This window comes from Vreelandella subterranea (genome assembly GCF_900111305.1).
Lineage (GTDB): Bacteria > Pseudomonadota > Gammaproteobacteria > Pseudomonadales > Halomonadaceae > Vreelandella > Vreelandella subterranea.
Genome location: NZ_FOGS01000011.1, coordinates 57084 through 114754 on the forward strand (window position 1 = coordinate 57084; position 57671 = coordinate 114754).

Genomic DNA, 57671 nt, shown 5'->3' on the forward strand with positions numbered 1-57671 from the left:
CAGGCGGGCGGCGAAGACGCCGACATGCTGATTGCCGTCACCAGCAGCGACGAAATCAACATGATCGCCTGCCAGGTGGCGCATACCCTGTTCCGCACCCCGACCAAGATCGCCCGGGTGCGCTCCTCGGCGTACCTGACCCGCAAGGGGCTGTTCGCCCACGAAGCGATTCCCATCGACGTGCTGATCAGCCCCGAGCAGGTGGTCACCGACCACGTGCGCCGCCTGATCGAGCATCCTGGCGCGCTGCAGGTGTTGGAATTCGCTGGTGGGCTTGTGCAACTGGTCGCCGTCAAGGCGTTCTACGGTGGCCCGCTGGTGGGCCAGGACCTGGCCTTTCTGCGCCGCCACATGCCCAATGTGGACACCCGGGTGGCGGCGATCTACCGCCGCAACCGGCCGATCATCCCCCGCGGCGATACGGTCATCGAAGCCGACGACGAAGTCTTCTTCCTGGCGGCACGCCGCGATATTCGCGCGGTAATGAGCGAACTGCGCCGGGTCGAACGGGATTTCCGCCGGGTGGTGATCGCCGGGGGCGGCAACATCGGCGAGCGCCTGGCCGAGCACCTGGAGCACAGCCACCAGGTCAAGATCATCGAGCACAGCCTGGAACGTTGCACCACGCTCTCCGAGCGGCTCGACCGCACCGTGGTGCTCCACGGCAGCGCCACCAGCAAGCGGCTGCTGGAAGAAGAGAACATCGAGGACTGCGATATTTTCTGCACGCTGACCAACGACGACGAGGTCAATATCATGTCGTCGCTGCTGGCCAAGCGGATGGGCGCCAAAAAGGTGCTGACACTGATCAACAACGCCGCCTATGTGGACCTGGTCCAGGGCGGCGAGATCGATATTGCCATATCCCCCCAGCAGGCAACCATCGGCAGCCTGCTGACCCATGTGCGCCGTGGCGATATCGTCAACGTCCACTCGCTGCGCCGGGGCGCCGCCGAGGCCATCGAGGCCATCGCTCATGGCGACAAGCAGTCGTCCAGGGTGGTCGGGCGCACCATTCGCGAGATCGACCTGCCCGACGGCACCACCATCGGCGCGATCGTGCGCGGCAAGGAGGTGATGATCGCCCACGACCACATCGTCATCGAAAGCGGTGACCACGTCATCCTGTTCGTTATCGACAAGCGGCGCATCCGTGACGTGGAGCGCCTCTTCCAGGTGGGGCTGACATTTTTCTAGATTTCCACCGCGCGGCCAATGAACTGGATGGGGCCCGTCGGCAGGCCGGTGGGCGAGCCGGTGTCATCTTCCAGAGTGAGCTCAAAAAGCTGGTTATCCTGAAGCGGCGGCAGCTCATCCAGGCGCAGGCGGATGGGCTGACCTGGCTCGACCAGGCCAAGCGATACCGGCGCCTGCCATTCGTCAGCCTTGGTCCAGAACTCAAGCGCCTTGCCATCCGGCACTTCAAAGGTACCCAACGGTATCAACTCAATTTGCTGTTGATTTGAGGCCTGAACGACCCACCCCGCGGACTGGCTTTGTGGCGCGAGCAATACCACCATGTACTCTGGCGTTGTAGGCGCGGTGGATACCTGGCTCAACATCACGCCCATGACTAACGCGGCAGCCATTCCAATACCGGCAGCTCCCTGCCAAAACGGCAACTGGGTGACCCAGCGACGGCGTGGCGGCGTTGTAACGCTGGCACTTTGTGAGTCATGCAAAGCATTAAGGCTGCGTTCGATACGTGGCCATAAAGAGTCAGAAGGCCTTACTGGCTGAGTCAGCGCGGTATAGGGCACGAAGCGTTCTTCCCATGCCATCACCGCTCTGAGCAATTCCGGCTCGTGTTTGAGTCGCGCTTCTACTGCCTTGCGCTGTGCCAACGACAGTGTTCCCAGTACGTATTCACCCGCCAGGGCGTAGTCGTCTTGATCAAGGGGACCGGTCATGCCATACACTCCCTTAGGCGCAGCAGGCTGCGTTTTATCCAGGCTTTGACGGTACCCAGCGGTGCCCCCGTGTGGGCGGAAATTTCCGCATGACTGAGACCATCCACATAGGCATGGAGCACACAGTTACGCCGCTCGGTCTCTAACTGATGCAGGCAGTCATCCATGCGCTGGCCGGTCTGCCAATCGAAGGCATCTTCGACAACGGACGAATGCTGGAAATGTTCGTCGAGGTCTATGTCGGTGGGGTCGTTACTATCAAACGTGATTTCACGATCACGGTAACGGATGGCGTTTAATGCCTGATGGCGCGCCACACTGAATATCCATGTTCGCGCCGACCCTTTGGCTGGGTCGAAGCTATTGGCGCGTTGCCAAATATTAAGGCAGGCATCGTGGACAATGTCTTCGGCCATGCCGCGATCCTTGACGATTCTTAGGACAACGCCTAACAGCCGGGCACCTTCATAAACATAAAGTTGGTGCAAGGCGTCATGCTCGCCGCGGGCACACTTGGCTAATACCGAAGCATGATCAAACTCTAAAGACTCGTCAGTCAAACCCCTAGCTCCCTGGTGACGGCGCCGACGTCGGTCGTCGTTCCCAAAGACAGCATAGCCGCTGGAGGCTCGACAAACGAGACCCCAGCGGAATTAGCGCTCTCGTCGACTTATTCAGCCGACCAGAAGATATAATCGGCTTGGTAGGTAACGACGGCGGTGGCACCGTCATGATCCATATCGCAGGCCACATCCGGAGCAACGCCACCCTGGGTGTTCAGCCGCTGGATGTAGCTGACGCCGGTCATAGCGCCTTCGCCTTCAGCGGGGTTGGCTTCAACAAGCTGGAGTGGAATGTTGCCATCACCATTGGCGGCGGTTGCCAGTTGGGTACCGGTGACTTTCGAGCCATCCAGTGCTTCCCAGGTGGCGGGCGGGCCGTAGTAACTGCCGACCTGGCTGCCGTCGCTATCATTAAGCGCGGCGTGTGGGCCTTTAAATACCCAAGCCATGGTGTCTTCGTCGTTCATTTCACACATATAAGTGATTGCGCCAACACCGACGGTTTCGAGCGCAACGGCATTGCCGTCCGGTACCTGGACGTCCGCGGGCGTCATGTCGGCAAGCGCAGCGTGACTGAAGGATGCAATCAGAGTGGCGGCCAAGGTAGCGCGCGTTAGATGATGAAGGGTCATTTTCAGTCTCCTAAAGGTTTAATATCAGCTGCCTTAAATAGCGGCTGTATAGGGAATACCCGCGAGGAGACGTTTTGGATGCAGCCAATTCATAATATTTCTAAAAAACGTAAAAAAGCCCGCGACGTGTCGCGGGCAATCAGAAACGGGTAAACAGTAAGCGGCCTGGCCTCTTACCAGGCCTACTGGCTTAGAACCAGACTTCGCTTTGAATGCCAAAGGTCCATTGGCTGCCGGTAAATTCATCAGAGCCAAAGGAGTCGGTCGCCGAATAATCGTTAAGTTCGTCGTCCCAATCACTCCAGGTTGCGAACAGGCGAATTTCAGGCCGCTGCCAGAAACCACCTACTTCCGGCTTGAAAGTCGGCGCAACGGTGAACTTGGTGTAGTCCCCGTCAACTTCGTTGCGACTTGAATAGCCCTGGGGGTCGATGTCGATCATCTGGTAGCTGGCTTCGTACTGCATTTCGAAGTTTTCAGTCAGCTCGTTGGCCAAACGTACGTTGAGCGTGGCCCAGTCATACGAATCGCCTTCCGCAAAACGGTCTTCGCTGGTTTCTGCCAGTACGGAAGGCGCAATACGCCATTTGGGTGCGAGATAGGTAGTCCCATAAAGCGCTAGACGGGTTGAGCTGGCATCATCGGTCAAATCACCGTTGGCGCCGATGTTTTTCGTCTCGGCGCCCAGCCCCTGGCCATGCAGCACCGCCGCTTTATAACTGCCCTCGCCCATGCCGAAGAAGCTGTCGCCGTGATACGCCACCATGGTGTGGAAACCGTTTTCGGCGGCTTCCTGCCCGGCGCCGATATCACGGGTGTCGTTATCGGCGGCGGACATGCCGTTGACCATCCACTGCCAGTTACCAAAGTAGTTATTGGAGGTCAGGATCAGGTTATCGGTATTGCCCTCAAGGCCGGGGTCTTCACTACTGACCACGTCAAAATCGGCAAAGCTGCGACCGTAAATCGACAGGTTGGATTTCCAGTTATCGGCCAGTTGCATGTCGTAAATACCGCCACCGGTACCGGCGAGGAAGACCACGTCGCTATCCAGCCAGTGGATGTCGAAGTTGTCGCGGTCAAAACGCTTACCGGCCCAGATGGAAGCGTTTTCAAACGCCCCGGTAAAGCTCGGTAGATCGCTGAATTCAGCATATACCTGACGGACGTTGATATCCGACTCGCCGCCAGTCCAGTCATTGCTCGAGGTGGTGCCGTCGGCAATCATGGTGCGGTATAGCGCTTTGGCGCCGTTATCGAACCGCATGCGGTAGTTCAGAATCGCTTCGGCATAGGTATCGGGCTCGTTACCCAAGCGACCCACCGCGCCGCCTTCAGGGCCTGCAGGTGTGACGTAAGGGCCACCCTCTGCACTTTTGCCATCTTCACCGATCAACAGGCCCGAGCGTGCATAAACATTGAATGAAAACCCTTCTTCGCCGTCAGCATAGCGCTCTACCCTTGCCAGACGCTCTTCAATTTCAGCATCGCTTTCAATATCGGCGGTCGCGGCGCGTTGCTGTTCAGCCTCGGCAGCACGCTGCTCGGCGGCGTCGGCTCGCTGCTCAGCGGCGATAATCCGCGCTTCCAACTCGGCAAGCCGCTCTTCCATGGTGGTATCGGCCATGGCCGCACCGCTGACACCCAAGCTGGCGGCGGCGATGGCAATCGCCAGCGGTGTTTTGAACGTCATTTTATCCATTGTTTTAAACCCTATTGTTGTTCGACGCCCGCCCGTCACTGCGTTGCAATCCGATGCGCATGAAAGCGGTCGTGTTTGAGTCGATTGTTGTAAATCGTATTTGCCCCAACAGTTGGTAAAGCAACCACCGCTACCAACCAAAACGCTGGAACAAGTGAAACTTAATCGATTAAGACTACGTAAACCAACCAGTAATTACTAATTGTCGACCAATGTCTAAACAGCAGGCATCGTGTTAGCAAAATCTGAATAAATAATTAGACAAAAGTCGCTATTGAACTTGCTGACAAGAGGCGGCTAACTAGGCGCACCAACTTAATCGTTTAAGTCCACGTTCCACGGGCTTGAACGATGCGCTACCCGACAACAACAAACGCCGAGGAACCATCATGAAAAAAACGCTTTTAACGACCGCCATTGCGCTTGCCAGCACTACTGGTGGCATCAGCCAGGCTCAGGCGGCTGACCTGACCATTTCATGCGGTGCCGTAGGTGCCGAACTGACGCTTTGCCAGGAAGGCGTGGCCGCCTGGGAAGCAAAGACCGGCCACGAGGTCGATGTGGTCTCGACGCCCAATTCGTCCACCGAGCGGCTTTCGCTGTATCAGCAGATCCTGTCCGCCAATTCCAGCGATATCGACGTCATGCAGATTGACGTTGTCTGGCCGGGGCTGCTGGCCAACCACCTGCTCGATCTGCGCGAGGTGCTGGGCGACGACGCTGCTGCCGGACATTTCGAGACCATCGTGACCAACAACACCATCGACGATCGGTTGGTCGCCATGCCGTGGTTTACCGATGCAGGCGTGCTGTATTACCGCGAAGACCTGCTCGAAAAACATGGCTTTGAAGTACCCACCACCTGGCAGGAACTGACCGAAACTGCCCGCGCGATCAAGCAGTCAGAGCGCGAAGCAGGCAACGACCGCATGCAGGGCTATGTCTTCCAGGGCCGCGCCTATGAAGGCTTGACGGTGAATGCCCTTGAATGGGTGGCAAGCCACGGTGGCGGTAATGTTGTTGAGGCTGACGGCGAGGTCAGCATCAATAACCCGCAGGCGGCCGAAGCGCTTGACCTGGCGGCCTCATGGATCGGCGATATCTCGCCCAATGGCGTGCTCAATTACACCGAGGAAGAAGCCCGCGGTGTCTTCCAGGGTGGCAATTCCGTCTTCATGCGCAACTGGCCTTACGCCTGGGCGCTGGCGCAAAGCGAAGACAGCGACGTCCGTGGCAATGTCGGCGTCACCCAACTGCCGGCGGGCGGCGAAGACGGTGAAAGCGCTGCTGGCCTTGGCGGCTGGAACCTGGCGGTATCCCGCTACACCGAGAACCCCGAGCTTGCCGCCGACCTGGTGGCCTTCCTGACCGGCGAGGAAGAGCAGAAGCGTCGCGCCATCGAAGCCTCCTACAACCCGACCATTGACGCGCTCTATCAGGATGACGAGGTGCTGGATGCCGTGCCCTTCTTCGGCACCCTTTACGACACCTTCACCAACGCCGTTGCCCGTCCTTCTGCGCCAACCGGCGATGCCTACGGCCGGGTCAGCAACGCCTTCTTCAGCGCTACCCACGAAGTGCTCTCGGGTACCAAGGATGGCGCCCAGGCCGTTGAGGACCTGGAAAACGAGCTTCTGCGTTTGAAGCGTCGTAACTGGTAACGCTGGAGAGCCTGATGACGACTTCTCACTCAAGCGCGCCCGTTGGGGCGCGCACCGCCCCATTGACGGCGCGGCGCTCGCGCGGCACCAAGGTGCGCCGTCAGCGGGTCAAGGCGGCTTGGTTATTTTTGACCCCCATGCTGGTGGCGCTAGCGCTGGTGGCTGGCTGGCCTTTATTTCGCACCTTCTTTTTAAGTTTTACCGACGCCTCACTGTCTGACCTGGGCACCGCCAACTTCATCGGCTTCGAGAACTACCTGGTTCACGATAACGGCCGCTGGTTTGGCATCATGGCCGACCCCGTGTGGTGGCAGTCGGTATGGAATACCGTCTACTTCTCGGTGGTGGCCGTATCACTAAAGGTTAAATTTGGCGTCATCGTTGCGCTGATTCTCAATGCAGAGTTTAAAGGGCGCACCATTGTGCGTGCCGCCGTACTGATTCCCTGGGCCATCCCCACCATTGTCTCGGCGCAGATGTGGGCATGGATGCTCAACGACCAGTTCGGCATCATCAACCACATGCTGATGGGGGTTGGCGTCATCGATGACCCCATTGCCTGGACCGCCAGCGCCACCTACTCGATGTGGGCGGTGATCATGGTCGACGTCTGGAAAACCATCCCGTTTGTTGCCCTGCTGGTGCTTGCCGCCCTGCAGATGCTGCCCAAGGACTGTTACGAAGCTGCCGAAGTCGACGGCATTCATCCGGTGCGGGTGTTTTTCAAGGTGACGCTGCCGCTGGTTACCCCTGCCTTGATGGTGGCGGTGATTTTCCGCCTTCTCGACGCACTGCGGGTGTTCGATGTCATCTACGTGCTGACCTCGAATTCCACCAGCACCATGTCCATGTCGGTCTACGCTCGCCAGCAACTGGTCGAATTCCAGGACGTCGGCTATGGCAGCGCGGCGTCCACCCTGCTGTTCCTGATTATCGCCCTGGCAACCGTTGCCTACATTTATGCCGGTCGCAAGCAACTGCAACTGGGAGGTGACGCATGACCGCACGTCAGCTGAGCAAAATAGCCAAACGGGTCGGCTTCTGGGCGCTGATCGTGCTGATCATGGTCTACGCCGTGTTCCCGTTTTATTACGCCGTGATCACTTCGTTCAAACCTTCAAGCGAATTGTTCCGCGTGGAGCTCTGGCCGTCTACCTGGCACCTGGGTAACTACGCCCAGGTGCTCACCCAGTCGAGCTTTCTGCGGGCGATCTTCAATTCCATCGTGGTCGCCGTGAGCGTGGTGTTCATCGCCCTACTGCTGGGCATTACGGCCTCCTACGCGCTGGGTCGCGTCCGTTTTCGCGGGCGCTCAACGGTATTGCTGGTCATTCTGGGAGTATCGATGTTTCCCCAGGTGGCAGTGCTCTCCGGGCTGTTTGAAGTCATCCGCACGCTCAACCTCTACAACAACCCGGCAGGGCTGATCTTGAGTTACACCATCTTCACCGTGCCCTTCACGGTGTGGGTGCTGACCACCTTCATGAAGCAGCTCCCCATGGAACTTGAAGAAGCCGCCATCATGGACGGCGCTACACCGTGGATCACCATTACCAAGGTGTTTTTACCCCTGATGTGGCCCGCCATGGCGACCACCGGGCTGCTCGCCTTCATTGCCGCGTGGAACGAGTTTCTGTTCGCGCTTACCTTCACCCTGACCGACACCCAGCGCACCGTGCCGGTGGCGATCGCCCTGCTGTCCGGCGGCAGCGCCTACGAATTGCCCTGGGGGCCCATCATGGCGGCCTCGGTGGTGGTGACTGTCCCACTGGTGGTGCTGGTGATTATCTTCCAGCGACGCATCGTCTCTGGACTCACCGCTGGCGCCGTCAAAGGCTAAGGATTTTTAATGTCATCAACGGACTCACTCATGCAAGATACCCAAGACACAAACGCCTGGTGGCGCGGCGGCGTTATCTATCAGATTTACCCGCGCAGCTTCATGGACAGCCGCGGGGATGGTATCGGTGATTTACCCGGCGTTACTGAAAAGCTCGATTATGTGGCATCGCTCAATGTCGACGGTATCTGGCTATCGCCTTTCTTTACTTCGCCAATGCTCGATTTCGGCTACGACATCAGCAACTACCGCGACGTGGACCCGATGTTCGGCACGCTGGACGACTTCAAGGCGCTGCTGGCCAAAGCCCACAGGCTGGGCCTGAAAGTGATGATCGACCAGGTCATCAGCCATACCTCTGATCAGCACGCCTGGTTTCAGGAAAGCCGCCAGAATCGCACCAATCCCAAGGCTGACTGGTTTGTATGGGCTGACCCCAAGCCAGACGGCACGCCACCCAACAACTGGCTGTCGATTTTTGGCGGCCCGGCATGGACCTTTGAGCCACGCCGCCAGCAGTATTACATGCATAACTTTCTAACCAGTCAGCCGGACGTCAACTTCCATAACCCGGAAGCGCGTCAGGCCCAGTTGGATAATATGCGCTTCTGGCTGGAGCTGGGTGTCGATGGTTTCCGCCTGGACACGGTCAACTTTTTCTTTCATGACACCAAGTTACGCGACAACCCACCCGTTCCCAAAGGCGAAGCCAAAACCCTGGGCGCCCCGGACAGCAATCCGTATACCTGGCAGCGCCATGTCTATGACCTCAGCCGCCCGGAGAACCTGGACTTTCTCAAGGATCTGCGCGCGCTGATGGATGAATACCCCGGCACCACGACCGTGGGTGAAATCGGCGATGACAACCCGCTGGAGCGTATGGCCGAGTACACCGCCGGGGGCGACAAGCTGCACATGGCCTACACCTTCGACCTGCTCAACAAGCCGCATTCCGCTGCCTATCTACGTGAGGTCATCGAGCGCTTCCAGCGGCTGGCGGGCGATGCCTGGCCGTGCTGGGCCACCTCGAATCACGATGTTGAGCGCAGCGCCTCGCGCTGGGGCGCCGACGAAGACCCAACGGCCTATCCTAAAGTGGCCCTGGCAATGCTGTTTTCACTACGTGGCAGCGTCTGCCTTTATCAGGGCGAAGAGCTTGGGCTACCCGAAGCCGAGGTTCCCTTTGAACGCATTCAGGACCCTTACGGCAAGGTGCTCTGGCCCGAATTCAAGGGCCGCGACGGCTGTCGCACGCCCATGCCCTGGGATGATTCGTCCCAGGCGGGCTTTTCAAGCGCTGAACCATGGCTGCCGGTCTCGCCACGACATCGCGAGCTTGCCGTGAGCCAGCAACAGGGCGACTCGGCCTCAACCCTCAATGCCACACGCCACTTGCTGGCATTTCGGCGCCAGCACGCCGCGCTGTTTGACGGTGACTTGACGCTGGTCGACGTGGGCGACGACCTGCTGGGCTTTACCCGCCAAAACGGCGACGAATCCCTGCTGTGCGTTTTCAATCTGACCGGCCTGCCGCAAGAGGTTACGCTCCCCGTTACGGTGACCGCCGATCTCGACGGCCACGGCTTCAACTATCAACGCGACGGCGACCGACTGACGCTCCCCGCTTACCAGGCGGCCTTTATGCGCACCGCCTAAACCGTTTCAAACAACAACAGGCCAACCCGGGGCACAGGCCTTGAGGTTGGCAAGGAGTCACCCATGGCAAGTGTTACGCTTGAAAAAATTAACAAGGTGTTTGGCCGCGACCACATCATCGACGATGTCGATCTGGAAATCGGCGACGGCGAATTCGTGGTGTTTGTCGGCCCATCGGGCTGCGGCAAATCCACCCTGCTGCGCCTGATTGCCGGTCTGGAATCCATCACCGATGGCGATTTGCGTATTGATGACACTGTGGTCAACGATTTACCGCCACGTGAACGCGGTGTCGGCATGGTGTTCCAGTCCTATGCGCTCTACCCGCACATGACCGTATACGACAACATGGCGTTTGGTCTTAAGCTGGCCAAACAGTCGGATGAGACGATCAATGATCGGGTGATGAGCACAGCCAGGATTCTTCAGTTGGAAGAGTTGCTGCACCGCAAGCCCAAGGCACTTTCCGGTGGCCAGCGCCAGCGGGTAGCCATGGGCCGTGCCATGGCCCGGGAACCGCGCATTCTGCTGTTTGACGAACCGCTCTCCAACCTGGACGCCTCACTCCGGGTGCAGATGCGCAACGAAATCGCCCGGCTGCATAATCGTCTCGGCTCCACCATGATCTACGTGACCCATGATCAGGTAGAGGCCATGACGCTTGCCGACAAGATCGTGGTCCTCAACGGCGGCCACGTCGAGCAGGTGGGCAGCCCTCAAGCGCTTTATCAGCGCCCCGCTACCAAGTTCGTTGCCGGGTTTATCGGCTCACCCACCATGAATTTCATGCCCGCCCAACTGCTGGCAAAGGATGACCATGGCTGCCGGGTACTCGCTGCAGGCGTGGGCGAACTTGCCTTACCACAGGATGCAAGTGCGCAGCCGCAAAGCGCCGGGCTCAGTATTGGCGTGCGCCCGGAACACCTCCGCCTGGCAGAGCCGTCTGGAGATAACCGTTTCGAGATCGTCAACGTTGAATACCTGGGTAACGAAGTCTACGTTTACCTGGATCCCAAAGAAGGGGATACACTGCTGATCCATCGCAGCGAAGCGCCTAGTCAATGGGAAGAAGGGCAACACGTCGCGCTAGTACCGGACACGCAACATGTCCATCTGTTCGATGACCGCGGTGCCGCGCTGGATTTGCCTGCTCAACGGCAAGCCGCCTGACTCGTGCTTTGACCACGATTATCCACCGACCCGCGCAGATCGCGACGAGCCGTATGATGCAGGGCTTGTCGGGTGGCTGCGGGGGTCGGTATTCTTGCGGATGGACGCCTGACATTAGCCTGCATAGGAAACCCCGTGACACCACCCCGCCGAATGACGCTCAAGGACCTTGCCCGTGAACTCGGCGTCTCCACTGCCACCATTTCCAACGCCTTCAACCGGCCCGACCAACTGTCTCCCACACTGCGCGAACGCATCTTGAGTGAAGCGGCCCGCCTGGGATACAGCGGTCCGGATGCCAAGGCCCGCAGCCTGCGCACCGGCCGTTCACGAATTGTTGCCGTGGTACTGGCAGAGAGCCTTACCTACAGCTTGAATGATGCCGTGGCCAGCGAGTTTCTCTCCGGCGTCGCCGAAGTTCTCGACGCCCATGGGCATACGCTGTTGCTGCTGCCGGGGCGTGGACACGATTCGCAACCAGCGGGCTCGGCTAATATCGCCGATGGCTTCATCGTCTATGGTTTGATGCCCAATAACCAGCTGTTGCAGCGGCTGCCAACCCATCGTCCGCTCGTCTCGGTCGATTTTGACGTAGAAGGCTGCCCAACGGTTCATATCGACGATACCGAGGCTAGCTACCACATCGCCTGCCATGCCCTCAAGCAGCCATCAAAGCGACCAGCGATTATTAACCTGCGCTTGACCAAGGAACCCTGCAACGGGCGCGTGACGCCCGAGCACACCCTGCTGCCCAACACCAGTACGATCAGCCGCGCACGGCTGGAAGGTTTCCATACCGCGCTCAGCGAACACGGCGTGGATGCACAACAGGTACCGCTGTGGAATATCGAGGAGAATACGTTCGAGGTGTGTCGCCCGGTATTGGCAGAAATACTCGATCAACCTGAGCACCAGCGTCCCGACCTGCTGTTGTGCATGTCGGATCGCATTGCCTTGACGGCCCTGACGCTGGCCGAGCAGCGCGGCATCCGGGTACCCGAGGAGCTGCGTATCACCGGCTTTGACGGGATTGCGGAAGGCCAGTACCGAGCCCCCCGTTTGACGACGGTTAGGCAGGATAGCGAAGGCAAAGGGCGGGTGGCGGCGCAGATGATTCTCGGCCTGAAGCCCGCCGAGCAACAACGGTTGAAAACGGAGTTATTGCTCGGCGATACCTGCCCCTGACCAGTTGAATTACTTGGCGGCGGCCTGCATGGCTTCCGCGGTATCCAGCATGCGGTTGGAGAAGCCCCACTCATTGTCGTACCAGGCCATGATTTTCACCAGCCGCCCGTTAACACGGGTATGGTTGGTATCGAAAGTGGACGAGTTGGCGTCGTGGTTGAAATCGATAGACACCAATGGCTGGGCGTTGACCGCCAAGACCGGTGAATTGACTGCCGCTTTTTCAACGACCGCGTTGATCTCTTCTGCGGTGGTGTCACGGCCCGCAGTAAAGGTCAGATCCACCAGCGAGACGTTGATCACCGGCACGCGCACTGCCAGACCATCGAACTTACCCTCAAGCTCGGGCAGCACCTTGCCGACGGCAGCCGCGGCACCCGTCTTGGTCGGAATCATCGACTGGGTCGCACTGCGCGCCCGGTAGGGGTCAGTGTGATAGACATCCGACAGGTTCTGGTCATTGGTATAGGCATGCACCGTCGTCATCAGGCCATTCTCGATACCCACTGCATCGTTCAAGGCTTTGGCAACCGGCGCCAGGCAGTTTGTTGTGCAGGAGGCATTCGAGACCACTTTATGGTCAGCGGTGAGTGTTTCTTCATTGACGCCGTATACAATCATGGCATCGGCATCAGAACTGGGTGCTGAAATCAGCACACGCTTGGCCCCCGCCTCGATATGCTTGGCGGCCGCTTCGCGCTTGGTGAACAAGCCGGTGCATTCCATGACGATATCGATGTCCATCGACGCCCAGGGCAATTTAGCGGGATCCCGCTCGGAGGAGATCGCGATGCGGTCGCCGTCGACGCTGATGCTTTCCGCGTCATGATCGACCGAATACGGAAAGTGACCGTGGACGGTGTCATGGCGAAGCAGGTGGGAGTTAAGCGACGGATCGCCGAGGTCGTTGATCGCGACGACCTGCATACGATCACGGTAGCCGTTTTCGTAAAGGGCACGCAGTACGTTACGGCCAATGCGACCGAAGCCGTTGATAGCGACTCTTATTGTCATGGAGCACCTCACCTTTGCAGAGAACGTTTGTAACAAAAATACATAGCGGATCTTTGCTACGCAACCGGTTCTATATTCTGTAAAAAGTTACTAAAAATACGTATTTAAGCACCCTAATGAGACGCTTTGCGGAGCCAAAGTCCTCAAAAAGGCTGCCTTTCAATCAATATGTAGTAAAATTACTATATAGACGCTATCGTAGTCCACAACTTAATAGCCTGCAATTTCAATATCCGCGCAGCGCCAACAATAACCATGGCCGACCCAGGAGAATGTGCAATGACGAGCCAAATCCTCTCACTCCCCTTACGCCGCACCAAGATTGTCGCCACGCTAGGCCCCGCAAGCGACCGACCCGGTGTACTGGAAGCCATGCTGAAAGCCGGTGTCGATGTCGTTCGCCTGAACTTTTCCCATGGCGCCGCGGACGACCATCGCCGCCGCCTGCAGGACGTTCGCGAGATCGCCCAGCGACTGGGGCGTAGCGTCGCCGTACTGGGCGACCTTCAAGGGCCTAAAATTCGCATTTCACGCTTTCAGGATGGTGCCATCCACCTCACCCACGGCCAGCCGTTCATCCTCGACATGGCGCTCGGCACTGACCAGGGCAACCAGGAACGGGTCGGCTGTGACTACAAGTCGCTGATCGATGACGTCACCGCCGGCGACCGCCTGCTGCTCGACGACGGTCGCGTGGTCCTGGATGTCACTCAAGTGGTTGACCAGGAAGTGCACACACGGGTTCACGTGGGCGGCAAGCTGTCCAACAACAAAGGCATCAACAAGCAAGGCGGGGGCCTCTCCGCCCCGGCGCTCACTGAAAAGGACAAGGCCGACCTGGTCACCGCTCTGGATATCGGCGTGGACTACCTGGCGGTTTCCTTCCCGCGTAGCGCCGCCGATATGCAGGAGGCACGCACCCTCCTGGGTGAGGCTGGCAAGGACATCGGCCTGGTTGCCAAACTCGAGCGCGCCGAAGCCGTGGCCAACGACGAAACCCTGGATGGCATCATCCAGGCCTCGGAGGCCGTGATGGTGGCGCGTGGCGACCTGGGCGTGGAAATTGGCGATGAAGCACTGATCGGCACCCAGAAGCGCATCATCAAGCACGCCCGCACCCTGAACCGTGCGGTGATTACCGCGACCCAGATGATGGAGTCGATGATCGAGTCGCCGCTGCCCACCCGGGCCGAGGTGTTTGACGTGGCCAACGCGGTGCTGGATGCCACCGACGCGGTGATGCTCTCCGCCGAAACCGCCGCGGGGGATTATCCGGTGGAGACCATCGAGGCGATGAACCGCGTCTGCCTGGGCGCCGAACGCGAGCGCATTGCCCAGGAGTCGAGCCACCGCATTCACGAAGGCTTCGAGCGCATTGACGAGACCATTGCGCTGTCTGCCATGTACGCGGCCAACCATCTCGAGGGTGTCAGCGTGATTGCCTGCATGACCGCCACGGGCTATACGCCACTGATTGCATCGCGCATTCGCTCCAAGCTGCCGATTGTCGGCCTGGCCCATAGCCCCATCGCTCAGCGCCGCATGGCGTTGTACCGGGGCGTGGTCTCGATACCCTTCGACACGACCCACATGCAGGCAGAAGACGTCAACGGCGAGGCGCTGAGATTATTAAAAGCCCACGGCTTGGCGGACCCCGGCGAGCATGTCATTCTCACTCGAGGCGACCATATGAACGCCCATGGCGGCACCAACACCATGAAGGTGTTAGCCGTTGCGTCCGAGTCGCCATGATCCTGCTTTGGAGATCCATACCATGAACGATGCGCGCCCCCCTCGTCAGGCAATTCGCAAGCTCCAGGCCCGCAAGCGGATTGCGCTGATTGCCCACGACGGCAAGAAAACCGAAATGCTTGAGTGGGCGACGCGCTGGAAGGACACGCTGAGCCGCCACGAACTGCTTGGCACCGGCACCACGGCAAAACGCTTGCACGACGCACTGGGACTGCCTATCGAAGGATTGATGAGCGGGCCGCTTGGCGGTGACCAGCAGATTGGCGCACGCATTGCCGAGCAGGCGCTCGACGTGCTGATCTTTTTCTGGGACCCGTTCGCGCCCCAGCCCCACGACCCGGATGTCAAAGCGCTACTGCGCCTTGCGGCACTTTGGAACATCCCGGTAGCGTGCAATGCCGCCAGCGCCGACTTTGTGCTTTCCTCGCCTTATCTGGATGAAAGCTACGACATGTCGATACCCGACGCAGATGCTTGGGCCGAAGCCCGCAAGGATTGACTGACCAGCGGCGAGTCGTTGGCCGCTTGATTTCAGGCCATCATTTGCGCACCGGGATGACGGGTGCGCATATGGCGTGCCACCACCTGCTGACCGCATTGGGGCTCGCCCTCTGTCGCGGCCAGGGCACAGCGTAGCGTCAACTCCGCGATGCGGTCGTAATCCTGCGGTGCCGAGTTGATCGGCTGAGGCAAAAAATCCAGCAGGCGATGATCACCAAAGGTGGCCAACCGCATCCCTTCCGGCAACCCTCCTCGCTCCAGAAAGACGTCAAACACACCTTCCAGCAGCGTATAGGACGCGGTAACCAACGCATCGGCTCCCCCCTCTTCATCCAGCAGCTTGACCGCCAGGCGGGCGCCTTCGCTACGCTCATAGTGCGTACCGCATAAATACAGCGGCGTTATGGACGTGCCCGCTAGCGCCTGCTGAAACCCGGCCCGGCGCTCACGGCTGATGGAAAGGTCTGGCATTGCCTCGAGCCATGCAACGCGCTGGGTAGCCGGGTCAATCACCGAGTGGGTCAGCGCCAGCGATGCCTGACGGTCGTTACTGACCACGCTGGCAAAGTGTTCAGGGTCCAGCCCCCGGTCCATTCCCACCACGCTCCAGCCTTCTTTTACCAGGTCCGCGTAAAACGGATCGTCGCTGGCCAGACAACTCGCCGTGATAAGCACTTCACAGCGCTGGGCGCGCAACGCGAGCGCCAGCGCCCGCTCGCTTTCCGGGCAATCGTCGGAGCTCACCACCAGCAGTTGATAGCCGCGTTCGCGAGCGCCCCGCTCTATACGCTTGGCAAGCCGCGCGTAACTGATGTTTTCCAGGTCAGGTACGATCAACCCCAGTAAACGACTGGCCCCCCGGCGCAGGGCGGCGGCCTGGGGGTCGATGTGATAACGGTGCTGGCGAACGACCGCCATCACCTTGTCGATGGTCGCTTGGCTAATGCGGCGTTTTTCGGCCTGGCCATTAATCACATAGCTGGCGGTGGTACGTGATACCCCGGCAAGCCGGGCAATATCGGCAAGTGTCATGAATTTCCCCTCTGATTGCCGCCAGTTTAACAGTCGACAGACGCCCATCAGACCAAAGTCTAGGCGCGAACCTCTTGTGTCCCGAAGTGAATCGATTCAGCATAGCCAACTATACACAGATGACACGATTCATCCAGCTCACTTCGGTGCGCTACGACCATGGTTCTACACGGAGACACCTATGCTGACGCTCGGCTCTGATGACATATTGCTGGACTGCCATGCTGACGACTGGCGAGCAGCTCTCAACAGCGCCGCCGATGCGCTGGTGGCGGCGGGGTTTGTCGAACCCGACTATCGTGACGGCTTGCTCGACCGGGAAGCCCAGTCCTCGACGTTTTTGGGCAATGCCATCGCTATCCCCCACGGCACCCCGGAAAGCCGCCAATACGTCAAGCAAACCGGGGTACGCGTTTTACAGTTTCCCCACGGGGTTCAATGGCACGATGGGCAGCAGGTGCACGTGCTGGTGACCATTGCCGCACAAAACGACGAGCACCTCGACATCCTGCGCCAGTTGACCCATGTACTGGATCGCGAGGGCGTCGCTGAGCAGCTGGCTGACGCCACCTCCGCCGCCGATGTGGCGCGCCTGCTTTCCAAGCCAGCCGTGATGCCACGTCTGGATAACGACACCCTGTGCGTTAGCTTCCCCGCCAAGGACTTGCAGGAATTGACGTTAGCCGCTGCCGCACGACTGCGCCAAAGCGGCTGCGTCGATAATACGTTTATCAGCGCCATTGCCTCCGCTGAGCCCACCTGGCTGGGTAACGGCCTGTGGCTGGCAAGCCACGCTCACGGGGTTACCCAGCCCGCTCTGGGTGTTGCAACCCCGGCGGATACATCACTGAATCATCACGGCCATCCCGTTCATGCCTTGTTCTGCCTGGCGGCCAGCGGTGAAAGCCATCGTTCACTGCTCGAGCAATTATTGCCTCTGCTGGACCACAACGACAGCGAGAGCCTGGTCAACAACACCAGTGCCCAGTGGCTGGCCACCCTGGCGGGTGAAACCGCCAGCACGCAAACCCAGCGCGCCCGCGTATTGAACCCTCACGGCCTCCACGCTCGCCCGGCCAAGCAACTGGTCCAGAACGCCCGCGCCCAGGCGGTGCCGATCAACGTTCGCCTTGAAGAAGGCAGCGCCACGCCGGTTTCCGCCGCCAGTCTGACCAAGGTGATTGGTTTGGGCGCACGGCGGGGCCAATGGCTGGTATTTTCTGCCGAAGGCGAGCAGGCAGGCCAGGCACTCGCGGCCGTCAGCGAGGCCGTCGAGTCCGGCCTGGGCGAGAAAGTTGCCGCCTTTGACGGCGGCCGGGAAAGCGTCTCTCCCGCTACCGACAGCACCAAGCCCGCCGTGGAACCGCTGGCTGACGATACGCCGCATACCGGCGTGGCCGCCTCGCCGGGGCTTGCCATCGCGCCGGTGTTCGTCATCCGCCCGCCGAGCTTTGAATACCCGCAGCACGCCGACGACCCCGAGCATGAAGTGACGCGCCTGCGCGAGGCGCTGAAAGAAGGCGCCGACCAGCTGGAAACGCTGGTACACAACGCGCCGGGCGGTGAAGTCGCTGACATTCTCTCCATGCACGAAGAAATGCTCGACGACCCGGAGCTGCACCAGGCCGCCATCGACGCCATCCGCGAAGGGGCCTCGGCAGAGGCTGGCTGGTGGGAAGCCATCGACACCGCCGCCCACGCCCAGGAAATGCTTGCCGACCGGCTACTGGCCGAACGCGCCGCCGACCTGCGCGACGTGGGCCGCCGAGTCCTCGGCGTACTGTGCGACGTCAAGCTGCCCGCGCCGCCCGACCATCCGTATATTCTGGTGATGGACGATATTGGCCCCTCTGATGTCGCACGGCTGGATACCTCGCGAGTGCGTGGTCTGCTCACCGTTCGCGGCGGCGCTACTGCGCATAGCGCGATTCTGGCCCGCGCGTTAGGCATCCCGGCGGTTGTCGGTGCCGGTGACGCCGTCATGGCGCTACCTGACGGCGGCATGATGATTCTCGATGGCGAACGCGGGCGGGTCACTCACAAGCCTTCGGAAGACCGCCTGCAGCGCGCCGAGCAGCAGTTGCTTGACCAGCAGCAGCGCGAAGCCGACGCCTGGGAAACGCGCTTTGAAACGGCTCAAACCCAGGATGGTCACCGGGTCGAAGTCGCCGCCAACCTGGGCAACACCGCGCATGCCGAAGACGCCGTCGAGCGTGGCGCCGAAGGTGTTGGCCTGCTGCGCACCGAGTTCCTGTTCATGGCCCACGCCAGCGCGCCGGATCTGGCGACCCAGATCGACGAATACCGCCAGGCGATTGACGCCCTCGGCGGCCGCCCGCTGGTGGCCCGCACGCTGGACGTCGGCGGCGACAAGCCGCTGCCCTACTGGCCGGTACCGCAGGAAGACAATCCCTTCCTTGGCCTGCGCGGCATTCGCCTGGCGCTGACCCAGCCGGAAGTGCTCGAAACCCAGTTACGCGCGCTGTTGATGGCCGGTAAGGATAGCCCTCTGCGCATCATGCTGCCCATGGTCAAGGACATCGCCGAGTTCCGTGCCGCCAAGGCGATTTATGACCGGCTACTGAGCGAGATCGCCCCGTCTCAGCGGGCCACCGACGTCCAGCTCGGCGTGATGATCGAGGTGCCTTCCAGTGCCCTGCTGGCGCCGTCGCTGGCCGCCGAGGTGGACTTCTTCTCGGTGGGCACCAACGATTTGACCCAGTACACCCTGGCCATCGACCGCGGTCATCCGGAGCTATCCGCCCAGGCCGACGGCCTGCATCCGGCGGTGCTGCGTTTGATCCAGATGACCGTTGATGCCGCCCATGCCCAGGGCAAATGGGTGGGTGTCTGTGGCGAGCTAGCCTCTGACGCCATGGCAGTGCCCGTGTTGGTGGGCCTGGGCGTTGACGAGCTTTCTGTCAGCGCCCGGCAGATCCCGCTGGTCAAGGCGCGGCTGCGCGAGTTTGATCTGGCGGATGCCCAGGCCAGCGCTCAATTGGCACTGGCCCAGGCCACCAGCGATGACGTACGCGACGCGCTGGAGGCTCGCTGATGGCCCGTGTGCTATGCATTACCCTCAACCCGGCATTGGACCTGGCGTTCAGCCTTGACCAGCTCACGCCAGGGGCAGTTAACCGCCCCCATAGCGCCCAGCTGGAGGCCGCGGGTAAAGGCGTCAATGTTGCCCGGGTACTGGCAGGGTTAGGCCATGACGTGACCGTGAGCGGCTTTCTGGGTGCTGATAACGACGCCCCTTTCGCACTGGCCTTTCAGCACGCCACCTTGCATGACGACTTCGTGCGTGTTGCGGGTGAAACACGCATCAATGCCAAGCTTGCTGAACAAAGCGGCCGGGTCACCGACATCAACGGCCCCGGCACGCCGATCACTTCAAACGATCTGCAACGTTTAACGGCAAGGCTGGATGCACATTTATACGGCGCCGCGCCGCCTCACGCGGTCGTGGTGGCGGGCAGCTTACCGCCGGGGCTCAGTCTCGATGACTTTCGCGCTTTTCTCCAGCACATGAAGGCCAGCGGTGTTCCTCTCTGGGTGGATACCAGCGGCGCGGCGCTTAGCGCCGCCATTGAGATACAGCCCACCGCCGTCAAGCCCAACGAGCTTGAGCTTGCACACTGGCTCGGTGAGCCGCTTGAAACCCGTCATGCGCTGACCCAGGCGACACGTCGTCTGCATCAAGGCGGCGTGGAACAGGCGCTGGTCTCTGCCGGTGCCGATGGTGTGCTTTGGGTTAACGCCCAGGGCAGTTGGCAGGCAACGCCACCCTTAGTCACCGCCGTCAACACCGTGTGCGCCGGCGATACGTTCGTCGCGGGCATGCTCCACGGCCTGCTCAGCGGCCACGACCCCGAGAAAACCCTTCGTTTCGCCACGGCATTATCCGCCGATGCGGTTCGCCATGTGGGCGTGGGCAACCCCCAGGCCGACGACTTCGACTCACTCCAACAACAGACCCGGGTACGGCGTCTTGATGACACCACCACCGAGGGAGCTACGCTATGAATGTAATTCTGATTACCGCCTGCCCCAGCGGCATGGCGACCACCTTCCTCGCCGCCAAGCGGCTGGAGCAAGCCGCCGAACGCCAAGGCTGGCACGTTCATGTGGAAATGCACGGTGAGCTGGCACCGCTTCAGGCGGCCACCGCCGAGCAGATTGCCAACGCCGATCTGATCGTCGTCGCCGCGGATCACGTGCCAGCCCCCGAGCGCTTTGAAGGCAAGCGGCTCTATCAAGCGCCGATTGCCGACGCGCTCCCTGACCCCAGTGGCTTTTTGGCCACCGCGAAACGCGATGCGCCGCTCTATCAAGCGCCCACGGATGCACCCGCTGCCAACTCTACGGCGCCAACCGCCGCTGAAGGGCAGAATATTGTCGCCGTGACCGCCTGCCCGACAGGCGTTGCCCATACCTTTATGGCTGCCGAAGCGCTAGCGGAAGCAGGCAAGGCCATGGGTCATGCGATCCGCGTTGAAACCCAGGGCTCGGTAGGCGCCCAGGATCAACTGAAAGAACAAGAGATCGCCGACGCCGATGTAGTCGTGCTGGCCTGCGATATCGACGTTGACCCTACCCGCTTTGCGGGCAAACGCATTTATCGCACCTCTACCGGCAGTGCCCTGAAAAAACCACGCCCAACCCTGGAAGCCGCCCTTGTCCACGCCAGTGTCGAAAACGGCAACCAGGCCAGTACCAGCAGTGAAGGCAAAAGCGTCAAGGAGAAAGGCGTCTACAAGCACCTGCTGACCGGCGTATCCTTCATGCTGCCGATGGTGGTGGCGGGTGGTTTGCTGATCGCGCTGTCGTTTGTGTTCGGTATCAACGCCGCCGAGGAAGAAGGCTCGCTGGCCGCCGCGCTGATGAAAATCGGCGGCGGCACCGCCTTCGCGCTGATGATCCCGGTACTCGCGGGGTATATTGCCTACTCGATTGCCGACCGCCCCGGTATCGCGCCGGGCATGATTGGCGGCATGTTGGCCGCCGATATTGGCGCTGGTTTTATCGGCGGTATTCTGGCCGGCTTCCTGGCCGGTTACGTCGCCCTGGCGGTTACCCGTTATGTCAAGCTGCCTTCGAGTATCGAGTCACTCAAACCGATTCTGATTATTCCACTGATCGCCAGCCTGGTCACCGGCCTGGTAATGATCTATATCGTCGGCGAGCCAGTGGCGGGCATTCTCAACACGCTGACCAACTTCCTTGAGACCATGGGCTCTGCCAACGCGGTATTGCTGGGTATTCTGCTGGGCGCCATGATGTGTTTCGACCTGGGCGGCCCGGTCAATAAAGCCGCCTATACCTTTGGCGTCGGGCTTCTGGCCTCGGAAACCTATGGTCCCATGGCGGCGATCATGGCCGCTGGCATGGTACCTGCCATCGGTATGGGCATTGCCAGTCTGGTGGCGCGCAACAAATTCTCGGCGCCCGAGCGCGAGGCAGGCAAGGCCTCCTTTGTGCTGGGTATGTGTTTTATCAGCGAAGGGGCGATTCCGTTTGCCGCCAAAGACCCCCTGCGGGTAATCCCTGCCTGCATGCTGGGCGGTGCCGTTACCGGCGCACTTTCCATGCTGGTAGGCGCTAAACTGATGGCACCCCACGGTGGTATCTTCGTACTGCTTATCCCCAATGCCATCACCCCGGTCTTTCTCTACCTGGGCGCCATTGTGGTGGGCTCACTGATTACCGGCCTGAGCTATGCCATGATCAAACGTGGCGCCACCCAGGTGGCCATTGCCAGCTAAGCCATACCAGGCGGGCCAAGGCCCGCCTTTTTCTTGAGACAGTTATTGGTTTTATTACCGCGCAACACGCTTTTGTTTACGGTGGTTTGCCACAGTGCGCGTTTTATGTAGTATTTTTACACACATAACATCAAGACAACTTGCCGATCTACAACAACGGACACCGCTATGTTTCAGTTAACCCGCAGTGTGACGTGGCAGGCACTCGAACGCCTGCGCGACAAAACCGCTAACGACCGCATTCGTGACTACTTCACCAATGACCCGCAGCGCTTTGAAAAAATGAGCCTGCGGGTGGGCGGCCTTTTCCTCGACTACTCGAAGCACCACGTATCCGACGAGGTCAAGGCCAAGCTGATCGAGCTGGCCGACCACTCCGCCCTGGTGCAGCGCCGAGCGCAGATGTTCTCGGGCGATATCATCAACGTCACCGAAGACCGCCCGGTACTTCACACTGCGCTGCGCCACCTGGGCGACGAGCCGGTGTTTGTCGATGGCAAGGATGTAATGCCCGAGATCACCCGCACCCGCGAGCAGATCAAGCAGTTTTCCGAGGCGGTGCGTAGCGGTGAGTGGAAAGGCTATAGCGGCAAACGCATCAAGGACGTGGTCAACATTGGCATCGGCGGGTCGGACCTGGGCCCCAACATGGCCGTCCGTGCGCTATTGAAGTACCGCCACCCGGAGCTGCACTTCCACTTCGTTTCCAACGTGGACGGCACCCATATCCAGAAGGTGCTTTCGCGTCTCGACCCGGCCACCACGCTGTTCATCGTCTCGACCAAGACCTTCTCCACCCAGGAAACCCTGCTCAACGCCAAGACCGCGCGGCGCTGGTTCCTGGAGAACGCGGGCGAAGATGCCGATGTGGGCGCACACTTTATTGCTGCCTCCACCAATCGCCGCGCGGCGATGGAGTTCGGTATTCGTGAAGAGAATGTGTTCGAGTTCTGGGCCTGGGTCGGCGGGCGTTACTCCATGTGGTCATCCATTGGCCTTCCCATCGCCCTTTCGATTGGCTTTGAAGGCTTTATCGAGCTGCTGGAAGGCGCTCACGAGATGGACAATCACTTCATTGAAGCGCCCTTCTCCGAGAACATGCCGGTACTGATGGCGCTGATTGGCATCTGGTATATCAATTTCATTGGTGCGGAAACCCAGGCCATCGTGCCCTACGACCAGGCCCTGCACCAGTTGCCTTCGTTTCTCCAGCAGCTGGATATGGAGTCCAACGGCAAGTCAGTGGACATCTTCGGCCATCCGGTGAATTACAAGACCGGCCCGATTGTCTGGGGCCAGACCGGCTCCAACGGTCAGCACGCTTTCTTCCAACTGCTGCACCAGGGCACGCGCTACGTGCCCATCGACTTTATCGCCTCACTCAAGCCCGAGCCGGGTGTCGAAGACCACCACTTCGCGCTGCTGACCAACATGCTCGCCCAGGCCAACGCCTTTATGGAAGGCAGCCAGGGAGACAGCAAGGAGCTCAGCCAGCACGATCCCTACAGCTGCCCCGGCAACCGCCCATCAAGCACCCTGCTGCTGGACGAGCTGACGCCGAAAAACCTAGGTGCCCTGATCGCGCTTTACGAACACAAGGTGTTCGTACAGGGCGTTATCTGGAACATCAACTCCTTCGACCAGTGGGGCGTTCAGCTAGGCAAGCGCATCGCCGGCGAAATCAGCGAACGCATCGACACCAACGCCGCCGACTTCGACGCCTCGACCCAGGGACTGCTGGAGCTGCTGCGCGGGCACTTCCCCGGCAATGGGAGAAGTGAAGAGAGCGCCGAAAAAGCCAACGACGATAAAAAAACCACACGGAAAAAACGCTAAGCGCTAGCGCGTAACGTGCTGGATAACGCGAAACGCCTTGGCTTGAGAGAGCCAAGGCGTTTTTCTTGCCATTGCACGACTGACTTGGTCGTAGCGACGCTATTCAATCTCTACCTGCCGCCGGATCTTTGGCCAGTCAGCTTTGAGCTCAATTCATGGCTTATCTTCCACCACCTGCGTACTTACTCTTCTTAGAATGTCTGATTTAACTTCCTGGTTTTATAGTTGTGCTGTAGAACGCTCACTGACATTCTCTTTCGCTAATTCGATGACCGCATGCCCCAGTTGAACCAAGGTGGCGAAATTGGGGGTGGTTTCTGGCTTTAGAGAACGATAGGCGCTGGTACGGCTTTTGATACCTGCTTTGGCAATGACCTGGCTATGCCCGAACTGCTCCACGTAGGAACGAATAGCCGCCTGTAAAATGTCGGGACGCCCTTCCTGCATAGAGTCCCATGAGGCTTGCTTGATAACGTCTTCCATTTCCTGCACGTTGAAGTGAGTGGCTGCTGTTTTCTGCACGCCTTTTGTCACTGCACGCAGGGTGCTCGCAGAAAGCTCATTGCCATGCCAGTTGAGCGACCCATCCGCGGTTAGTGAGAACTTTTGGAAGTCTTTAATCCCTGAAAAAGGCGCCTTGCTAAAATAGCCTGATAGATCAGCAACACCATGAAAACCATCGCTAAAAACCAGTTCAAGCGTATATGGCCCAACCAGATCCACATCAATGATTTTTAACATATGTCACCTAATTTGCCTGGGTTTTCACCATTGACTGCTTTCTGCCACATATGCATTAGCTGCTCCCGATGCTCAGCAATGTGGTTTTCTGCCCGCTTACGATGCTTATTGGGCAGATATCCCTCCAAGCACTCACCTGACTCAATCGCGATTATCAGTTCATAGCCACCATATTTGACGTGCAGGTGAGGAAGCTTGTGCTGCTTGTTATCAAAAAAATACATACAAAATGAAAGCCCGAGCAGAGCATCAATCTCTGGCATGCCCCCTCCTTGAATGGCACTCTGAAGATAGAATAGCACCGTATCCTAAAAGAGACAAAATAACCATCATTTTTCGACCTCATCCGGAATCATCGCCAGCAGAGCGGTAACGCCAATATCCACACCGGCTTTAGAGAATTAAGGCGGCCACCTGTCCTCGGTGATGGGGTTGGTGATTGAAGAAGTAAAAATTTAGCACTTAAGCCCTTTTCCCTCGCCTTGCGTCTTTTTACAAACGCCATATACTGTATATATAACCATATATTAACGGGGGTGGCAGATGACGGCTTTTCATTACGCTGATGGCAGCTCCTCTGTACGCAAAGGACGCGGGGCTACCTACGACCCGCACAATCGGTTTGCGCCCAGTCATAGCGTTGCGGAAGACGATGGCTGGTGGCGGGAGGAAGCATCCACCACCATCGCCACCGAGGTACGCGAAGAGGTGAGTAAAAGCGCCCTGTCGTGGAACACCTCGCCGGATTTGCCGTTTGACCGCTCACTGAATCCTTATCGCGGCTGTGAGCACGGCTGCGTTTACTGCTATGCCCGCCCCTCCCACGCCTACTGGGATTTATCGCCAGGGCTGGATTTCGAAACCAGGCTGATTGCCCGCAGCGGTTTGGTGGAGCGGTTAACCGACGAGCTTTGCCACCCTAATTACGTATGCCGTCCGATTAACCTTTCCGGCAATACCGACTGTTACCAGCCACTTGAGGCAAAACACCAAACCACCCGCCGCTTGCTTGAGTTGTTATTGGAATGTCGACATCCGGTCACCATCGTGACCAAAAGCAGCCTGATACTGAGAGACCTTGAGTTACTTTCGGAAATGGCCGAACACCGTCTGGTGCGAGTGTTTATCAGCCTTACCAGCCTGGATGCCAACCTGAAACGCACCCTGGAGCCGCGCACGGCGTCGCCTCAGGCCCGCCTGAAAGTCATCCGCGAGCTGAACACCGCGGGTATTCCTGTGGGCACCCTGGTTTCGCCGATCATCCCTGGGCTGACCGATCATGAGATCGAGCGGATTCTGGAAGCCGCCAGTCGCGCAGGGGCGCGCACCGCCACCTGGATGCTGTTGCGCCTGCCCCATGAAGTGGCGCCATTGTTCGAGGCATGGCTGGAAGCCCACTACCCTGAACGGGCAGCCAAAGTGATGAGCTTGATTCGCCAGTGCCGCGGCGGAAAGGATTACGACGCCCGCTTTGGCAAGCGTTTCCGCGGTGAAGGGGTGTTTGCCGAAATGATTGGCCAGCGGTTCAATCGTGCCAGTCGCCAGTGGAAATTGCAGTCCCGCACCGAGCAGGGATTGAATACCCGCGATTTCCGCCCGCCGCGCGCGCAAGGGGATTTATTCTATTAGACTGGGCGGCGTTACTCTCGACACCCATAAAAGGATGCGCCATGCCCGCGCCGTTAAGCAAAACCAAATCGAGCTTTTACCGCCGCCTTTATGTGGCGTACCTGATTGACCAGGGCGCTGCCAGCGTCCCCGCCTTGATCGAGGCGACAGGCATGCCAAGGCGCACCGCGCAAGACACCATTACCTCGCTTGCCGAATTGGATATCGAATGTGTGTTCGAAAAGGATGAAGGTGAGCGGCACAACATCGGCCGCTATCAGATACGCGATTGGGGGGCGATTGACCCACACTGGGTGACAAGTCACGCCCAGTACCTGCAAAAGGCACTGGGCTACGGTAACCCCTAAGCGGTATTAAGCAACGCTTACCTCGTAACCGGTAAACTTACGCAGATTGATCACGCCGGTATCCAGCATCAAGTACTGGCCTTTGATGCCTTGCAAAATGCCGCTGACTTCAGGCTGCTTATCAAAGTTATGCGACACGATTTTGCGCGGGAAGGCCTCAACTGGATAGTGAAAGGCATGGTGTTGACCATCCAGCTCGCGAATGGCGTCCTCCCCGTATTCGCTTTTCAGTTGTCCAAGGCCGCTGGCCGTCGCGGCCATCAGGCGATCACGTTCGGCTTTCAGATCAAGCTCCGCCACCTCGCCTTTGAGCATGGCCCGCCAGTTGGTGCGGTCACCAACGTGCTCCTTGAACAGCATCTCTACAAAGCCTGATTGCTGACGGGTATCGACCTCGAGAATCGGCAAGGCCTGAATGGCGCCCTGATCCAGCCAGCGGGTGGGCATTTGCGTTTTACGGGTAATCCCTACTTTCAACCCCGACGAGTTGGCCAGGTAAACAATATGCGGCTGAAAGCAATGCTGCTCCCCCCATGCGGGGTCGCGGCAGGTGCCCTGATAGTAATGACACGTTTCCGGCTTCATGATGCAGGTATCGCACTGGGCCAGGCGCTTGAAGCAGGGATAGCAGTAGCCCTGGGCAAAGCTTTTTTTGGTGGCACGGCCGCAATGGGTGCAGGCGATAGCACCGCTCCAACGCAGCTTTAACGGCGACCCCAACCGCGCGTTCAAATCAATACGATGCTCACCGGCGCGCAGCTGATAGCTGACGGGTTGCGCCTGGGTCGGGCCCGGTTCCACCGCCATTTTCCGCAGGCACCCCTGCACTAAGCCATCAGTCACGCGACGCATCCTTGGCAAGGCCGGCCATTTCCGGTGAAACGCCCTGCCCCGTGGCGCCAGCACCGCAGGTGCGCTGTTCCAGGTACCCGACGCGGTTCGCTTCGGGCACGTTGTTTTCCACCTCATAGCGCATCACGGCTTCAAGGCACAATTCGGTCTGCTCGGCAGTGAGGTAGCGACCATCGGGCCACTTGCGCAGCGATACGGCCTGCTTGAGGCTCTCGTAGATCGCCGGGGTCATCTGGTTGATCATTTTATCGAAGGTCATATCGCTCATGCCAAACTCCTCAGTTAAGACCGTAAACGCCGCGCACTATAATACCAGCCTGTTACCAGGCCGACGATCAGCCCGCCAAGATGCGCCTCGTTGGCAACATTGCCAAAGCCTACCAGCCCGGCCATGTCGGTCATGGTAAAAACCATCCAGCCCAGCATGAACACGACGAGCATTTGCGGTACAAAAAAGCCGCTTCCCGGCACCCGACGCGACATCAGCCACACATGCCCCAGCAAGGCGTAAACGACACCCGACATGCCGCCGAACAGCACGGTGCCGGTGGCGTACTGCGCCAGGTTCGCCAGTACGCCCGCGACGACCAGCAGCAGGAGCAGCGTCCGTCCGCCCTGAAATGCTTCGACCTGACGCCCGAAATACCAGACCCACATCAGGTTGAAGATCAGGTGCATCCAGCCAAAATGCAGAAAAGCTGGCGACAGCAGACGCCATACCTGGCCGCTGGCCAGCGTACCTGCCAGCGACCCGTAGCTTAACTCACCGCCCACGAAGCCGATCGGCACAATGGTAAGGGCCACGACCAACAGATCACCGAACACCCCCATCAGGGCGAAGACAACCAGGCTCACTACCACCATGGCCACGGTAACCGGCAACTGCTTTAGCGTTGGGAGCACCCCCAAGGAATCCGCCTTTGAGACCTGCTCAGCTAATTCAAGGGGCTCCCCCTTCTGCCAGCGGGCTACCAGCGCAAGAAGTGCTTCACGCTGATCTGGATCGGCGACCCAGAGCACCAGGGCATCGTCTTCAGCGGTAATCCGGTGCCCTATGCGATAACGCCAAAGCGCTTTGCGAAGTGCCTGGGTATCTGCTTCAGGGGGTAAACGCATTACGGGGTGCATAGGCTTCCTTCATGGTAACGACATAGGCTTTTCATACAAACGCCAAGCTTGGCAACCATTTGATAGAACACGCCAGAGCGTGACAAGACAGTGGTTATTATTTCCACAAAAAAAACCGGCGGGGGGGCCGCCGGGTAAATAGCAAGGGATCATTCAAGGGAACACCTATTCTGACGAGCAGCGACAACGTTAGTTCATATGTTTTGCAAAAATTATGTAACCTAATGTAACAGCAACAATTCGGATCAATCATCGTCATCCTGCACGGTGTTTAAAACACTCTGCTCTTCTTTTGCAACCCGAATCCAGACAAACTGATCGGCATTCAAGTTTTGTTCGCCATTCCAACGATAGGCAACCAGACGGCCATACTTCACCGCACTGTAATCAAGACAGGCAATGTTCGCCGTGGGCAACGCAGGAATGCCTTCACACCAGTAATGGCCAACAAACAAGGGCGGCTCGTCAGGGCCATAATAAGTTAGTGTCTCGCGTTCTTTCTGGCTGAGCGGTCGCTGCTCTAGATCGCCGGGTAAGTTATCAGGCTGGAAGGCGACATCGCCCCAGCACTGCGGCGATGCTGCCCAGAAATGAGTGCGGAAACTGCGCCGCGTAAACCCATCCCCCGAGTGAATGGCAACATTGTCGGGAAGCGGTAGATGGCTGCCCCGCGTCAGGCGATCCAGAATCTGAAACGCCTGAGTCGATGGATCGGTAGACGCGACCAGAAAATCGTCATCCAGGCAGCCATCCGGGTAATCCTGCTTGAATTGCGTAATCAACTGGTGGTCCCAGCAGGCATGGACCACCCGCAAGCCATCCTGCTCGAGAAACAACGGCAGCGTTTTAAACCACGCCAGCGTGTCTTCCCATTCATTGGTGTGGTCGCGGTACTGTTCCAGCGTATCCTGAATAATCCGGTTGTGACGCGGTGTGTGCTCGCGTAACCAGCGCTGTTGGCTATTCGGCGGTGCCGGGTGGGTATACGCCAAGGCGTTATATTCATGGTTGCCCATGACAATCTGGGCCTCGCCCGACTCGACCATACGACGGGCGATCGTCACGGCAAGCCGGATGCGTGGCCCCCGGTCGATAAGATCACCAAGAAAGATCACCCGGCGGCGCGGATGGCGATAGACACCACTGCGCTGGCGATAGCCGAGCTTTTCGAGGAGCGCCACGAGCGTGGCCCCGCACCCGTGCACGTCCCCAATCAGATCGTAGCCTTCAAACACCGACTTGGTGGCGATTTGGTGGACCATCTTCAGTCTCCCAACCGGTTGCTCCAGCCGAGTTTGCTGCGCAGCACCTCGTAGAAATTATGCCCAATGGGATGCACCAGTTGGACGCGTTCTGGCTTGCGCGTAATGACCACCACATCATCCGGCTTGGCGACCGAGCGTGTTTGCCCATCGCAGCTGACATGGGGGTAGGACAGGTTGGTCTCACCGATGTGCAGGCGAATCTCGCTGGCCGCATCAATGACAATGGGGCGGCTTGAAAGCGTATGCGGAAACATCGGCACCAGAGTAACCACATCCAGCTTGGGGTGCATGATCGGTCCACCGCCGGATAAGGCGTAAGCAGTAGAGCCCGTGGGCGTGGCGATAATCAGCCCGTCGCTTCGCTGGCTGTAAACGAACTGGCCATCGATGAACAGTTCGAACTCGATCATGCGCACCGCTTTGCCAGGATGAACGACGATTTCATTGAGCGCTTCGCCCGACCCCACCATGACACCGTTGCGATATAGCGCCATATCCAGCAGAAAGCGTTCCTCGCGTTCGAACTCACCGGCCAGCACTTCGCTAACGCGGCTTTCCAGCTCATCCGGGGAGATGTCGGTCAAAAAGCCCAAGCGACCTCGATTAACCCCTAAAATCAGCGTCCCGCTATGGCAAAGAGTTCGGGCCGCGCCTAACAGGCTGCCATCGCCACCGACCACAATCACCAGGTCACACATCTCCCCCAGGGCACGTCGACTGGCCTCGGGCTGGCCATGATGGGGGACCACCGTTGCGGTGCGATCTTCGACCAGTACGCGGTAGCGATGCTCAACCAGGTAATTGACTAAGCGCTGCAGCGAGTCAACGACTTTATCGCTGCCCAGGCGGCCAATTAGCCCGATGGTACTAAATGGCCGCCCTGACTCCTTGGGTGTATTCGATGGCACAGCAGCTTCCTGAACATGATGGGTCGTGGGTCGACTCAAGTAATATCAGTCCATTATGGCCAGAGCAGGCAGCGCGGGCAAATGGACTTACGTGAGTGAAACGTCAACCGGCCCTAGGCAGGGTGTGCCTGCTGACGTTGCAGCCACCAATGGTTCAACCATAGCGACGCCGCCATGATGCCCGCGCCGAGCAGTAGCCGAGCCACATCGGCTTCACGGTTCCAGATCAGCAGGTTGACGACCAGCCCTGCGGGTACCAGCGCATTGTTCATGACCGCAAGCGTCCCTGCATCGACCCGGGTCGCCCCCTGGTTCCAGGCAAAATACCCCACGCCCGAAGCGACCAGTCCAAGCCAGGCCAACACGCCCCACTGCACGCCGGTTGTTGGCAAGGCGGCGCTATTGCCGAACAGCAGGAAGACCGGCAGCGCAACCACCATGGCACCGATAAAAAACCAGCCAAATACATTGTGCCAGGGCAAGTCCGCGGGCAGGTCAGCCGCTAGACGCCGGTAGCCTACCTGGCCAATGGCAAAACACAGATTGGCCCCCTGAACGACTAAAAAGCCTGCCCAGAAACCACTATCCACCCCATCGTAGCGGATAACCGCCGCGCCCAGCACAGCCAAGCCAGCGCTTAACAGGTAGATCGGCGTAAACCGTCCAAACAGCAGGTCATCCAGCAGTGCGATATAAATGGGCGTGAAGATAGTAAACAGTAGAACTTCGGGCACCGACAGCAATATAAATGACTGATAGAAGAAGGTGTACATAATGCCAAGCTGAATGGCGCCCAGCGCCATCAGCGCCAAACGCTGCTTGCCTTTTAACAGGCTCGGCCGCAGGAACGGCAAGAACACCAGGGCGGCAAGCCCTACCCGGAGGAGGACCGCAAAATAGCTGTCCACCTGGCCCGCCAGATAAACGCCAATCAGCGAGAAAGAGAACGCCCACAGCGCGGTGACACCGACGAGATACGCCATTGTAAACCTCAGACATTATAAAAGTTGACATGGATTATACGTAGCGTTTCGTCAATGCCAATGGCTGGTAGGCAAAAACATCGCTTGAATGTTGACCTGCCTGGGAATTGGGGCGCCTTATTGTCGGCGAAGCCAGACAAAAGCAAAAACGACCCCAGGTAGCCAGACGCATAACGTCAGCAAGGTCGTAATGGCGACGCGTCGCGCGCCCCCATCCGTCAGCGCTACCGCCAATGGAGGGAATAGCACAGCCAATGCATAGTACGCGGCCTTCACCGATGAAGGCATGTCTGTCAGCGGCGGTGGCTGCGTCGCCGATTCGCCAACGGATGGTTTTTCAGGAGTGTAATATTCAACGCTTTTATCAACTGCGGGCGTCGCTTCAGCCTTGGTGGACTCGTTAACCTTCGTCTTGCGGTGTGCTTCCTTGTCGATTTTCTGTGTCAGAGCGTCAGCGTCATGCGCCAGATCATCGTGATAGCGCTCCCACTCTTCCCAATCGTGGGGTGTTCCCACCTTGGGGGGTTGATGCCCGGCTTCACGCGCACGCTCCCAGGATTTCTCTTCCAGCGTGTTGGGGCGGTCGGCATCACGGTCGAGCGGCACCCCTTTGCGATTCAAATATTCACGTGCGTCCATAATGTTTCCTCACGCCAAGTCATTGGGGTCTGTTGCGGCCAGCCCCTTGGGTTATTCGACCAGATAAGAATAACAATTGCGACGCCCCCGGCCCTTTACAAGCGCTTTTAAAGCGTTGAATGCTCCAGCGGGATGATCATCGCATCTGTATGTAAATCTTCTAAAGTGAATGGAGTGACAGGTAACTAAACGTTCGCCATGCTCATGCACAAGGAGAACCACAATGTCAAAACCCACGCCTCACACAGTCCGCGATATCATGTCTCGTGACTGTTATCGTGTCTCGCCGGAAATGTCGATCACCACGCTGGCCCAGGGGCTCGCACTGCACCGACTGCCGGGGGCGCCGGTGGTCGACCGGCATGACAATCTGATCGGCTTCATCTCAGAGCAGGATGTGTTGGGCCGCGTTCTCGACAGCGTGTACCATGACGATGAGGCCCCCTTGGTCAAAGAGTTGATGCGCAATGAAGTACTCAGCGTTACTCCAGTAAAAAGCATTACCGATCTGGCTCAGGAAATGCTGGGCGCAAAACCCAAAATATATCCGGTGGTTGAACAACGCCGCCTGGTTGGGATTGTCACACGGCGGGATATCCTTGTCGCCTTGCTCACCATTCGTCGCCACTGAGGAGGCTGTCGCCGAACATTGCGAACCATGCCGCCTTGACGCCATAAACGTCAGGCAAAAAAAACCGCTGCTCATGGAGCAGCGGAAGCAAGGGATCAAAACAATAGCGAGACAACACCATTAGCGACTGCTATCACTACGTTGCCTATACTTACTCAGACACGCTTTTCTGAAAAAGTTCGGCAATCCGCAAAATTTTCGTTTCAAAAAATGTGAGCGGTATAATGACCTGTACCGTCATTTCGCACTCAACCCCAAAGGGAGTACTGCATGGCACTTTATCTTTTGGTATTCGGGGTGTGTTTTCTGGTGATTGGCAGTGTCGTCGCCGTGTTGCTGACCTCACGCACGCCAAGGTACCGCACCGAGCCGAAAGATTTGCTGGCACTTTTTGACAAAGCGCTGGCCAGCCAGGTGAGCGAGACGGAATGGAACGCCCTGATTGGCTACCCCATCCGGCATAACGAGTACCTGGAAGGCGTGCGGAGGCGGGCATCCCACTTGATGGACCAATATGGGAGGCGCTGGCAACTGGCGCAAGGAAAGCCTCTGCTTAACGCAGAGGGTCAGGCGGAGCTGAAAGCCCTGCGCGACCATTTGGCAGCCCATACCGAACTCCATGCACATTAACGCAGGTGGCGACGGAGATTCCTATGCCCAGCACGATTCGCCGAATTCCTCTGGAAAGCGCCACGCGTCACCACGCTCATGATTTTCATCAAATCGTGATCACTCTGTGCGGTGCCTCGGAGTTTGAGATCGAGGGACTGGGCGGCCGTGTCAATGCGTTTTCGGGCTGCATCGTGCCCGCGAATCATGAGCATTACTACTCGGGCAGCGGCTACAACCGACAGCTGATTCTGGACCTGCCGGAGGATGCGCCAGCGCTTACCGGTGAGCAGCGCGAGCTGGTCGCCCTGTTCGATGCGCCGCGTTTTTTTGCCCTCGATGCCTCACTGCGCCACTATCTGGCCTTCATGGAATGCGAGCTTGGCCAGACCGACTCCCTTGGCCTGCCGCCCTTTCAACATGACCGGCTGGCTGCCACTTTTCTGGGGGCTCTCAAGGGACGCCTGGGCAATGTCACTGCCCCACCCTCGCGCCTGGATATTCGCCACCTTGACCGTTTTATTCAACAGCATATGGCCGACAATCTGCGTGTCGCCGACCTGGCGAAACTGGTGTGCCTGAGCGAGGCACATTTTTCGGAACGTTTTCGTCAACAGACAGGGCTCTCTCCCTGGCAATACGTTAAGCGCCAGCGACTCCATGCTGCCCATCAGCTTGTGGTACAGAGCCAATTGTCGTTGACCGATATTGCGCTGCAAACCGGTTTTGCCAACCAGAGTGCACTATCGCATGCGTTTCGCCGCGGCTACGGCCTCTCACCCCGCCAGCTTCGTCAATCCCGCAGACTCTCCAGCCCGTTGACTAGCCGTCCAGTTAATCCGTTGGCAGAGCCCGCCAAACTAAACTAACGTCTTATAAGTGATCGACTTACCTCGAATCTGACACATTTTCCCGCGGAAATGGCATACACCGACAGCCACTCCGCTCTACATTCGAGCGTTAGCTCAGGCTTGACGCCCGCCCTGTTACCAATATTACCGTTTTACTGGGCGGAAACGCGCCGTTTCGACGCAGGGCGATGAGCAAGCAGCTCATCATCGACAAACCAAAACTCATGAACAGGGAACTCTCTTATGGTCGAAAATAATGCTGGGATCACTGCTGATAAAGGTGCCATCAACCTGTCTGGCACTATCTATAGCAGGCGTTCTTTAAGCCCCATGGCATGAATGACAAACGGGTCAATAAAAATAATGCGGATCACTACCGGGCACTTCCCGGTAACCGCACAAACCGGGCGGAATTGACGCCGTCCCGAAGAATTGGAGAAGTTACATGGCTATAGGTGTTTGGATCAGTCTCATCGCGTACTTTGCGCTAATGATCGCCATCGGCGTTTATGCGATGCGCAAAGCTACCTCTTCCTCGGAAGATTACATGCTGGGTGGCCGTAACCTCAGCCCCAAAGTGGCCGCCTTGTCGGCTGGCGCGTCAGACATGAGCGGCTGGCTGCTGCTGGGCTTGCCCGGGGCGATGTTCGTTTCCGGCCTGGGGTCGGCCTGGATAGGTATTGGCCTGCTCGTCGGGGCATTATTCAACTGGATTCTGGTCGCTCCGCGCCTGCGTGAACAGACGGTTCACTATGGCAATGCGATCACCATTCCGGCTTTCCTGGCGAACCGCTTTCCGACACGGTCGCTTTCCCTGCGCACGGTGTCTGCCATCGTGATCGTCATCTTCTTTGCGGTCTACACCGCATCGGGCCTGGTGGCTGGCGGCAAGCTGTTCGAAAGCGCGTTTTCCGGCATTTATAACTTCGGCGACATGAGCAACTACGGCATGGGCGTCATGGTCACCCTGGGCGTGGTATTGATTTACACGGTCGTTGGCGGGTTCCTCGCGGTGAGCATGACCGACTTTGTGCAAGGCTGCATCATGATGCTGGCACTGGTGATCATGCCCCTCGTCGTTCTCTTTGGCGAAGGGGGTGGCGGTTTCGGCCAGGCGTCGCAAACCCTGAATGAAGTCGACCCCACGCTGCTGTCCTGGACGTCGGGATTAACCTTTATCGGCTGGCTGTCCGCCGTGACGTGGGGTCTGGGTTACTTCGGCCAGCCCCACATCATTGTGCGTTTCATGGCGATCCGGACACTCAAGGATGTCCCGGTGGCACGCAACATTGGTATGGGCTGGATGCTTATCTCACTGATCGGCGCCGTTTCCCTGGGCATCTTTGGCCGCGCCTATGCGGTCCGTAATGGCATGGACATCCAGGATCCAGAAACCATCTTTATCGTCCTGGCGGATCTGCTGTTCCATCCGTTGATTACCGGCTTCCTCTATGCGGCACTGCTTGCAGCAGTGATGAGTACCGTTTCCAGCCAATTGCTGGTGGCGTCTTCATCACTGACGGAGGACTTCTATCGCCTGTACCTGCACAAGAAAGCCTCGGAGCAGCAGTGTGTCGCCGTCGGCCGTGTCTGCGTGGTCCTGGTGGGCATCGTGGCCGCGATTATTGCTTCTGACGAAAACTCCCAGGTGCTGGGGCTGGTCAGTAACGCCTGGGCAGGCTTCGGTGCGGCCTTTGGTCCGCTGATCATCCTGTCACTGATGTGGTCACGCACCAACGGCAATGGTGCCATCGCTGGCATGGTCGTGGGTGCCGTCACTGTCATGGCCTGGATTTCACTGGGTTGGAACGCTGAGTTCATGGGCGGCCCCGGTGTGTACGAAATTATTCCAGGCTTCATCGCGTCCTTCATTGCCATCATGGTCGTGAGTAGCGCGACGGCCGATGCCGGTGAATATCAGCATATTACCCGCTAGCAAGAGCGCGCAGGATACATTCAACGTATCAAGAGGGCTCCCCCAGGAGCCCTCTGTTGGTTTGATCTTTTGTGTTTGCTGCCAAAAGACCGACTAAACCCTAACCGACGCAGTAACGTTACGTGTCGGCTAGCAAGGAGAGACCCCTATGAACGAAGCCAACCCTCATCTGCAGAGCGACGTGAGTGATCTGCGCTCACGCATTCGCAACAATTACGATGCCAATGAGGCAGATGTACTGCACGGGCTTATCGAGCGTATCAAGCTGTCGGAGGATGACCGCAAGCAAGTCGCCGACGTTGGTGCCAACTACGTAGCGCGTGTGCGTAAGGAAAGGTCGCCCTCGATGATGGAGGCGTTCCTGGCCGAGTACGGGCTCTCGACCACCGAGGGCGTTGGCCTGATGTGCCTGGCAGAGGCGTTGCTGCGCGTGCCCGATGCGGAAACCATCGACGACCTGATCCATGACAAGATCGAGCCCTCCGACTGGGGCGCCCACCTTGGCAAGTCCTCGTCATCAATGGTCAATGCCTCGACCTGGGCACTGCTGCTAACCGGCAAGGTGCTGGAAGAGGACCCCAAAGGGCCCACTCGAGCGCTGCGCGGCCTGGTGCGCCGTATGGGCGAACCGGTGGTTCGCAAGGCAGTTGGCCAGTCGATGAAGATTCTCGGCCGTCAGTTCGTGCTCGGCCAGACCATCGAAGAAGGCATGAAGAATGCCCGCGAGCTTGAGAAACAGGGCTACACCTACTCCTACGACATGCTGGGGGAAGCGGCGCGCACCGATGAAGATGCCGTCCGCTATCACCAGGCGTATGCCAAGGCGATCTCGGCCATCGCCGAACAGGCCAAGGGCGACGTGCGCGGCAGCCCCGGCATCTCAGTAAAACTCTCGGCGCTGCATCCGCGCTATGAATACACCCACCGTGACACGGTGATGGCAGAGCTATTACCCCGAGCCAAAGAGCTGGTGCAGCAGGCAGCCAAGGCCAATATCGGTTTCAATATCGATGCCGAAGAGCAGGACCGGCTGGATCTCTCCCTCGACGTGATCGAGGCGCTAATGGCCGACCCCAGCCTGGACGGTTGGGATGGTTTCGGGGTGGTCGTGCAAGCCTACGGGCGCCGCGCCGCGCCGATGATCGAGACGCTCTACGAACTCGCCGAGCGCTTCGATCGCAAAATCATGGTCCGCCTGGTGAAAGGCGCTTACTGGGATACCGAGATCAAGCTCTCCCAGGAGATGGGCGTCAAGACCTTCCCGGTCTTCACCCGCAAGGTCAACACCGATGTCAGCTACATGGCCTGCGCCCAGATGCTGCTCGACCGGCGTGATCGCATCTATCCGCAGTTCGCCACCCACAATGCCCACACCTGCGCTGCCGTTGTCGAGATGGCGGGCGACGACAAGGACAGCTACGAGTTTCAGCGCCTGCATGGCATGGGCGAGTCGCTGCACCACATCGTCAAGGAATCGGAAGGCACTCATTGCCGCATTTACGCCCCGGTTGGTGCGCACCGCGACCTGCTAGCCTATCTGGTTCGCCGCCTGCTGGAGAACGGCGCCAACTCCTCGTTCGTCAACCAGGTAGTGGATAGCTCGATTCCGCCAAGCGAGGTCTCGAAGGATCCCATTGAAGGCTTTAAGCAGCTCGGCAACGACGTTTCAAGCCCCCTGATCCGCCAGCCCGGCGAGCTGTTCGAGCCTGAGCGCAAGAACTCCAAGGGCTACCGCATCAACGAGCCCGCTTCGATCCTGCCGCTGCTCGATGCGCGGGAAACCTTTGCCGACGCCACCTGGACCGCAGGCCCCATGCTGGTAGGCAACCCGGCTCCCAAGGGCCCGGCGCGTGATGCGGTCTCCCCCGCCGACGGCTCTCGGGTAATCGGCAAAGTGCATGAAGCCACCCCGGAAGAGGTCGCTACTGCCCTCGACGCCGCCGAGGAAGGCTTCAAAGAGTGGTCGGCGCGCCCTGTGGCAGAACGCGCCGCGGTACTGCGCCGCACTGCCGACCTCTACGAAAAACACATCGCCGAACTGACCGTAATCACCACCCGCGAAGCGGGCAAGATGATGTTCGACGGTATCGCCGAAGTGCGTGAGGCAGTGGACTTCCTGCGCTACTACGCCAACGAAGGCGAGCGGCTTGAAGCGGAAGAGCCGGGCAGCGCCCGCGGTATCTTCGTCTGCATCAGCCCGTGGAACTTCCCCCTGGCCATCACCACCGGGCAGATCGCGGCCGCCCTGGTGGCCGGTAACGCGGTACTCGCCAAGCCCGCCGAGCAGACGCCCCTGATCGCGGCCCGTGCCGTCGAGTTGATGCGCGAAGCCGGTTTGCCCGAAGCGGCGCTGCAGCTGCTACCGGGCGATGGCCCGACGGTAGGTGGCCCGTTGACCAGCGATCCGCGTATTGCCGGTGTCTGCTTTACCGGCTCGACCCCGGTGGCACAGATCATCCACAAGGCGCTGACCGAGAACGCGGGGCCTGATGCCGTGCTGATCGCCGAAACCGGCGGGCTCAACTCCATGATCGTCGACTCCACGGCGCTCACCGAGCAAGCGGTGCGCGATATCCTGATCTCCTCCTTCCAGTCGGCCGGTCAGCGCTGTTCCGCGCTGCGCATGCTGTATGTCCAGGAAGAGGCCCGGGACCGGTTGCTCAACATGCTCTACGGTGCCATGGACGCGCTGACCATCGGCGATCCCTGGAATACCGATACCGACGTATCGCCGGTGATTGATGCCGATGCCCAACAGGAAATCAGCGATTATGTGGCGGCGCAGGAGAAGGCTGGCAAGGTGCTGAAGAAGCTTTCAGCGCCGGAGACCGGCACCTTCGTTACCCCGGCGGTGATCGATGTTGGCGGCATCGAGGATCTCGAACGTGAAATCTTTGGCCCGGTGTTGCACGTGGCCACCTTCAAGGCGCGGGATATCGACAAGGTGGTCGACGACATCAACGGCAAGGGCTACGGGCTGACCTTCGGCCTGCATACCCGTATCGATGACCGCGTGCAGCAGATCGTCGAGCGCATTCATGTCGGCAACGTCTACGTCAACCGCAACCAGATCGGTGCCATCGTCGGCTCCCAGCCGTTCGGCGGCGAGGGCCTCTCAGGCACTGGACCCAAGGCCGGTGGCCCACTCTACGTCACGCGCTTCCGCCGCACCGCTGACCCCGAACGCACTGAGGCGCCACACGAAAAAACCGTATCACTGGACAACCTCCAATCCGCCTTCGACGGGCTGGATGCGCGCAACTGGGCGGTACGCCCCAATCGCATCGAGGTACTGCGTAAGGCGCTTTCCGGCAAAGGCGGCGTGATCCGCAAGGCGCTCAATGAGACGGCAGCACTGGATATGACCCCGCAGACACTGCCTGGGCCAACGGGTGAAAGCAATCGTCTGGCGATGTATCCCAAGGGCATGGTGCTGTGCCTAGGGCCAAGCCTGGATGTTGCCATTGCTCAGGCCGCACAGGCTCTAGGCACTGGCTGTGCGGCCGTCGTGGTCGCGCCAGGCGCCGAACAGGCGGTGAAGCCGCTGATCGATGCCGGTGCGCCAGTCGCGGGGCTCGACGGAAGTGTCTCGGCCGAGACGTTGAGTGAGGTCAAAGGCATTGCGGCGGTCGCCGCCGCGGGTAGCAGCGACTGGACCCGCGAACTGCGCACTGCCCTGGCCAAGCGCGACGGCGCCATCATCCCCCTCGAGACCCAGACCATCTCGCCGGAACGCTACGTGGTGGAACGCCATCTGTGCATCGACACCACCGCAGCGGGCGGCAACGCCAGCCTGCTGGCCACCGCCGAATAACTCGGTATTGAGTGGTTGGCGCTTAGGAGGTGAGCGGCGGCTTTATGCCGCTCACCCTCCTCCCAGACTGTCTCAGCAATCAATCGTTAGCCACTACTCGTTAGTGGCTTTTTTAATTGGCAACAACGTTTTTCTGGATTAGCCAATTGACCGGTGGGCCGCCCCTGAATCAGGCCACTCCGGGTATCCCTCCTCCTAAATAACGCCTGTCTAACAACCCTTGCCCTGGATCAATAATCCACTCCCTGGATCTCGTTACACTGGTCACATCGTTAAGCGGCTATCGAATAGCCGCCCAGCGTTGCAACGAGTCGTTTGAAACTGTCTGTTTTAACATCAGGAGTGCTCCCATGCGTAAAGCCGCCCTGCCTACCCTACTTGTATCCACCGTTGCCGCTTCTGCGTTGATGAACAGCAGCCAGGCATTCGCTTACGGCGCGGGTGATTTCTTTACCCGCGTGGGTGTTGCCAAAGTCGCCCCTAAAAGCGATAACGGCTCACTGGCCAACGGTGTGCTGGCCGTGGATGTACAGGATGAAACCGATTTCGCGTTCACCCTGGGCTATCGCTTCCTCGATAACGTCGGCGTGGAGCTATTGGCCGCACTGCCGTTCGAGCACGATATCCATCTGAACGGCGGTAATATCGCCTCCACCAAGCACTTGCCGCCAACCCTGACAATGCAGTATTACCCGCTGGGCGGCACACAGTCCCGGGTACAGCCTTATGTCGGCGCGGGTATCAACTACACCCATTTCTCCGATGAAGAGCTCACGATTGGCGATTTAGATCTGGATGACTCCTGGGGTGCAGCGGGGCAAGTAGGCGTCGACCTGCTGATTGATGACCACTGGGCGTTGAACGCCGCGGCCTGGTACATCGACATTGATACCGATGCCAGCGTTGACGGTGCGGCGGCAGGTACCTTTGAGATCGACCCTGTCGTGGTCATGGGGGGCCTCAGCTATCGCTTCTAGGCTGACGGTCAACACCCCTTCAGACGTTATCCACAAAGCCTGCCTTGCGGCGGGCTTTGTTGTTACAACAGGCTTCAGTTTTCAGTGACGACCTTATCCACCCTTTCCACAGCCCGCACAACGAGCAACTGGTGATGGGCGGGTGTTTGCTCCTGCTGCAAATAGGCCGCCACGGCGGGCGCCACCTCGCATTTGGCGGGCATTGGCCCACCGGCTTCAGCCAGCGACGCCAGGCGCGCGATAAACACAAAGCGCAGCCACTGGAGCAGCGACATGGTATCGACACAGAACGGCTGCTGGCTGGAAAAAGCCCTTGCCTCCGGGGTTGGCATACGCCATAGGTCAGCGGCCTTTAGCGTCGCTTCAAGGTCAAGAAGCGCGGTATGAAGCTCGCGATGTGCACCCATAAACCACCTATGTTAAATCAGATATTTAAACAAGCATTATCCCTACTCTAAGGCTGATTTGCCACTCATCCACCGGGATCTTCGTTATTCACAGATTCACAGAAAACCTGCAAGAGACTGTGGATAAGCTATGGAAAGGTATCGCATCCGCGTTCCCCATGCGGGTTGGCGATGACTGTTTAATTTTTAACCAGACAGTAAAAAAGGCGTGATATTATGGGTGCCTACGGCTGACAGGCTGCTATCCGCAAGGTAGAGTGCAGGCTTGCAATGGGAAAGGACGTTATGCAACCAATTCGCACCCTAGACGAGTTTTTTCAGCGCAGCGGAGCCAGTGTGTCGCTTTATCATATGGGACGGCGCGTCAATCCGTGCCCCATTGATGCACTGCGCCAGTTGGAAAATGCCCAAAGCCCATGGCCTGAACCCTGGCAAGGCCAGGCGCGCGTGGCCATTGTGTTTCGTCTGGGTGATATGCCCGAACCGGCGATCTGGTTTCTGGCCCTGCCGCTGGACGAAGAGGGCCACCTGGTGCCCGCCCAGCGCGATGCGTTTCTGAATCGGCTGCTTGAAACCCTCGGCCGCAACGTCTCGCAGTTGGGCCAGGCGCACGGCTCAGAAGTTGACAACCTGATGAAGGACAACCCACTCGCCTTTACCCCGAGCGCCCCTTTTCAGGCAATGCTTAATGCCCGGGCAACCCATGCGCTTGACTTGCCTGCCAGTCGGTATTTTGAACCCGTCGACGCTTACCTCCGCGACCCACAGGCGCTAGACTGGCAACAGTTAGGGTTACAGGGTATCGCCGACGTGGTAGTCCGCCTCAATGAAGAGACGGCAGAACGATTAGCCACCCAGTTCGCCCGTTTGCCCACAGAGGTTGCTCAGGCCTTTTGCCTGTGTCTGGAGCATCAGCCTTTGCCCAGCAGCCTGGTCGCCGCATTGCGCCAGCGGGGTGAAAAAGCCATCATTGCAGGTGATCTTGAAATGCTATGTGCCTGCGTGCGGGCCGTCGGCGCGACGGACACCGACGAAGCAGGCAATTGGTATACTCAGTTGCTCCACGATGAAACCACCAGTGGCCCCGACGTACTGGCGGCGATGGCGGGCAGGGGCTGGTCACATCTGGAAGACGGCGAACGCCTGCCGCTTTTCCTGTCGCGCCTGGCTGATGACGAACGCACCGATTTTATTGCGATGGTAAAAGACTTGGCACTGATTCCCCGGCTACGTTTGCCATTACTGATGGCGCTGCGTGATGCACCGGAAGGCTCAAGGATCCACGCCCGCGTGGCTGAATTGTCGGCCGATAGCGGCCAGGGTTGATTACTGATGTTGCTAAGGAACGCCCGATGAACGTGAAGAAGGCTATCGTCAATCGTCGGCTTCCTAAGGAGTGGTTTTGAAAGAACTCCCTTACCAGGCCAAAGCAGTGATTGGCCGTCGTGAAATGGTCTATTTGCCAGATCTGGGACTTCATCTGTGCTGCAAAGCAGACACAGGGGCGCGTACCTCGGCGTTGCACGCCGAGGAGATCCAGACCCATGAAGATGAAGAAGGTCAGCTATGGGTCAGCTTTATTACCCATAGCGGTGGGCCTGAAACCCCGGCTCACCGCCTGAAGGTGCATTTACACGACCGCCGACGGGTGACCAGCTCGAACGGACACGCTGAATGGCGTTATGTGATCCGCACTCCAATGCGCCTGGGTGACCTCAACTTTCCGGTTGAGCTGAGCCTTGCGGACCGCAGTAATATGCGACACCCCATGCTATTGGGGCGGCGTGCAATGCGCCGTTTGCTGGTGGCACCGGGGGCTGCGTTTTTACACGGCGAACCTTAAGTTTGTTAGCATTCCACGCTGGCTTTCCACTTCCTCTTTCACTACGCCCCTTCGACTAGGCTTGGAGTTTCGCATGCACATCGCTTTGCTTTCCCGTAATCGCAACCTCTACTCCACGCGCCGCCTGGTGGAAGCCGCTGAAAGTCGTGGACACACTGCGCGAGTGGTTGACACCCTGCGCTGCTATATGAGCATTGCCTCACACCACCCGTCGATTCACTATAAGGGGCAGGAAATCGAGCCTTTCGACGCGGTCATCCCGCGGATTGGTTCATCCGTCACCTTTTATGGCTGCGCGGTGCTCCGTCAATTCGAAATGATGGGTACCTACGTTATCAACGATAACGTCTCGATCACGCGTTCAAGGGATAAGCTGCGCTCGCTTCAATTGCTGTCACGCAAAGGGTTGGGGCTTCCCATTACCGGCTTTGCCCACTCGCCGGATGACATTCCCGACCTGATCACCATGGTAAAGAGTGCCCCGCTGGTCATTAAGCTGCTGGAGGGCACCCAGGGCATTGGCGTGGTATTGGCTGAAACCAATCAGGCGGCGGAGTCGGTCATTCAGGCCTTCATGGGCATGAAAGCCAACATTATGGTGCAGGAGTACATCAAGGAAGCACGCGGTGCTGATATTCGCTGTTTCGTGATCGGTGATAAAGTCGTGGCCTCTATGAAGCGTCAGGCGGCCGACGGTGAATTCCGCTCGAACCTGCACCGCGGCGGCACCGCCAGCGTCATCCGGATTACGCCTGAAGAGCGCTCCACCGCCATCCGCGCGGCCAAGGCCATGGGGCTGCGGGTTGCAGGTGTCGACTTGTTGCGCTCCAATCATGGCCCGGTGATCATGGAGGTGAACTCCTCTCCCGGTTTGCATGGCATCGAAAGTGCCACGGGCAAAGACATCGCCAGCATGATTATTGAACACATCGAAAAAAATGCCATGCCGGCGCGTAAAGCACCACCCAAGCCGAAAGGCTAACCGGTCTGCGCAAAAATAATTCGTCAAGGGGGTGGCAAATCTAGCGCGCCCCCGCCACAATCTGCGTCACCGAAGGAGGTAGACGCTCATGTTTCTCGACAATCGCCAAGTGGCGATGGACAGCGCATTGGAAGCGCTGGCCGATAGCATTGATTATTTCCAGGACAATATAGAACGCCTGCGCCCTTCCCTGCGCGAAGCATTGAAGCCGCATTACGCTGCACGCCTAGAATCCATGCACCAGTTGCAGGACCTGGCACGGACGCATCTGAAGATGCTGCCCCGGGACGCTGACGTTGAGCGCGACGACTTTCTATGGCTCTGGAGCCGTCTGAAAAGTTTTGTCGGCAACGACAGTCAAGTGCTGATCAACGAGCTGCTGGAGCAGGAGCGCGTCTTGATGCAGGCGTTGTCAACGCTCTTCACTCATCCGCTACCTGCCCCCATCGAGCCGGTTATCGAAGATTGCATGAAGGGCTGTCGTCAGCTGATCCGCGAGCTATACGAACTGCAAAAACGCAAAACAAGCCGCTAATCCGTGCGCTCGGGTAAGGTTTGAATAGGCTCCGGCGGGCCTAGAAAGTAAGGCTCGCGCCCCCAGATATACAAATCACCGAGCGTGGCCACCCTGGCCGCCCACTCGCGCATCAGCACGTGCCAGCCACCGACTCCATCGCGCTCTTCAGCAACACAGCCAGTCACCTCCATGCCCAATGCATGGGCAATGTATATCGCCCTGGGCAAGTGCCAGTCCTGGGTAATCAATACCGCCTGGTCCAACTGAAAAACGTCGCGCGCTCTTGCCAGGGTGTCGTAGGTGCTGAAACCGGCAAAGTCCATTGTCAGCTGCTCAGGGGCAACGCCTCGGCGCGTCAAGTCTCGCCACATGGCGCGGGGTTCATTATAGGCCTGAGTACGATTATCGCCCGACAGCAGCAGATGCTGTACTTTTTGGTGGTCAACCAGTCGGGCGGCGGTGCGCATTCGCGCATGGAAATGAGGGTTGCGCATGCCGCTGCGTGTCCAGTTCGAGGTGCCAAAGACGATGCCTACCTCGGTGGGTACACACTGGGGAAGTTGTTCATGGATATAAGCGCTTGTTCGCCCCAGAATCCATAGATTGGCACCTACAAATAGCAATGTCGCCAGGAGCAGCAAGGCTCCCAGCGACATTAACAGACGCGATATCCATCTGATCAGCGGTATACGCATTTAGCGTGCCGTCCCGCCGTTAGAACATACCCAGCTCAAGCTTCGCCTCTTCGCTCATCATGTCACGGCTCCAGGGCGGGCTGAAGACAATCTCGGTATGCACCTTGCTGATCTGCGGCGCGCCAAGGATCTTGTTACGCGCGTCGGCAGCAATCACATCGCCCATGCCACAACCAGGGGCGGTGAGCGTCATACGAATGGTCACCATCCGTTCACCACTGATCAGTCGCTCGATCCGGCAGCCGTAAACCAGCCCCAGGTCGACGATATTGACAGGTATCTCAGGGTCAAAGCATGTCCGCAGTTGATCCCAGACGAACTGCTCGATTTCGTCTTCCGTGGCATCTTCGTGCAGCGTTGGTCGCGGCAATGGAGGAAGCCCCAGCGCATCCAGGTTGCTGCCTTCAATCAAGAACAACCGCCCCTCAAAGCCGACACTAACCGTACTGCCCTTGGCCTGCATGACGCTTACAACGCTATCTTCAGGCAACTGCTCGGTGCTGCCAAACGGTATCGCGATCGCTTCCACATCACGCTGAAGCGGTAAACTTTGTCCACGCTGCAAACTGGCTACTTGCTCGATATCCATAAGCTCCCTTAGCGCACCATTCCGATAACGCGGTTGAGCGCCGCTACAAAGGTGTCTACCTCTTCAAGGGTATTATACGCAGCAAATGAGGCCCGACACGTTGCTTCTACCCCAAAGTGATGCAGGAGCGGTTGAGCGCAGTGATGCCCCGTACGGATCGCTACGCCCAACTGGTCGATCAACAGGCCAATATCCTGGGCATGCACCCCGTCAACCACGAAGGATAGCACGCCTGCCTTGTTCGGTGCGGTACCCAGAATACGCAGCCCGTCCACTTGGCTGACCGCCTGGGTGGCGTGATCAAGCAATACGCCTTCCCAGGCACTGATCGCCTCGACCCCGACACCTTCCATCCACTCAAGGGCGCGACCCAAGGCAATGACTTCGGCAATTGCCGGTGTACCCGCCTCGAACTTGTGCGGAATAGCAGCAAAGGTAGTGCCCGCGTCAAAGGAAACGGTGTCGATCATCTCACCGCCACCCTGCCAGGGAGGCATTGCTTCCAGCAGCGCTTTTTTGCCATACAGCACACCAACGCCGGTAGGCCCGTAGACCTTATGCCCCGAGAAGGCATAGAAATCGGCATCGATGTCCTGTACGTCAACCCGTTGATGCGGCGCGGCCTGGGCGCCATCGACAAGGGTCAAGGCGCCAAACTGATGCGCCAGCGACGTCATCTCTTTAACGGGATTGATGGTACCTAACGCATTGGACACGTGATTGACCGCGACCAGCTTGGTACGCTCGCTCAACAGTTCCCGATAGGCGTCCATATCCAGCGCGCCATTTGCGTCCACGGGAATGACCTTGATGGTAAACCCGCGCTCGGCTGCCAGCAGTTGCCAGGGCACGATGTTGGAATGGTGCTCCAGCATCGATATCAGCACCTCATCGCCAGGATGCAGTTGGGTGCGCCCCCAGCTTTGAGCCACCAGGTTAATCGCCTCGGTGGTGCCTCGGGTAAAGATAATCTGACGCGCGTCTTCCGCATTGAGAAACCCTTTCACCCGCTGACGCGTGCCCTCAAACGCCGCGGTGGCCTCATCGGCCAGGGTGTGCAGACCACGGTGAATGTTGGCGTTATAGCGCGAGTAGTAATCGCTGAATACGTCTATCACTGGCTGCGGCGTCTGGCTGGTCGCCGCATTGTCCAGGTAGATCAGCGGCTTGCCGTTAACCTCGCGGCTAAGCACCGGGAATTCCCGGCGCAGCGCGGCCACGTCATAGCGCGCGCTGTCTTGCTCCAAGGGCGTCTCAATCACGGTATGGGGCATCGATAGCTCCTTGATTAGTCGTTGAGCGAAACCGCTGCTTCTACCAACCCGGCAAGGTTGAAACGCTCTGGCAATTTACCGGCGACGGCAAGCTCCACGCGCTCGGCCACGGCATCCAGCGCCACCTGCTCCAGCACTTCACCGGCAAACGCCAGTGTCAGCAAACCGCGAGCGGTCGCTTCGTCGATTCCCCGGGTGCGCAATGCGTAGATGGCTTCTTCATCGAGCTGGCCGGTGGTCGTGCCGTGGGAGCACTTGACGTCGTCCGCGTAGATTTCGAGCTCAGGCTTGGCGTCGATGTGAGCACGGTCGGAAAGCAACAGGTTCTGGTTGCTCTGGAAACCTTCTATCTTCTGGCTGTCGCGTTTGACATATACCTTGCCGTTAAACACGCCGTGGGCACGGTCATCCAGAATGCCCTTGTAGTTCTCGTTGGAGAACGTCAGCGGCGCATTATGATTGACCTTGGTGTGATTATCGACGTGCTGGCGACCCTGGCCGAAGAACAGCCCGAGGAAATTGGTTTCAGCCCCCTGGCCGTTCAAATCACTGATCAGGTCGTTACGCACCAGCGCACCGCCCAGATTCAAGTTGTAGGAGCTATACCGGGTATCGCGGCCTTGCTCGACATGGATACTGGCCACGTGCATATCGCCCAGCGGTGCTTCCTGAAGCTTGTAGTGGTTCAGAATCGCACCACGGTCCAGCATCAGCTCAGCCACCACGTTGGTGAAATTCGTGGCATCGGTTTGACCGGCGTAATGTTCGATCAGCGTCGCTTCGCTGCGGCTACCCGCTTCTACCAGAATACGCGGATGGCTCATCACTGGCGTACCGGCACGGGAAAGGAATTGCAGCAGAATGGGCTTTTCAACCACTGTCCCCGGCGCGATGCGTACCACGGCACCTTCTTCCATAAACGCCGTATTGAGTGCCGCGAAGGCGGAAAAATCCACGCTTGTCAGACGACCCAACGGCCCGCCAACGGCTTCATGATTGTCGGTCAGCGCCTTGGACAGCGGCAGCACCTGAACGCTATCGGGCAGTGCCTCCAGATCAGACAGCGCTGATGAAAACACGCCGTCGACAAACGTCAGCCGGTAGGCATCCAGGGGCAGCGTCAATGCGGCTGCCTGGGCCTGGGAGAACTCGGCACTTTCCGCCAGGGCAAAATTGCCCTGGGCAATAGAGCGAACATCGGTGTATTTCCACTCTTCATCACGGCGCGTGGGAAAGCCAACGGCCTCGAAGCGTGCCGCGCCAGCCTGACGGCGAGCCGCGATCCAGGTCGGCTCAGCGTCGCGCTGTTGGCTACGCGCGTTCAGCGTGTCCAAAAACGTTTGCGTATCGCTCATGCCGCAGACTCCTCAATGCCTTCGTACCCGTTGGCTTCCAGCTCTTTGGCAAGCTCTGCATCGCCGGTTTTGACAATGCGCCCGTCGACCAGAACGTGAACCTTGTCCGGGACGATGTAATCGAGCAGGCGCTGGTAGTGGGTCACCAGCAGAATCGCGCGGTCTTGGGCGCGCAGGCTGTTGACCCCGTCGGCAACGACTTTCATGGCGTCGATATCAAGCCCCGAGTCAATCTCGTCAAGCATGGCGAGCTTGGGTTGCAGCACCAGCATTTGCAGAATTTCGTTGCGCTTCTTCTCGCCGCCAGAAAAGCCTTCGTTGACCGCACGCTGCAAAAAGCTGGCATCCATCTTCATCAGGCCAAGCTTCTCTTTCACCAGCTTCATGAACTCAGGTGCAGGCAACTCGTCTTCACCACGCGCGGCACGCTGGGCGTTGAGGGCGGCTTTGAGCAGGTAGATATTTTTTACCCCGGGAATTTCGACCGGGTACTGGAAACCCAACAGCAGGCCTGCCTGGGCACGCTCTTCGATTTCCATTTCCAGCACGTCCTGACCCTTGAAGGTAATGCTGCCCTGGGTGACCTCGTAGCCATCCTTGCCCGCAATTACCGCCGACAGCGTGGATTTACCCGCGCCGTTAGGGCCCATCAGCGCATGCACTTCGCCCTCGTTGATTGTCAGGCTGAGGCCTTTGAGAATCTCGCTGCCTTCGACGGTGACGTGTAAATCTTTAACTTCCAACATAGTAAAAACCCTTCAAATGCTTACAGATCGCTTACGCGACGCTCATAAAAGTTGTCTGGTACCGTGGCGCGCTTAGCCTACCGCGCCTTCCAGTGTCACGTTCAGGAGCGCTTCGGCCTCGACCGCGAACTCCATCGGCAATTCCTGGAACACGTCCTTGCAGAAGCCGTTAACGATCATGCTGACCGCGTCTTCCTCGGTGATACCCCGGCTCTGGCAGTAGAACAGCTGGTCTTCACCAATTTTGGACGTGGTCGCTTCGTGTTCAATCTTGGCCGTGCTGTTACCTATTTCCTGGTACGGGAAGGTATGCGCACCTGACTTGTCACCTATCAGCAGCGAGTCGCACTGGGTAAAGTTACGGGCTCCTTTGGCGCGCGGGCCGATTTTCACCAGACCCCGGTAGGACTGGTCGCTCTTACCGGCAGAGATACCCTTGGCGACGATATAGGACCGGGTGCCCTCGCCGATGTGGATCATCTTGGTACCGGTATCGGCCTGCTGGCGGCCGTTAGTCACGGCGACAGAATAGAACTCGCCGATACTGTCTTTACCGCGTAGCACGCAGGAGGGGTACTTCCAGGTGATGGCTGATCCGGTTTCAACCTGGGTCCAGCTGATCCGCGAACGCGCGCCGCGGCATTCGCCACGCTTGGTCACGAAGTTGTAAATACCGCCCTTGCCGTCTTCATCGCCGGGATACCAGTTCTGGACCGTGGAATACTTGATATAGGCATCGTCCAGTGCGACAAGCTCTACCACCGCCGCGTGCAGCTGGTTTTCGTCGCGCATCGGCGCGGTGCAGCCTTCCAGATAGGAAACCTGAGCCCGGCTTTCACAGATGATCAGCGTACGCTCGAACTGGCCGGTGTTGGCCGCATTGATACGGAAGTAGGTCGACAGCTCCATCGGGCAGGTCACGCCTTCCGGCACGAAGACAAAGGACCCGTCGGTGAACACGGCAGAGTTCAACGCCGCAAAATAGTTGTCGTTTTGTGGCACCACGGTCCCCAGGTACTGTTTAACCAGTTCCGGGTAGTCACGGATCGCCTCAGAGATCGAACAGAAGATGACACCGGCCTCGGCGAGCTGCTTCTTGAAGGTGGTGGCCACCGATACCGAGTCGAACACGGCATCTACCGCAACACCGGCAAGCGCTGCCCGCTCATGCAGCGGAATGCCCAGTTTCTCGTAGGTTTCCAGTAGCTTGGGATCGACTTCGTCGAGGCTCTGGGGACGATCTTCGGGACGCTTCGGTGCACTGAAGTAGGAAATCGACTGGTAATCGATCGGCGGATAATTCAGGTGCGCCCAGGAAGGCTCTTTCATTTCCTGCCATTTGTGGAACGCCTCCAAGCGCCACTCCAGCATCCACTCCGGCTCACCTTTCTTTTTGGAGATAAAGGCGATGGTGTTTTCGTCCAGGCCAGGTGGCAGGGTGTCGCTTTCGATATCTGTTACAAAGCCTTCTTTGTAATCGCGACGAACCAACTGTTCCATTTCTTCGGTTGCCATGGTCATACCCTCCGGGCAGTTGGGTGGCGAGGTTAGCTCGCCGTCAATAAGAGATAAGTGCCTGTATCGGTCATGCTGATCATGCGGTAGCTGCCGATAGACTTATGCTTTGAATTGGTAGCTGTACGGGTAGCTTGATCGGTGTGGTGTCGGCCAAATGTGCAAGCGTCACGCTTTCAAGCAGTGTGCGAATGGCGAGCGATACGCGCTGCCAGTTGTCCGCCACACCACAGGTGGCCACGAGCTCGCAGTCACCTTCCGCCTGGCTGCACTCGGTCATTGCCACAGGGCCTTCAATGGCAGAGATAATGTCTGCCGCCGAAATCTGGGAGGCAGGCCGGGCAAGCCGGTAGCCGCCCTGGGCGCCGCGCTGTGACTCAAGAAGTCCTGCTTTCACCAGCATTTTGAGCGTTTTGCTTACCGTCGGATGAGGCAGCTGCACCGCATCGGCCAGGTCTGCCGCCGCATGTGACGCCTGTGACTGACGGGCAATCTGCGCCATGACCACGGCGGCATAGTCTGTCAGCCGGGAAAGCTTAAGCATGTCGACTCCCATTAGCCATTGCATTTGGCCTATCCACTCAATTGAGTACCATTTTAGTCCTGTATAAATTTGATGTGAAGCCCTTCTGCAAATTCCTTATCAAATAGCGCAATTTCCTGACACGTTCGCCGCTGATAACATCAAAAAAGCTAATCATTATCATTCAATGAAACTATCAGACTGCTGGGCGAGATGCTGCGCGAAAAAACCCGCGAGGATTTCGCGGGTTTCATCAGAGAACGAGGGGAAAATGATCGTCCCCTGTTGCCGTGGCAGCGTCAATCGCGCTGATAGGTGCCGACCAGTCGGTTCATGCCTAACAGGTTTGGCTCGATTTCACGCAGCAACTCGTTGAGTGTCAGCCCTTCGGGCAAGGCCGTTTGATGGTCAAGCGCCAGCACCCAAAAATAATAATAATGCGTACCATGGCCTTCTGGCGGCATGGGGCCACCATACCCCTGGTTGCCGAAGTCATTGGCACCGGCGGTGCCCAGCGCCGTATTTTCACTCAGCTCGTTGAGATCGCCCGGCAGGTTATACAGCACCCAATGAACAAACCCGTAGGTGCCGTCTTTAACCAGCGGCGCATCGGGGTCGTGGCAAACAACGGCGAAACCCTTGGTACCCTCGGGTGCGCCCTGCCAAGCCAGTGCAGGCGATACATCATCTTGCTCGGCACTATGCTTTGCGGGAATCGCTTGATGATTCGCAAAGGCACTGCTGGTTACCTGCATTGAAGATAGAGCAAACGCCATATTTCTCTCCTTGATCTTCCAGTGAGAAGTGCCAAAAGCCTTGTCGAAAAGCGCAGCGTTGTCAATGTCATCAGGTGACAAGCCCTTTACTGGGGCGGCCAGCGACCTTCACGCTTCAAGCGTTTCTCCACCCAGTGATCGTAGTAACGGCGCAACGCCTGCTTGATGCCAGGCAAACCGATCAACCATGCCGCGGGATAAAATAACGGTATCCGCTGCATGAGTAACCGATAGGCATCAATACCCTCAATCATGCGCCCGTCACTCAGCTCAATATGCAGCGATCGCAAGGCAGCTTCCGGCGCTATTCCCTTGTCGCGCAGGCGTTGCTGATGCTCGGTCACACCGAACCAGTCAATATCCCTGGCGCGCTTACCTGCCCAGCGCTCAAAGCGCCGTCGATCTTTGCGGCAGCCAGGGCAGATCGCATCGTAATACACGTTGATCATGGCATTCGTGGGCATATAGGCTCTTGGAACAGGTGGATAGTTAGTGTGGCATGTTGCTGCAACGACGCAAACCTCATCCCCACAGGTTACCTCATGAAACAGCTACTCATCGTTGCCCATACTCCTTCATCGAACACCCAGGCGCTCAGCGATGCAGCTTATCGTGGTGCGACACACACCGACCTTGAAAACGTGCGCTGCGTGGTCAAGACCCCTTTCGAGGCTGGTCCTGACGATGTACTGGCCTGCGATGGCATCCTGCTTGGCACTACGGAAAACCTGGGTTATATGAGCGGTGCGCTCAAGGATTTTTTCGATCGCAGCTACTACGGCGTCATAGAGGAAAAACAGGGCCTACCTTGTGCCCTATACATTCGTGCCGGGCTTGACGGGACCGGCACACGACGAGCGGTGGAAAGCATCGTTTCCGGCCTGCGCTGGCGGTGGGTACAGCCACCCCTCATCCTGCAGGGAAGATGGCAGGAGGACTTTGCCGCTCAGGTGGAGGAGTTGGGGCTCTATTTAGCGTTCAGCCTGGATAATGGCATTGTATAACGCTGCAAAGCCTGCCTTACTATAAAAAAGCATGTCATGCTGGTCGTATCATATAGATACCTTCACCACCGCCGGTGTGCTTACCATTACAATGTCTACATTCAGGTAGCTACTATGCACAACGTCATCGCCTTTTATGATGATCGTGTACTTGCCCACGAACCCAACATCGACGCCGATTTTTTACCTGACAGGATCGACAAGCGAATACGCAACCTACTCGACGGACTGCCAGTTCCCTGGAAATACCCCGAACATCCAGGGCGGCTAGGCGCTATTCAACAGTTGCTTAAAAAATCCCCCATTGATGGGCTGATAATCGAAGGCGGCAAAGCCGCCACCCATGAGCAGTTAGCACGGGTACACACGACCTCCTACCTAAGCGACATTTTTAGCTTACGGGGTAAAAATGCCTGGCTGGATGTGGATACCACAGCGGTATCACCCGGCAGCGTCGATGCGGCAGAAGTGGCAGCCGGAACAGCCATTGCCGCTGTCGAAGCCGTCATGGAAAAACGCACCAAGAGCGCGTTTGCCCTCATCAGACCGCCTGGCCACCATGCTGAACCCGTTCGTGCTCGAGGCTTTTGTTTATTTAACAATGTCGCGGTTGCTGCAGCCCATGCGCGAAGCGCCCTGGGCTGTGAACGCGTACTGATCGTTGATTGGGATGCTCACCACGGCAATGGCACCCAGGATATTTTTTGGGCCGAGCCCGATGTCATGTTTTTCGACATACACCGCGCCGCGCCTTTTTACCCTGGTTCAGGCCACCTGGATGAGGTTGGTGCCGGCCTCGGCGAAGGCACCACCATCAATGTTCCACTGCCTGCCGGCGCCGGCGACGAGGCCTTCCTCAAGGCGTTCCGCGACATTCTGGCACCGGCGGCTGCGTGGTTTAAACCGGATATTATTCTCGTCTCCGCCGGGTTTGATCCGCACTGGCACGACTTGGCACTCAATGTCTCCTACGACGGGTTTGGCGCACTAACCGGCTTTCTACAACAGTTGGCTGAGCAACACTGCGATGGCCGCCTGGTCTTCGTACTGGAAGGGGGTTATAACCTGGAATCGCTGGCTAACGGCACGCGAGCCGTCCTTGCGGTACTCGCAGGCAATACCGTACCGGTGCCCGATACCTGCGGTATTGCCGAAGTCCAAGCGGCAGCGGATTTTCACCGCACGGCATTTCAGTCTGAATAGCCTCTTCTAAAATAGGGCTTCGCAAATAAAAACGGCACCTCATGAGGTGCCGTTTTTACTATCTGACGGGGACCGCGTGGTTATTTCAACCGCTCAAACACCGTCGCAACGCCCTGCCCCATGCCGATACACATCGTGGCAAGGCCCAAGGTCGTGTCGCGCTGCTGCATGACGTTTAACAATGTGGTGCAGATACGCGAGCCCGAGCAGCCCAGCGGGTGCCCCAGCGCGATGGCACCGCCGTGCAGGTTCACCTTTTCGTCCATGGCATCCAGGAAACCCAGGTCTTTCAGCACGGGAATGCCCTGAGCGGCAAAGGCTTCGTTGAGCTCGACGGTCTGAATATCCGCAGCGGAAAGCCCAGCGGCTTTCAGCGCCTTCTTGGAGGCAGGCACCGGCCCATAACCCATGATGGACGCATCACACCCTGCCACGCCGGTAGACAGCACCTTGGCAATCGGCTCGAGCCCCAGGGCCTGGGCGCGCTCGTAGCTCATCACCGCCATGGCGGAAGCGCCCACCGACAGCGCCGAAGAGGTACCTGCCGTCACGGTACCGTTGCGGGGGTCAAACACCGGCTTGAGGTTAGCCATCGATTCCAGGCTGGCATCAGGACGAATCACTTCGTCATTTTTGACCATCACCTTGAAGCCTTGCTGGTCGTGGCCTTCGACGCCGATGATTTCGTTGTCAAAGTAGCCTTTTTCCATCGCCGCCTGGGCACGCTGGTGGGAGCGTACGCCAAACTTGTCCTGGTCCTCACGGGAAACGCCGTGCATCTTGCCCAGCAGCTCAGCGGTCAGGCCCATCATCATGGCGGCTTTTGCGGCGTGCTTGCTGGCCGCGGGGTTGACGTCAACGCCATGAGTCATGGGCACATGTTCCATGTGCTCGACGCCGCCGATGATGTAGAAATCCCCCATACCGGCCTTGATATTGGCCGAGGCGATATGCAGCGCGCTCATGGAAGAGCCACATAGCCGGTTGACGGTCTGCGCCGGTACCGAGCGCGGAATACCCGTCATGATGGCCGCGTTACGGGCAATGTTCATCGACTGTTCAAGCGTCTGGTTAACACATCCCCAAATCACGTCGTCGACTTCTGTGGCATCCAGGTTGGCGTTGCGCTGAAACAAGGCCTGCATGGCAGCCGCGGACAAATTTTCAGCCCGGACGTTGCGGAAAGCGCCATTTTTGGCTTTTGCCATGGCGGTACGTACGGCGTCGACCACCACGATATCTCTCGGATTCAAACTCATCATATTTCTCCTGTACGTGGTGACTTAGGCCTGGGCGCCAGCGGCATAGAAAGACTCATTGTTTTCAGCCATTTGACGTAGCTTGTCGGTAGGCGCGTAGAGCGGCCCCAGCTCCTCGGCCAAGCCCTCGGCCAGCTTGACGAATTCGGCCACGCCCATGGCATCGATGTAGCGCAGTGCGCCACCGCGGAACGGCGGGAAGCCGATACCGTAAATCAGCGCCATGTCGGCTTCGGCAGGCGTCTCGACAATCCCGTCTTCCAGGCAGCGAACGGTCTCCAGGCACAGCGGCACCATCATGCGGGCAATGATGTCCTCGTCGGAAAACTCCTTGTGCTCTTTGACGACCTCTTTGACCAAGGCGTAAGCCTGATCGTCGCTGACTTTCTTGGGCTTACCTTTCTTGTCCTCTTCGTAGGCGTAAAAGCCCTTGTCATTCTTCTGGCCAAGGCGCTCGTTGTCGTACATGACCTGGATGGCGGTCTTGCCATCCCGCGCCATACGATCGGGGAAGCCTTCGGCCATGACCTCATTGGCGTGAACCGCCGTATCCATGCCGACCACGTCAAGCAGATAGGCAGGGCCCATGGGCCAGCCAAATTTCTCCATGACTTTGTCGACCTGCTGGAAGTCGGCGCCTTGCTCGACAAGTAAGCTAAAGCCACCGAAGTAAGGGAACAGCACCCGGTTGACCAGGAACCCAGGGCAGTCGTTGACCACGATCGGCGTCTTGCCCATGGCCCGCGCGTAGGCGACTGTGGCGGCCACCGCGGCATCCGAGGTTTTCTCGCCGCGGATCACTTCCACCAGCGGCATGCGGTGCACCGGGTTGAAGAAGTGCATACCGCAGAAGTTTTCCGGACGCTTCAGGTTCTTGGCCAGGCGGTTGATCGAAATGGTCGAGGTGTTGGAAGTGAGAATGGTGTTTTCACCGACGACCCCTTCGACCTCCGTGAGCACCGCGTCTTTGACTTTCGGGTTCTCAACGACTGCTTCGACGACCAGATCGACATTGCCGAAATCACCGTAGGAGAGCGTCGGGCGAATATTGCTAAGCTTTTCGGCCATCTGCTCGGTAGTCAGCTTGTTGCGCTCCACCTGCTTGGCAAACAGCTTGCGAGCTTCCTTGAGGCCCAGCTCGATGGCGTCATCCTTGATATCTTTCATCAGGATGGGCGTGCCTTTGGAAGCACTCTGATAGGCAATACCGCCGCCCATGATACCGGCGCCCAGCACGGCCGTTTGCTTCACCGGCTGCGCCTGCTTTTCGTACTTGCTGCCCTTTTTCTTGACCACCTGGTCGTTGAGGAACAGCCCCACCAGATTGAATGCCACGCTGCTCAGCGCCAGCTTGGCAAAGGCCTTGGCCTCGATCGCCTGGGCACGACCACGCTCCTCGCCAGCGCCCTTCTGGATCACCTTGATCGCTTCAATCGGCGCAGGATAATGCGGCC

General features: G+C 58.5%; 54 protein-coding genes (2 of these 54 cut by a window edge). 27 read left to right on the forward strand and 27 right to left on the reverse strand.

Features of this window, described 5'->3' with window-relative positions:
* On the forward strand, nt 1-1197 hold the 3' portion of the coding sequence (gene trkA, locus BMX75_RS14945; protein ID WP_092829274.1) for a Trk system potassium transporter TrkA. 177 nt of this gene lie to the left of the window's left edge; only the last 1197 of its 1374 coding nucleotides appear in the window; its start codon lies off the left edge, out of view; it ends in the stop codon at nt 1195-1197.
* On the opposite strand, the gene BMX75_RS14950 is transcribed toward trkA, so the two are convergent.
* From BMX75_RS14950 to BMX75_RS14965, 4 genes are all read right to left on the reverse strand, one after another.
* Nucleotides 1194-1910 (reverse strand): anti-sigma factor, encoded by a 717-nt coding sequence (locus tag BMX75_RS14950; protein ID WP_092829276.1) that lies wholly within the window; start codon nt 1908-1910, stop codon nt 1194-1196. The two genes, trkA and BMX75_RS14950, sit on opposite strands and share 4 nt — an antisense overlap.
* Nucleotides 1907-2470, reverse strand: coding sequence for a sigma-70 family RNA polymerase sigma factor (locus BMX75_RS14955; RefSeq protein ID WP_092829278.1), 564 nt, complete (start codon nt 2468-2470; stop codon nt 1907-1909). The genes BMX75_RS14950 and BMX75_RS14955 overlap by 4 nt, the downstream gene beginning before the upstream one ends.
* A gap of 110 nt (nt 2471-2580) precedes the next feature.
* Nucleotides 2581-3105, reverse strand: a complete 525-nt coding sequence (locus BMX75_RS14960) for a DUF3455 domain-containing protein (protein WP_092829280.1) — start codon at nt 3103-3105, stop codon at nt 2581-2583.
* A gap of 190 nt (nt 3106-3295) precedes the next feature.
* On the reverse strand, nt 3296-4807 hold the full coding sequence (locus BMX75_RS14965) for a carbohydrate porin (protein WP_092829282.1): 1512 nt from the start codon (nt 4805-4807) through the stop codon (nt 3296-3298).
* Between the two features lie 389 nt (nt 4808-5196).
* On the opposite strand from BMX75_RS14965, the gene BMX75_RS14970 reads away from it, so the two are divergent.
* The 6 genes from BMX75_RS14970 to BMX75_RS14995 all read left to right on the forward strand — a co-directional run bounded on the left by BMX75_RS14970 (nt 5197) and on the right by BMX75_RS14995 (nt 12319).
* Nucleotides 5197-6468 carry an ABC transporter substrate-binding protein gene (locus tag BMX75_RS14970; RefSeq protein WP_092829284.1) on the forward strand — a complete coding sequence of 424 codons (1272 nt, stop codon included), beginning with the start codon at nt 5197-5199 and terminating at the stop codon, nt 6466-6468.
* A gap of 14 nt (nt 6469-6482) precedes the next feature.
* Nucleotides 6483-7469, forward strand: a complete 987-nt coding sequence (locus BMX75_RS14975) for a carbohydrate ABC transporter permease (protein ID WP_092829286.1) — start codon at nt 6483-6485, stop codon at nt 7467-7469.
* On the forward strand, nt 7466-8308 hold the full coding sequence (locus BMX75_RS14980; protein ID WP_092829288.1) for a carbohydrate ABC transporter permease: 843 nt from the start codon (nt 7466-7468) through the stop codon (nt 8306-8308). Before BMX75_RS14975 ends, BMX75_RS14980 begins: the two co-directional genes overlap by 4 nt.
* 30 nt (nt 8309-8338) lie before the next feature.
* Complete coding sequence (locus BMX75_RS14985) at nt 8339-9964, forward strand: alpha-glucosidase family protein (protein WP_092829391.1); 1626 nt, start codon at nt 8339-8341, stop codon at nt 9962-9964.
* 63 nt (nt 9965-10027) lie between these two features.
* Complete coding sequence (locus tag BMX75_RS14990; protein ID WP_092829290.1) at nt 10028-11134, forward strand: ABC transporter ATP-binding protein; 1107 nt, start codon at nt 10028-10030, stop codon at nt 11132-11134.
* 135 nt (nt 11135-11269) lie between these two features.
* A complete protein-coding gene (locus tag BMX75_RS14995) occupies nt 11270-12319 on the forward strand; it encodes a LacI family DNA-binding transcriptional regulator (protein WP_245748589.1) in 1050 nt (349 codons plus the stop codon).
* Nucleotides 12320-12328: 9 nt separating this feature from the next.
* Here the strand turns inward: BMX75_RS14995 and gap are convergent, their stop codons facing one another.
* A complete protein-coding gene (gene gap / locus BMX75_RS15000; protein ID WP_092829295.1) occupies nt 12329-13333 on the reverse strand; it encodes a type I glyceraldehyde-3-phosphate dehydrogenase in 1005 nt (334 codons plus the stop codon).
* Nucleotides 13334-13612: 279 nt separating this feature from the next.
* Between gap and pyk the strand changes: the two genes are divergently transcribed.
* Entirely contained in the window at nt 13613-15085 is a 1473-nt protein-coding gene (pyk, locus tag BMX75_RS15005) for a pyruvate kinase (protein ID WP_092829297.1), read from the forward strand.
* Nucleotides 15086-15107: 22 nt separating this feature from the next.
* Complete coding sequence (locus tag BMX75_RS15010; protein WP_092829299.1) at nt 15108-15584, forward strand: methylglyoxal synthase; 477 nt, start codon at nt 15108-15110, stop codon at nt 15582-15584.
* A 32-nt stretch (nt 15585-15616) separates the two neighbouring features.
* On the opposite strand, the gene cra is transcribed toward BMX75_RS15010, so the two are convergent.
* The gene (gene cra / locus BMX75_RS15015) at nt 15617-16618 is read right to left on the reverse strand and encodes a catabolite repressor/activator (protein ID WP_092829301.1); all 1002 of its coding nucleotides are present in this window, start codon (nt 16616-16618) and stop codon (nt 15617-15619) included.
* 181 nt (nt 16619-16799) lie between these two features.
* Between cra and ptsP the strand changes: the two genes are divergently transcribed.
* The 4 genes from ptsP to pgi all read left to right on the forward strand — a co-directional run bounded on the left by ptsP (nt 16800) and on the right by pgi (nt 24219).
* Nucleotides 16800-19673, forward strand: a complete 2874-nt coding sequence (gene ptsP / locus BMX75_RS15020; RefSeq protein WP_092829303.1) for a phosphoenolpyruvate--protein phosphotransferase — start codon at nt 16800-16802, stop codon at nt 19671-19673.
* A complete protein-coding gene (pfkB, locus tag BMX75_RS15025; RefSeq protein WP_092829305.1) occupies nt 19673-20644 on the forward strand; it encodes a 1-phosphofructokinase in 972 nt (323 codons plus the stop codon). Before ptsP ends, pfkB begins: the two co-directional genes overlap by 1 nt.
* A complete protein-coding gene (locus tag BMX75_RS15030) occupies nt 20641-22383 on the forward strand; it encodes a PTS fructose-like transporter subunit IIB (protein WP_092829307.1) in 1743 nt (580 codons plus the stop codon). The genes pfkB and BMX75_RS15030 overlap by 4 nt, the downstream gene beginning before the upstream one ends.
* A 168-nt stretch (nt 22384-22551) precedes the next feature.
* The gene (pgi, locus tag BMX75_RS15035) at nt 22552-24219 is read left to right on the forward strand and encodes a glucose-6-phosphate isomerase (RefSeq protein ID WP_092829309.1); all 1668 of its coding nucleotides are present in this window, start codon (nt 22552-22554) and stop codon (nt 24217-24219) included.
* A gap of 219 nt (nt 24220-24438) precedes the next feature.
* On the opposite strand, the gene dhiA is transcribed toward pgi, so the two are convergent.
* Nucleotides 24439-24960, reverse strand: coding sequence for a type II toxin-antitoxin system antitoxin DhiA (dhiA, locus tag BMX75_RS15040; RefSeq protein WP_092829311.1), 522 nt, complete (start codon nt 24958-24960; stop codon nt 24439-24441).
* Nucleotides 24954-25223 carry a type II toxin-antitoxin system toxin DhiT gene (dhiT, locus tag BMX75_RS15045; protein WP_066317314.1) on the reverse strand — a complete coding sequence of 90 codons (270 nt, stop codon included), beginning with the start codon at nt 25221-25223 and terminating at the stop codon, nt 24954-24956. The genes dhiA and dhiT overlap by 7 nt, the downstream gene beginning before the upstream one ends.
* 280 nt (nt 25224-25503) lie before the next feature.
* On the opposite strand from dhiT, the gene BMX75_RS15050 reads away from it, so the two are divergent.
* Nucleotides 25504-26589 carry a PA0069 family radical SAM protein gene (locus BMX75_RS15050; protein WP_092829313.1) on the forward strand — a complete coding sequence of 362 codons (1086 nt, stop codon included), beginning with the start codon at nt 25504-25506 and terminating at the stop codon, nt 26587-26589.
* A 41-nt stretch (nt 26590-26630) separates the two neighbouring features.
* A complete protein-coding gene (locus BMX75_RS15055; RefSeq protein ID WP_092829315.1) occupies nt 26631-26936 on the forward strand; it encodes a winged helix-turn-helix domain-containing protein in 306 nt (101 codons plus the stop codon).
* A gap of 6 nt (nt 26937-26942) precedes the next feature.
* Here BMX75_RS15055 and BMX75_RS15060 read toward each other — a convergent pair whose 3' ends face one another.
* The 7 genes from BMX75_RS15060 to BMX75_RS15090 form a co-directional block, all read right to left on the reverse strand.
* A complete protein-coding gene (locus BMX75_RS15060; protein WP_422822076.1) occupies nt 26943-27788 on the reverse strand; it encodes a DUF2797 domain-containing protein in 846 nt (281 codons plus the stop codon).
* The gene (locus BMX75_RS15065) at nt 27772-28056 is read right to left on the reverse strand and encodes a YeaC family protein (RefSeq protein WP_066317322.1); all 285 of its coding nucleotides are present in this window, start codon (nt 28054-28056) and stop codon (nt 27772-27774) included. Before BMX75_RS15065 ends, BMX75_RS15060 begins: the two co-directional genes overlap by 17 nt.
* A 14-nt stretch (nt 28057-28070) precedes the next feature.
* Complete coding sequence (locus tag BMX75_RS15070; RefSeq protein WP_092829317.1) at nt 28071-28916, reverse strand: rhomboid family intramembrane serine protease; 846 nt, start codon at nt 28914-28916, stop codon at nt 28071-28073.
* Nucleotides 28917-29161: 245 nt separating this feature from the next.
* Entirely contained in the window at nt 29162-30178 is a 1017-nt protein-coding gene (locus BMX75_RS15075; RefSeq protein WP_092829319.1) for a metallophosphoesterase, read from the reverse strand.
* A 2-nt stretch (nt 30179-30180) separates the two neighbouring features.
* Nucleotides 30181-31089, reverse strand: a complete 909-nt coding sequence (locus tag BMX75_RS15080) for an NAD(+) kinase (protein WP_092829321.1) — start codon at nt 31087-31089, stop codon at nt 30181-30183.
* A 113-nt stretch (nt 31090-31202) separates the two neighbouring features.
* Nucleotides 31203-32072, reverse strand: coding sequence for a carboxylate/amino acid/amine transporter (locus BMX75_RS15085; RefSeq protein WP_092829323.1), 870 nt, complete (start codon nt 32070-32072; stop codon nt 31203-31205).
* A gap of 117 nt (nt 32073-32189) precedes the next feature.
* The gene (locus tag BMX75_RS15090) at nt 32190-32711 is read right to left on the reverse strand and encodes a YqaE/Pmp3 family membrane protein (protein WP_092829325.1); all 522 of its coding nucleotides are present in this window, start codon (nt 32709-32711) and stop codon (nt 32190-32192) included.
* A 223-nt stretch (nt 32712-32934) separates the two neighbouring features.
* Between BMX75_RS15090 and BMX75_RS15095 the strand changes: the two genes are divergently transcribed.
* The 6 genes from BMX75_RS15095 (at nt 32935) to BMX75_RS15120 (ending at nt 41529) form a co-directional block, all read left to right on the forward strand.
* Entirely contained in the window at nt 32935-33342 is a 408-nt protein-coding gene (locus BMX75_RS15095; RefSeq protein WP_092829327.1) for a CBS domain-containing protein, read from the forward strand.
* 270 nt (nt 33343-33612) lie between these two features.
* Nucleotides 33613-33972, forward strand: a complete 360-nt coding sequence (locus tag BMX75_RS15100) for a hypothetical protein (RefSeq protein WP_092829329.1) — start codon at nt 33613-33615, stop codon at nt 33970-33972.
* Nucleotides 33973-33995: 23 nt separating this feature from the next.
* Complete coding sequence (locus BMX75_RS15105; protein ID WP_092829331.1) at nt 33996-34820, forward strand: AraC family transcriptional regulator; 825 nt, start codon at nt 33996-33998, stop codon at nt 34818-34820.
* A gap of 427 nt (nt 34821-35247) precedes the next feature.
* Entirely contained in the window at nt 35248-36738 is a 1491-nt protein-coding gene (putP, locus tag BMX75_RS15110) for a sodium/proline symporter PutP (RefSeq protein WP_092829333.1), read from the forward strand.
* A gap of 148 nt (nt 36739-36886) precedes the next feature.
* Entirely contained in the window at nt 36887-40552 is a 3666-nt protein-coding gene (gene putA / locus BMX75_RS15115) for a bifunctional proline dehydrogenase/L-glutamate gamma-semialdehyde dehydrogenase PutA (protein WP_092829335.1), read from the forward strand.
* A gap of 350 nt (nt 40553-40902) precedes the next feature.
* Nucleotides 40903-41529 carry an OmpW/AlkL family protein gene (locus tag BMX75_RS15120; protein WP_092829337.1) on the forward strand — a complete coding sequence of 209 codons (627 nt, stop codon included), beginning with the start codon at nt 40903-40905 and terminating at the stop codon, nt 41527-41529.
* Between the two features lie 74 nt (nt 41530-41603).
* Here BMX75_RS15120 and BMX75_RS15125 read toward each other — a convergent pair whose 3' ends face one another.
* A complete protein-coding gene (locus BMX75_RS15125; protein WP_092829339.1) occupies nt 41604-41936 on the reverse strand; it encodes a YqcC family protein in 333 nt (110 codons plus the stop codon).
* Between the two features lie 285 nt (nt 41937-42221).
* On the opposite strand from BMX75_RS15125, the gene BMX75_RS15130 reads away from it, so the two are divergent.
* From BMX75_RS15130 to BMX75_RS15145, 4 genes are all read left to right on the forward strand, one after another.
* Complete coding sequence (locus BMX75_RS15130) at nt 42222-43262, forward strand: DUF3549 family protein (RefSeq protein WP_092829341.1); 1041 nt, start codon at nt 42222-42224, stop codon at nt 43260-43262.
* 76 nt (nt 43263-43338) lie between these two features.
* A complete protein-coding gene (locus tag BMX75_RS15135) occupies nt 43339-43779 on the forward strand; it encodes an ATP-dependent zinc protease family protein (RefSeq protein ID WP_066317365.1) in 441 nt (146 codons plus the stop codon).
* A gap of 73 nt (nt 43780-43852) precedes the next feature.
* Complete coding sequence (gene rimK, locus BMX75_RS15140) at nt 43853-44761, forward strand: 30S ribosomal protein S6--L-glutamate ligase (protein ID WP_066317374.1); 909 nt, start codon at nt 43853-43855, stop codon at nt 44759-44761.
* An 88-nt stretch (nt 44762-44849) separates the two neighbouring features.
* Nucleotides 44850-45296, forward strand: a complete 447-nt coding sequence (locus tag BMX75_RS15145) for a hypothetical protein (RefSeq protein ID WP_066317376.1) — start codon at nt 44850-44852, stop codon at nt 45294-45296.
* On the opposite strand, the gene BMX75_RS15150 is transcribed toward BMX75_RS15145, so the two are convergent.
* From BMX75_RS15150 to BMX75_RS15190, 9 genes are all read right to left on the reverse strand, one after another.
* Nucleotides 45293-45973: a SanA/YdcF family protein gene (locus BMX75_RS15150; protein ID WP_092829343.1), complete on the reverse strand. Its 681-nt coding sequence runs from the start codon at nt 45971-45973 to the stop codon at nt 45293-45295. The two genes, BMX75_RS15145 and BMX75_RS15150, sit on opposite strands and share 4 nt — an antisense overlap.
* 19 nt (nt 45974-45992) lie before the next feature.
* Entirely contained in the window at nt 45993-46562 is a 570-nt protein-coding gene (sufT, locus tag BMX75_RS15155; RefSeq protein WP_066317380.1) for a putative Fe-S cluster assembly protein SufT, read from the reverse strand.
* Nucleotides 46563-46570: 8 nt separating this feature from the next.
* The gene (locus BMX75_RS15160; RefSeq protein WP_092829345.1) at nt 46571-47836 is read right to left on the reverse strand and encodes an aminotransferase class V-fold PLP-dependent enzyme; all 1266 of its coding nucleotides are present in this window, start codon (nt 47834-47836) and stop codon (nt 46571-46573) included.
* 14 nt (nt 47837-47850) lie between these two features.
* Nucleotides 47851-49191, reverse strand: a complete 1341-nt coding sequence (sufD, locus tag BMX75_RS15165; RefSeq protein WP_092829347.1) for a Fe-S cluster assembly protein SufD — start codon at nt 49189-49191, stop codon at nt 47851-47853.
* The gene (sufC, locus tag BMX75_RS15170) at nt 49188-49937 is read right to left on the reverse strand and encodes a Fe-S cluster assembly ATPase SufC (RefSeq protein ID WP_066317385.1); all 750 of its coding nucleotides are present in this window, start codon (nt 49935-49937) and stop codon (nt 49188-49190) included. Before sufC ends, sufD begins: the two co-directional genes overlap by 4 nt.
* Nucleotides 49938-50009: 72 nt before the next feature.
* Nucleotides 50010-51452: a Fe-S cluster assembly protein SufB gene (gene sufB / locus BMX75_RS15175; protein WP_066317469.1), complete on the reverse strand. Its 1443-nt coding sequence runs from the start codon at nt 51450-51452 to the stop codon at nt 50010-50012.
* A 79-nt stretch (nt 51453-51531) separates the two neighbouring features.
* Entirely contained in the window at nt 51532-51996 is a 465-nt protein-coding gene (locus BMX75_RS15180) for an SUF system Fe-S cluster assembly regulator (RefSeq protein ID WP_066317387.1), read from the reverse strand.
* A gap of 278 nt (nt 51997-52274) precedes the next feature.
* Nucleotides 52275-52751, reverse strand: a complete 477-nt coding sequence (locus BMX75_RS15185) for a YbhB/YbcL family Raf kinase inhibitor-like protein (protein WP_066317389.1) — start codon at nt 52749-52751, stop codon at nt 52275-52277.
* An 86-nt stretch (nt 52752-52837) separates the two neighbouring features.
* The gene (locus tag BMX75_RS15190; RefSeq protein WP_092829349.1) at nt 52838-53215 is read right to left on the reverse strand and encodes a DCC1-like thiol-disulfide oxidoreductase family protein; all 378 of its coding nucleotides are present in this window, start codon (nt 53213-53215) and stop codon (nt 52838-52840) included.
* A gap of 78 nt (nt 53216-53293) precedes the next feature.
* Here BMX75_RS15190 and BMX75_RS15195 point away from each other — a divergent pair, with 78 nt between their 5' ends.
* Entirely contained in the window at nt 53294-53755 is a 462-nt protein-coding gene (locus BMX75_RS15195) for a flavodoxin family protein (RefSeq protein WP_092829351.1), read from the forward strand.
* A 114-nt stretch (nt 53756-53869) separates the two neighbouring features.
* Nucleotides 53870-54958 (forward strand): histone deacetylase family protein, encoded by a 1089-nt coding sequence (locus BMX75_RS15200; protein WP_092829353.1) that lies wholly within the window; start codon nt 53870-53872, stop codon nt 54956-54958.
* Nucleotides 54959-55038: 80 nt separating this feature from the next.
* On the opposite strand, the gene fadA is transcribed toward BMX75_RS15200, so the two are convergent.
* Entirely contained in the window at nt 55039-56217 is a 1179-nt protein-coding gene (fadA, locus tag BMX75_RS15205; protein WP_092829355.1) for an acetyl-CoA C-acyltransferase FadA, read from the reverse strand.
* Between the two features lie 24 nt (nt 56218-56241).
* On the reverse strand, nt 56242-57671 hold the 3' portion of the coding sequence (fadB, locus tag BMX75_RS15210; RefSeq protein WP_092829357.1) for a fatty acid oxidation complex subunit alpha FadB. Its footprint extends 748 nt past the window's final position; the window shows 1430 of its 2178 coding nt (coding positions 749-2178); its start codon lies beyond the right edge, outside the window — the gene reads right to left on this strand; the stop codon is at nt 56242-56244.

Bases quoted from the DNA above. Each gene is read 5' to 3' on its own strand.
- BMX75_RS15095 (WP_092829327.1), top strand. From the start codon at position 32,935: ATGTCAAAACCCACGCCTCACACAGTCCGCGATATCATGTCTCGTGAC.
- BMX75_RS15055 (WP_092829315.1), top strand. From the start codon at position 26,631: ATGCCCGCGCCGTTAAGCAAAACCAAATCGAGCTTTTACCGCCGCCTT.
- fadA (WP_092829355.1), bottom strand. From the start codon at position 56,217: ATGAGTTTGAATCCGAGAGATATCGTGGTGGTCGACGCCGTACGTACC.
- BMX75_RS15200 (WP_092829353.1), top strand. From the start codon at position 53,870: ATGCACAACGTCATCGCCTTTTATGATGATCGTGTACTTGCCCACGAA.
- ptsP (WP_092829303.1), top strand. From the start codon at position 16,800: ATGCTGACGCTCGGCTCTGATGACATATTGCTGGACTGCCATGCTGAC.
- BMX75_RS15100 (WP_092829329.1), top strand. From the start codon at position 33,613: ATGGCACTTTATCTTTTGGTATTCGGGGTGTGTTTTCTGGTGATTGGC.
- pgi (WP_092829309.1), top strand. From the start codon at position 22,552: ATGTTTCAGTTAACCCGCAGTGTGACGTGGCAGGCACTCGAACGCCTG.
- BMX75_RS14965 (WP_092829282.1), bottom strand. From the start codon at position 4,807: ATGGATAAAATGACGTTCAAAACACCGCTGGCGATTGCCATCGCCGCC.
- sufD (WP_092829347.1), bottom strand. From the start codon at position 49,191: ATGAGCGATACGCAAACGTTTTTGGACACGCTGAACGCGCGTAGCCAA.
- BMX75_RS15190 (WP_092829349.1), bottom strand. From the start codon at position 53,215: ATGCCCACGAATGCCATGATCAACGTGTATTACGATGCGATCTGCCCT.
- BMX75_RS14990 (WP_092829290.1), top strand. From the start codon at position 10,028: ATGGCAAGTGTTACGCTTGAAAAAATTAACAAGGTGTTTGGCCGCGAC.
- BMX75_RS15130 (WP_092829341.1), top strand. From the start codon at position 42,222: ATGCAACCAATTCGCACCCTAGACGAGTTTTTTCAGCGCAGCGGAGCC.
- BMX75_RS15070 (WP_092829317.1), bottom strand. From the start codon at position 28,916: ATGCACCCCGTAATGCGTTTACCCCCTGAAGCAGATACCCAGGCACTT.
- BMX75_RS15105 (WP_092829331.1), top strand. From the start codon at position 33,996: ATGCCCAGCACGATTCGCCGAATTCCTCTGGAAAGCGCCACGCGTCAC.
- BMX75_RS15150 (WP_092829343.1), bottom strand. From the start codon at position 45,973: ATGCGTATACCGCTGATCAGATGGATATCGCGTCTGTTAATGTCGCTG.
- rimK (WP_066317374.1), top strand. From the start codon at position 43,853: ATGCACATCGCTTTGCTTTCCCGTAATCGCAACCTCTACTCCACGCGC.
- putP (WP_092829333.1), top strand. From the start codon at position 35,248: ATGGCTATAGGTGTTTGGATCAGTCTCATCGCGTACTTTGCGCTAATG.
- sufC (WP_066317385.1), bottom strand. From the start codon at position 49,937: ATGTTGGAAGTTAAAGATTTACACGTCACCGTCGAAGGCAGCGAGATT.
- BMX75_RS15050 (WP_092829313.1), top strand. From the start codon at position 25,504: ATGACGGCTTTTCATTACGCTGATGGCAGCTCCTCTGTACGCAAAGGA.
- BMX75_RS15085 (WP_092829323.1), bottom strand. From the start codon at position 32,072: ATGGCGTATCTCGTCGGTGTCACCGCGCTGTGGGCGTTCTCTTTCTCG.
- BMX75_RS15075 (WP_092829319.1), bottom strand. From the start codon at position 30,178: ATGGTCCACCAAATCGCCACCAAGTCGGTGTTTGAAGGCTACGATCTG.
- sufB (WP_066317469.1), bottom strand. From the start codon at position 51,452: ATGGCAACCGAAGAAATGGAACAGTTGGTTCGTCGCGATTACAAAGAA.
- BMX75_RS15060 (WP_422822076.1), bottom strand. From the start codon at position 27,788: ATGCGTCGCGTGACTGATGGCTTAGTGCAGGGGTGCCTGCGGAAAATG.
- dhiT (WP_066317314.1), bottom strand. From the start codon at position 25,223: ATGCCAGAGATTGATGCTCTGCTCGGGCTTTCATTTTGTATGTATTTT.
- BMX75_RS14960 (WP_092829280.1), bottom strand. From the start codon at position 3,105: ATGACCCTTCATCATCTAACGCGCGCTACCTTGGCCGCCACTCTGATT.
- sufT (WP_066317380.1), bottom strand. From the start codon at position 46,562: ATGGATATCGAGCAAGTAGCCAGTTTGCAGCGTGGACAAAGTTTACCG.
- putA (WP_092829335.1), top strand. From the start codon at position 36,887: ATGAACGAAGCCAACCCTCATCTGCAGAGCGACGTGAGTGATCTGCGC.
- BMX75_RS14950 (WP_092829276.1), bottom strand. From the start codon at position 1,910: ATGACCGGTCCCCTTGATCAAGACGACTACGCCCTGGCGGGTGAATAC.
- BMX75_RS14975 (WP_092829286.1), top strand. From the start codon at position 6,483: ATGACGACTTCTCACTCAAGCGCGCCCGTTGGGGCGCGCACCGCCCCA.
- BMX75_RS15185 (WP_066317389.1), bottom strand. From the start codon at position 52,751: ATGGCGTTTGCTCTATCTTCAATGCAGGTAACCAGCAGTGCCTTTGCG.
- BMX75_RS15065 (WP_066317322.1), bottom strand. From the start codon at position 28,056: ATGAGCGATATGACCTTCGATAAAATGATCAACCAGATGACCCCGGCG.
- dhiA (WP_092829311.1), bottom strand. From the start codon at position 24,960: ATGTTAAAAATCATTGATGTGGATCTGGTTGGGCCATATACGCTTGAA.
- BMX75_RS15195 (WP_092829351.1), top strand. From the start codon at position 53,294: ATGAAACAGCTACTCATCGTTGCCCATACTCCTTCATCGAACACCCAG.
- BMX75_RS15125 (WP_092829339.1), bottom strand. From the start codon at position 41,936: ATGGGTGCACATCGCGAGCTTCATACCGCGCTTCTTGACCTTGAAGCG.
- BMX75_RS14985 (WP_092829391.1), top strand. From the start codon at position 8,339: ATGCAAGATACCCAAGACACAAACGCCTGGTGGCGCGGCGGCGTTATC.
- BMX75_RS15120 (WP_092829337.1), top strand. From the start codon at position 40,903: ATGCGTAAAGCCGCCCTGCCTACCCTACTTGTATCCACCGTTGCCGCT.
- pfkB (WP_092829305.1), top strand. From the start codon at position 19,673: ATGGCCCGTGTGCTATGCATTACCCTCAACCCGGCATTGGACCTGGCG.
- gap (WP_092829295.1), bottom strand. From the start codon at position 13,333: ATGACAATAAGAGTCGCTATCAACGGCTTCGGTCGCATTGGCCGTAAC.
- BMX75_RS15180 (WP_066317387.1), bottom strand. From the start codon at position 51,996: ATGCTTAAGCTTTCCCGGCTGACAGACTATGCCGCCGTGGTCATGGCG.
- cra (WP_092829301.1), bottom strand. From the start codon at position 16,618: ATGACACTTGCCGATATTGCCCGGCTTGCCGGGGTATCACGTACCACC.
- BMX75_RS14970 (WP_092829284.1), top strand. From the start codon at position 5,197: ATGAAAAAAACGCTTTTAACGACCGCCATTGCGCTTGCCAGCACTACT.
- BMX75_RS15030 (WP_092829307.1), top strand. From the start codon at position 20,641: ATGAATGTAATTCTGATTACCGCCTGCCCCAGCGGCATGGCGACCACC.
- BMX75_RS15160 (WP_092829345.1), bottom strand. From the start codon at position 47,836: ATGCCCCATACCGTGATTGAGACGCCCTTGGAGCAAGACAGCGCGCGC.
- BMX75_RS15090 (WP_092829325.1), bottom strand. From the start codon at position 32,711: ATGGACGCACGTGAATATTTGAATCGCAAAGGGGTGCCGCTCGACCGT.
- BMX75_RS15010 (WP_092829299.1), top strand. From the start codon at position 15,108: ATGAACGATGCGCGCCCCCCTCGTCAGGCAATTCGCAAGCTCCAGGCC.
- pyk (WP_092829297.1), top strand. From the start codon at position 13,613: ATGACGAGCCAAATCCTCTCACTCCCCTTACGCCGCACCAAGATTGTC.
- BMX75_RS15145 (WP_066317376.1), top strand. From the start codon at position 44,850: ATGTTTCTCGACAATCGCCAAGTGGCGATGGACAGCGCATTGGAAGCG.
- BMX75_RS14980 (WP_092829288.1), top strand. From the start codon at position 7,466: ATGACCGCACGTCAGCTGAGCAAAATAGCCAAACGGGTCGGCTTCTGG.